The sequence below is a fragment of the Vicinamibacterales bacterium genome, from assembly GCA_036496585.1.
In the GTDB taxonomy this organism is placed as follows: Bacteria; Acidobacteriota; Vicinamibacteria; order Vicinamibacterales; family 2-12-FULL-66-21; genus JAICSD01.
This window is the reverse complement of the sequence record DASXLB010000043.1, coordinates 1-57,070: the sequence shown is the minus strand read 5'-3', so window position 1 is coordinate 57,070 and position 57,070 is coordinate 1. Positions and strand designations below refer to the sequence as shown.

The following is a 57,070-nucleotide window of genomic DNA, read 5'->3' as shown; positions in this document are numbered from 1 at the left end:
CTGGCTGCGCGCCGAGCATCGGCAGGAGATTCGACGAGACGCGCAGCGTGGCAATCCGCTCGGGCTCGCCGTCGCCGAAGATCGTCTCGTTGGCGCCATAGACGATCGCCACCTGTTCGAGGCTCGTCGCGGCGCCGCGGATGTCGAAGTACTGCGCGGTGGAGAACCAGTCCTGCGAAATGCCGAGCCCGGGAGACCGGTTCCACAGAATCACCAGCCGGTCCGACTGCGGATAGGGCAGCGGCTTGAGCAGGAGCGTGCTGGCCACGCTGAAGATCGCCGTGTTGGCGCCGATCCCGGCTGCCAGCGAGAGAATGGCCGCGGCCGCGAAACCAGGGTGCCTGGCGAAGCCGCGGAAGGCATCGCGCAGGTCGATCGGGAGCATCCAGCAGGCATCATATCGTTACCCTGCGCGGCTCGTGTATAGTCGGCGCGGCACCTCAGCCAAATATCGTGACAGGACGCTCCGACACTCGTCTCGTTCTCTCGCCGCAGGAACCCCTCGTCGCCGGCGGGGCCGCCGAGACTCTCGAAAAGGACGTCCAGCGACTCTTCCGGCGCGGGCAGCGCCAGATCATCATCGACATGAGCGGCGTGGCGGCGATCGACAGCGCGGGGATCCGGGCGCTCGTGCGCAGCCATACGACTGCCCAGCGGATCCGCGGCGCGCTATGCATCGCGGCGATCCGCCCGGCCGTCCAGAAGATGCTCGAGACCTCGCGGCTGTGGTCGATCTTCGACGTCTACGACTCGATCGAGGCGGCCCGCCTGGCGACGTTTCCATGGCGGACGTTCGGGATCATCGTCTCCGGCGCGGTGCTGTGCGGCGCGCTCGTCTGGATCGGCCTGCGGTTCCCGATGCAGCTGACCGGCATCGATCCCGGCACGGAAGCACTCCTCGAGAGCGGCAAGAAGGTCAGCGTTCCGTTGCATCCGCTGCAGCCCTTCGTCGAGCTGGCGAAGCTGGTAGCGTCGATGCTGATTGGTGCTCTAGTCACGGCCATCCACCAACCGGTCAGCCGCGATCGGCCTCGATCGCTGGAACAGGCACAGACGCTGCTCTGCGTCTCCGGAGCGATGATGATGATCATCATCGGCAACTCACTGGCGCGCGCGTTTGGCATCGCCGGTGCCGCCGGGATCGTCCGGTTCCGGACCCCCGTCGACGATCCGAAGGACGTCACGATCCTGTTCCTGCTGATGGGGCTCGGCATGGCGACCGGTCTGGGAGCGTTCGCCGTGGCGGGCCTCGGCACCGCGTTCCTGTGCGTGACGCTGCTGATCCTGGACCGCGTCGCGAGTCAGCGGACGCGCACCCTGGCGCTCGAGGTCTCGGCGCCGGGCCGGATCTTCCCGACCGCGCACGTCGAAGCCATTTTGCTGCGCAATGGCGTGGTGTTCGAGCCGCGCGAAATCTCGCAGGGGAAGAACGACGTCACGGTCAAGCTCCACACGTGGATCGACCCGCGCACCTCACTCGACGATCTGAGCGCGCAGTTCATGGCCGAGGGAACCGGGGTGTCGTCGGTGTCGTGGGACCAGGTGAAGCGGGAGAAGGGGTAGCTATTTCGCCGTGCCGGCCGGCGTCTTCTCGTCGTGCACGATGAACAGCACCTCGCCCTGGCGCATCAAACCCAGCTCTTCGCGCGCCACCGCCTCGATGCGGGCCGGATCGTCGCGCAATCGCCGGATCTCGTCGCGCAGGCGGACGTTCTCGGCGTGTTTCTGCGACAGCGCCACCGCCACCTCGCGGTACTGACGCCGCGCGCGCAGCGTGTCGAGGAACCCCTTTTCGCCGACCAGCGCGTCGACAATCAGCACGACGGCGACGAAGGCAAGCCCGTACTGCAGCAGCCGCGCGCGCCAGGGCGACGGCGATGCCGCGGGCGGGGTCCTGGAACGCCGCCGCAGCGGTTCTGGGGATGCGGGGGACATGGGCGGGAGACGGATCCTTTGTACAATGCTTTCGGCCGAACCCATCCCGACCATTAATCGCATGTCCGACTTCGTGATCGTGCTGACGACGCTACCCGCCGCCGCCGACGCGGCGCCGATCGCCCGGGCGCTGGTCGAGGCGCGGCTGGCCGCCTGTGTCAACGTGCTGCCGCCGATGCAGTCCATCTACCGCTGGCAGGAGGCGGTCGAGGACGAGGCCGAGCGCCAGATGGTGATCAAGACCTCGCGGGCGCGGGTCGCGGCGCTGTGGGAGCGGCTGCGCGCGCTGCATCCCTACGACGTGCCGGAGTTCGTCGTGATCCCAATCGTCGACGGCAACCAGGCCTACCTGAACTGGATCGGAGACGCCACCTCGTGATCGATTTCGTCCTGCATTTCGACGCCCACCTGCTCGATTTCGTCAACACCTACGGCGCCTGGGTCTACGGCCTGCTGTTCGCGATCGTGTTCGCCGAGACCGGGTTCGTGGTCACTCCGTTCCTGCCCGGCGATTCGCTGCTGTTCGCGGCCGGCGCGCTGGCCGCGGCGGGCGGCGGGATCAACGCGTGGGTCCTCGTCGCGCTGCTCGCCTTCGCTGCCTTCGCCGGCAACGCGGTCAACTACGCCGTCGGGCGCCAGGTCGGGCCGCGCGTCTTCGTGGCGACCGACTCGGCGTCGCGGCTGCACCGGCTGATGAACCGCGACTACCTCGATCGCGCCCATGCCTTCTTCGAGCAGTACGGCGGCAAGGCGGTGATCCTGGGTCGCTTCGTGCCCATCGTGCGCACCTTCGTGCCGTTCGTGGCCGGCGCGGCGCAGATGACGCCGGGGTCGTTCGTCGCCTACAACGCGATCGGCGCGGTCGCCTGGGTCGGCCTGTGCGTGCTCGCCGGCGTAGTGTTCGGCAACGTCCCGGTGATCAAGAATCACTTCTCGCTGGTGACGATCGGGATCGTCTGCGTGTCGCTGCTGCCGGTGCTGGTGGAGTTTCTCCGGCACCGGACAGGCGCCGCGCCGCGCTAGATCGCCGCGAGCGCCTGCGCGAGATCGCCGATCAGGTCCTCGGCGTCCTCGATGCCGGCGGAGATCCGCACCATGCTGTCGGTCAGGCCGATCTGACGGCGCCGCTCCGCCGGCACCGACGCGTGCGTCATCGAGGCGGGGTGCGAGATCAGCGTCTCGACGCCGCCGAGGCTCTCGGCAAGCGCCATCAGCCGCACCCGGTTGCACACCGTGCGGGCCGCCTCGTAGGTGCCGACGTCGAAGGACAACATGCCGCCGAAGCCGCGCATCTGGCGTGTCGCCAGCGCGTGCTGCGGGTGATCGGGCAGCCCGGGATAGTGCACGCGCTCCACCTTCGGGTGCGCCGCCAGGTACCCGGCGAGCGCCGCGCCGTTGATGTTGTGCTGGGCCATGCGCACGGTCAGCGTCTTGGTGCCGCGCAGCACCAGCCACGCATCGAACGGCCCGAGGATGGCGCCGGCCGCGTTCTGCACGAACTGCAGCCAGGCCACGTCGGGCTCGCGCACGGCGACGGCGATGCCGCCGACGCTGTCGCTGTGGCCGTTGAGATACTTCGTCGTACTGTGCACGACCAGATCGGCGCCGAGCGCGATCGGCTGCTGCAGCACCGGGCTGGCAAAGGTGTTGTCGACGACGAGACGGGCGCCGCCGCGGTGGGCGATCGCCGCCGTCGCGGCGATGTCGGTGAGGCGCATCACCGGGTTGGTCGGCGTCTCGACGAAGACCATCTTCGTGTTGGACTGCATCGCCTGCTCGACCAGGCCGGGCTGCGACGTATCGACGTAGCTGAACTCGAGGCGGTACTTGCGCAGCACCTGTTCGAACAGCCGGAAGGTGCCGCCGTAGGTGTTGTCGGTGACGACGACGTGGTCGCCCGCGTCGAGGAGGGTGGTGACGGCGTCGATCGCCGCCATCCCGGAGGCGAACGCGAACGCCGCGGCTCCGCCTTCGATGGCGGCGACGTTGTGCTCGAGCGCCAGGCGCGTCGGATTCTGCGTGCGCGCGTACTCGAACCCCTTGTGCTGGCCGAGCGCATCCTGCACGTAGGTCGAGGTCTGGAAGATCGGCGTGATGATCGCGCCGGTACCGGGATCGGGCGTCTGTCCCGCGTGGATGCAGATGGTCGCGAAGCGCGCGTCCGGCGGGAGTTTCATGCTCTAATAATCGCACATGGCGCGACGCCCCACGCCACGGCCCGCCGCCGCGCCGCAGTCGACGCCGCGCGAGCTGTTGTTCCAGAGCTGGCCAGGTCGTCTCTTCCTGATTGCGGCAGCGCTGAAGCTGGTGTTCGCGGTGTGGCGCCTCTCCGGCGATCTGCCGGAGGCCGCGCGCGTCGTCTCTTCCGCGGCGACGATCGCGCTGGCGGTCGCGGTCGTCGTGTTCGGCTGGCGCCTGTTCGTCCAGGTGAAGCGGCGCCTGCTCTGGCGCGTCCGCCGCAAGCTGATCCTGTCGTACATCTTCATCGGAGTCATTCCGGCGCTCCTCATCCTCGTCTTCTTCCTGTTCGCGGGCAGTCTGGTGTTCATGAACGTCAGCGCCTATCTCTTCCGCGACGCCTACGACAAGGTGATGGAAGACGCGCGCATCAGCGCGCAGGCGGCGGCGACGGAGATCGCCCGCCTCCCCGACAGCGCCGACGAAACCGTTCAGCGCGTGCACCGCATCCGCGCCTCGACGTATCCGGCGATGTCGATCGCCTATCTCGCGCCCGACGGGCGCTCGTCGTCGGCCGGCGGCTGGGCCGCGCTGGCGATGCCTTCCGCCGTTCCGCCCTGGCTCGCCGCACGCGAAGTGTTCCAGGGTTCGATCGCCCTGCCGATCAAAGCGACGCCCGGCGAAGAGGAGCTGGTCGTCCGCACGCTCGTCAAGGTCGGTACCGGCGGCGTCGCCGGCGCCGTGATCGTCGACATCCCGCTCGACGACCAGGTGCAGCACCAGCTCTATGCCACGACCGGCGTCCGCCTCGAGAACGTATTCGACGCGCGCAGCGACCTGAACCAGTCGACCGCGCGGTCGACCTCGAAGCAGGGCAGCCGCTCGGTTCTCTTCGAGAAGAGTCTTTCGCAGATCGACGTGATCGACTGGGCGACCGGCGACACCCACCGCGACACACTGGCGCTCGCCTACCGGCTGCGCGAGCTCTACAACCATCTGGCCAGCGCGCAGTCGATGCAGTTCGGCGAGATGCGCATGCGTCTCTCCGACGCGCTGCTCATCTTCCTGATCGTGATCGGCGTGCTGTTCCTGATCATCGAGGCGGCCGCGCTCACCATGGGGCTGGCGCTGGCGCGCTCGATCACCAGCTCGGTTCACGAGCTGTTCATGGGGACCGAGCGCGTACGGCACGGGGACTTCACCCACCGCATCAACATCGAGTCGAAGGACCAGCTCGGGGAGCTGGCCGAGTCCTTCAATCAGATGACCGGCAGCATCGAGAACCTGATGCAGACCGCCGCCGAGAAGAAGCGGCTCGAGGAAGAGCTGCGCATCGCGCGCCAGATCCAGATGTCGCTGCTGCCGCGCGGGCCGCTCGACTTCGCCGGCCTCGGCATCACCGCCCTCTGCGTCCCGGCGCGCGAGGTGGGCGGCGACTACTACGACTTCTTTCCGTTGGGGCCGCGGCGGCTCGGCGTCCTGATCGCGGACGTCTCCGGCAAGGGGACCTCAGCGGCGCTGTACATGGCCGAGCTGAAAGGGGTGGTGCTGTCGCTCAGTCAGATCTACCAGTCGCCGCGGCAGCTCCTCATCGAGGTCAACCGCATCATCTCCGACAACCTCGATACCCGCAGCTTCATCACCATGACCTACGCCGTGATCGATCTCGACGCGGGTGCGATGACCTTCGCGCGGGCCGGACACACGCCGCTGCTGCTCCTGCAGGCCAGCGCCCAGGGGGGCACGCAGAGCCTGGTGCCGAGCGGCCTGGTGGTCGGGCTGCGCATCGCCGGCGCGCAGGAGAAGTTCGTCGAGCTGCTCGAAGAGTGCCGCGTCGAGCTGCGCCGCGGCGACGTCATCGCGCTCTACACAGACGGCATCAGCGAAGCGATGAACGCCGGCAGCGACCTGTTCGGCGACGTCCGCCTGAGCCGCCTGATCGACGAGCACCGGCACCTCGACACGGCGGACCTGCGCGAACGCATCCTGCGCGAGGTCGAAGCCTTCGTCGGCGATGCCGACCAGCACGACGACATGACGATGATCCTGATCAAGGTCGAGCAGGCTGCCGCGGTGCCGGCGCGCGTCGCCGTATGAACGATCTGGTCGTCATCTTCCACACGCCGTCCGAGATCGAGGCGAGCGTCATTCGCGGGCTGCTCGAGACCCACGACATCCCGTCGGTGCTGCTCAGCAACAACTCACGCACCGTGTTTCCGCTGGCGCTCAACGACCAGTCGTGGGAGCGGCGGATCGCGGTCGCCCCCGAGCACGCCGCCGCCGCGACCCGCATCATCGACAGCCACCGCGACGAAGTCCAGGGCGGCCGGGTCGTCCCGTTCGGCACGGAGCTGGAGCCGCTCGAGCGCCGCATTGCCTACCGCTTCAAGGACCGCGGTCTGCTCGAGCACGCGCTGACGCACCGCTCACGCGTGCACGAGGACGCCAGCGGCGGCGTCTTCGACAACGAGTCGATGGAGTTTCTCGGCGACTCGGTGCTCGGCTTCGTCATCGCCGACATGCTGTTCCGCGAGTTCCCGCAGCACAACGAAGGGCAGAAGTCGAAGCTGAAGGCGTCGCTGGTGTCGTCGGCGGCGCTGGCGAAGCTTGGCGCGGCGCTCGACCTCGGGCAGTTCCTGATCCTCGGGCGCGGCGAGGAGAAGACCGGCGGCCGCGGCAAGCACGCGATCATCGCCGATTGTTACGAGGCGCTGATCGCCGCGGTCTATCTCGACGGCGGCGTCGAGCCGGCGCGGGCCTTCATCGAACAGGAGTTCCAGGACCTCATCGCCGAGGCGCGGCGCACCGGCGCCGCGGCGTCATTCACCGACGACTGGAAGTCGGCGCTGCAGGAATGGCTGCAGTCGAAGGGCCGGGGACTGCCGGTCTACCGGCTCGCGGCCGAAGTGGGACCCGATCACCGCAAATCGTTCGTCGTGGAGGTGGTGGTCGGCGGCGAAGGGTTGGCGCGCGCCGAAGGGCGCAGCAAGAAGGAAGCGGCACAGGCCGCAGCCAAGGCCGCGCTGGAAAAGCTCAGCGACTGAGATCTCGCGGCCGCTCCGGCTGCTTCGATGACAACCGTCCTCAGTCGATCTCGATAATCCCGCTGTACTTCGACGGCTCGAGCGGTGTGCCGGCCATCGCCAGCGACGGCTCGCCGTGCGGGAGGCGCGCCATGACGTAGGCGTGCAGCTCGCGCGTGACGTCTTCGTCGCCGGGCGGCACCGAGTGGCAGTGCAGGCGGACCCACAGGCGGAGCATCGGATCCACGAAGCTGTAGCGCTTCTGCCGGGAGGTGATGAGGTCGACGTCCTCGAGCCACGACAGATAGTCCTTGGTCGAGCCAGGCGTGCGCCGCAGCCGCTGCGCGATCTCGGTCAGCGTCAGCGGCTCCTGCTGCGCGAGCACTTCGAGGATGGCCTTCAGCGCGCCGTAGCCGCGGGCGCGGTGCAGCCGCAATTCGTAACAGAACCGGCAGGTCTGGGCGAGCTGTCCGCCGGGGGAGAGCAGCGCCGCGAGCGCGCTGACCGGGTCGGCGGTGCCGCGCTGACCGAGCGCCGTCGCGGTTTCGGCGATGGCGCGGGCGTAGGACGGGCGGCCGTCCGACAGCACGTGCACGAGGCGCGCGAGCTCGTCGCGGTGGCGCTCCACTTCCTCTTCCGCCTCGGCCGCGCCACGCACGTGGTCGTCGGCGTGCGCGCCCGGCAGGGTGGCCCGGATCTCGGCGGCGCTGAGCGGGGCGACGTGGACGATCTCGAACTGGGCCGGCGCGTCGCGCAGCAGCCGGTAGGCCCGCGCCGCGTAACGCGTCGTCAGCACGAAGCGGTTGCCGCTCGAGGCGAGCGCGCCGAGCAGGTCGCGGAGCACGCTGCGCAGCCCGGGGAAGCTCTCGAACGTCCGCAGCTCGAGGAATTCGTCGAGCAGGAACGTCGCCGGCGAGGTGCCGGGAGCCCGCGCGGTGTCGAGAAAAGCGAGCGTCGCGTCAAAGGCGTCCCGCGCGCCGGCTTCGCTGCCAGGCGCCGGCTGGCCGGGGACGGCGGGAAACGGGGAGGCGGTGCGCACCGCCTGCAGGAAACGCTCGGGCGTGGTCGCGATCCGTTCGACGTCGATGTACTGCGCCTGCGTGCGCCCGATCAAATCGCGCAGACGAAGCAGCAGGGATGTGCGGCCGCTGCCGCAGCCGCCCAGCACGACGGGGATCCGTGGGCCGTTGCCAGCCGATCCGTCGAGGGCGGCCAGCACACGGCGCTCCAGCGTGGGACGCTCGGGAACCATCATCGATTTGTACCAGGGTTTGTACCAGGTTTCATGCCCGGGTTCACGCGCAACATCGGCATGTCGATGCCATGTTCACTGGCAGTGGCGATCGCCTCGGGATAGCCGGCGTCGGCATGGCGGACGACCCCGCTGCCGGGATCGCCGGTCAGCACGCGCTGCAGCTTCTCGTCGGCTTCGCGGGTGCCGTCGGCGACGATGACCATGCCGGCGTGCAGGGAGTATCCGATGCCGACGCCGCCGCCGTGGTGCACCGACACCCAGGTCGCGCCCGACGAGGTATTCAGCAGCGCATTGAGGATCGGCCAGTCGGCGATGGCGTCGCTGCCGTCGCGCATGCCCTCTGTCTCGCGGTAGGGAGAGGCGACCGAGCCGGTGTCGAGATGATCGCGGCCGATGACGATCGGCGCGGAGATCACGCCGCGGCGCACGAGGTCGTTGATCGCCAGCCCGAAGCGCGCGCGCTCGCCATAGCCCAGCCAGAAGATGCGGGCCGGCAGCCCCTGGAACGCGACCCGCTCGGCGGCGAGGCGGATCCAGCGGCAGAGCGCCGTATCCGACGCGAACATCTCGAGCGCGAGCGCGTCGGTGGCCGCGATGTCCGCGGGATCGCCCGACAGCGCGGCCCAACGGAACGGCCCCTTGCCGCGGCAGAACAGCGGGCGGATGTACTCCGGCACGAACCCGGGAATGCGGAACGCGTCGGCGACGCCGGCCTTCTCGGCCTGCGCGCGGATGTTGTTGCCGTAGTCGAACGCGATCGCGCCGCGATCCTGCAGCGCGCGGATGCCGCGCACGTGCGTGGCCATCGCCGCCATCGCGCGCCGTTCGTACTCGGCAGGGTCGGCGCTCCGCAACGCGGTCGCCTCGGCGAGCGACAGGCCGTTGGGCACGTAGCCGGCGAGCGCGTCGTGCGCCGAGGTCTGATCGGTGACGACGTCGGGCACGAAGCCGCGCCGTCCGAGCTCGGGGATCACGTCGGCGGCATTGGCCTCGAGGGCGATGGCGCGCGCCTGGCCGGCGGCGCGCAGCGTCTCGACCCGCGCGAGCGCGGCGTCGAGCGTCTGAACGTGCTCGTCGACGTAGCCGGTCGCCAGGCGGCGGGCGATGCGGGCGCGATCGACTTCGACGACGAGCGCGATCCCGCCGTTCATGGTGATGGCGAGCGGCTGGGCGCCGCCCATGCCGCCGAGGCCGGCCGTCACGACGACCCGCGCGGCGAGCGAGCCGCCGAAGTGACGGCGTGCCAGTTCAGCGAGCGTCTCGTAGGTGCCTTGCAGGATGCCCTGGGTGCCGATGTAGATCCAGCTGCCGGCGGTCATCTGGCCGTACATCGTCAGGCCGCGATCCTCGAGATCGCGGAATGTCTTCCAGTCGGCCCACGCCGGCACGAGCATGGCGTTGACGATGAGGACGCGCGGCGCCCAGGGGTGGGTGCGGAAGACGGCCACCGGCTTGCCGGACTGGACGAGCAGCGTTTCGTCGTGTTCGAGCCGGCGCAGCGTGTCGACGATCGCGTCGAACGCCTCCCACGACCGGGCGGCGCGTCCGGAGCCGCCGTAGACGACGAGATCGTCAGGCCGCTCCGCCACGTCGGGGTCGAGGTTGTTCATCAGCATGCGAAGGGCGGCTTCCTGCGGCCATCCTTTGCACGAGATCACGGCGCCGCGCGGCGCGCTGACGTGGCGGCTCAGGGTCCTCATGTCTCGGAAACACTCCGCGCGCGGCGTCGCAGTCGTCACGCGCAGGAGAATAGCAATCTAGAAACGTACGCGCGCGTTGTCAAATTGATTCTGAAAAAAACTTTACTTGACTTCTGATGCGCACGAGCGCTCCAGCGATCCGGAGGAGATGAGTGCCGCGATCGATTCGATATCCGGTGAGGGTGGACGATCGCCGGCCAGCGTCGCGACGTCGGATCGCACGCGCGCGTGCACCGGTGCCAGCGCCGGCGAGGTCGTCAACGGCGCGAGCAGATCGATCGCCTGGCAGGCGAGCAGCACCTCGATCGCGATGACCCGCGTCGCGAGCGTGAGCGCGCGCTCCGCCTTGAGCGCGGCCGCCATGCTCATGCTGACATGGTCCTCGCGGTTGGCCGACGTCGGGATCGTGTCGGCGCTCGCCGGATGCGCGAGCGTCTTGAGTTCCGAGGTCAGCGCCGCCGCGGTCACCTGGGCCAGCATGTAGCCCGAATGCAGTCCCGAATCGCGGGTGAGAAACGGCGCCAGCCCGCTGAGCGCCGGATTGACGAGCCGATCCGACCGGCGTTCCGAGATGGTGGCGAGCTGGACCAGGCCGAGCACCAGCAGATCCGCCGCGATTGCGACCGGCGCGCCGTGGAAGTTGCCGCCCGAGACAATATCGCCGGCCCCCGGGCCGGCGGTGTCGACATCGGCGAACACCATCGGGTTGTCGGTCGCGGCGTTCATCTCGATCTCGATCGCGGCGCGGGCGTAGGCGCAGGCGTCGCGGGCGGCGCCGTGCACCTGCGGCGCGCAGCGCATCGAGTAGGCGTCCTGGACGCGGCCGCAATTCTCGTGAGATCGATTGATGGCGCTGTCCTGGAGGAGCGCCAGGAGATTGGCGGCCGACCGCTGCTGGCCGGGGTGCGGCCGTGGCGCGTGGAGGCGGGCTTCGAACGGATGGTAGGAGCCGCGCAGCCCGTCGATGGTCAGCGCCGCGGCGAGGTCGGCGGCGCGCGCCAGCCGTTCGGCGCCGAGCACCGCGAGCGCCGCGACGGCGGTCGACGCCTGGGTGCCGTTGATCAGCGCCAGCCCTTCCTTCGGTCCGAGCGTCACCGGCGCCAGACCGGCGCCCGCCAGCGCGGCCGCGCCGTCGACGGTCGAGGGATCGTCGCCGACCGTCGCGTGTCCTTCGCCGATCAGGACGAGCGAGAGGTGGGCGAGCGGGGCCAGATCGCCGCTTGCCCCGACCGAGCCGCGGCTGGGCACGATCGGGTGGACGCGTGCGTTGAGCGCCGCGATCAGCAGATCGAGGGTGTCGCGGCGGATGCCCGAGAACCCCTTGGCCAGCGCGTTGGCGCGCAGCGCCATCATCGCGCGCACCGCACGCGCCGGCAGCGGCACGTCGACGCCGGCGGCGTGGCTGCGCAGCAGGTTGCGCTGCAGCTCGTCGAGCGCGCTCCTGGCGATGCGCACTTCGGCCAGCGACCCGAAGCCGGTGTTGACGCCGTAGACCGGCGCATCGCCGTCGGCATGGCGATCGACCACCGCGCGGGCAGCGTCGACCGCGGCCGCCGCCGCCGGCGCCAGCGCCACCGGCGCGCCCAAGTCGGCGATCGCCTGCAGATCGGCGAGCGTCAGATTTTCGCCGTCGAGCCGGATCATGTGAACGCGATCATATTGAAAAGGTAGAATACCGCGGTCAGATGTCCAACAACATTGCGGTGCTGGGCGCGCAGTGGGGCGACGAGGGGAAGGGCAAGGTCGTCGACCTGCTGACGCCGAACTTCGAGATCGTGGCGCGCTATCAGGGCGGCCACAACGCGGGCCACACGGTCTACGCCAACGGGCGTAAGTTCGTGCTGCGGCTGCTGCCCTCGGGCATCCTCCATCCCGGCATCACCTGCGTGATCGGCAACGGGCTCGTCGTCGATCCGCAGGCGCTGTTTGCCGAAATCGACGAGCTCGCGGCCGCCGGCGTTGCGATCGACGGCCGGCTCGTCGTGAGCGACAAGGCGCACCTCATCCTGCCGTACCATCGCGAACTGGATCTGCTGAGCGAAGCGCGGCGCGGCGAGCGCAAGATCGGCACCACCTCGCGCGGCATCGGCCCAGCCTACGAGGACAAGATCGCACGCCGCGGGGTGCGGGTCGGCGATCTGGCCAACGAAGAGGCGCTGGCGAGCGCAATCCGCCACAACGTCGACGCCCGCAACCGGATCATCGGCGACACCCAGATGGACGCCGATCAGGTGATCGCCGACGCGCGGCGCGCCTGGACACGCATGCAGCCGTGGGTGCGCGACGTGTCGCTCTTCCTGGCGGAGGCGCGCCGCGCCGGGCGCCCGATCATGTTCGAGGGCGCGCAGGGAACGCTGCTCGACATCGATCACGGCACGTATCCCTACGTCACCTCCTCGAACGCGACGACCGGCGGTATCTGCACCGGCCTCGGCGTGCCGCCGCGCGCCATCGACGGCGTGCTCGGCGTGGCCAAGGCGTACACGACGCGTGTCGGTGAGGGGCCGCTGCCCACCGAGCTCTTCGGCGCGATCGGCACCCGCTTGCGCGAGACCGGCCAGGAATTCGGCGCCGTCACCGGACGGCCGCGCCGCTGCGGCTGGTTCGACGCGGTCGCGGTCCGCTACGCCGTCCGCGTCAACGGGCTCGACGCGCTGGCGTTGACCAAGCTCGACGTGCTGGACGGCATGCCCGAGCTGCAGATCTGCACCGCGTATCGCTGCGACGGCGCGACGCTGCACGAATTCCCTGGGGAGATCGCGCAACTGTCGCGGTGCGAGCCGATCTACGAAACGATGCCGGGCTGGTCGCAGCCCACCGCCGGCATCCGCCGTTACGCGGATCTGCCGGCCGACGCGCAGCGCTACATCGCGCGGCTCGAGGCGCTGACCGGCGTCCCCGCGGCGGTGCTTTCGACTGGCTCGGCGCGCGAGGACACGATCATCCGCGCGGACTCGATCGCCGCGACATGGTTCGGACGGTAGAAGGACGCCGCGCCGTCGGGTGGGCGCGGCTCGAAGCGATCCGGCTAGTTGCCGCGATTGCGCTCGATGACCCGGTCGAGCGCGGCGGCGTCGCCGTCGATGAACTCGACGCCGGCGCGGTACTGGGGAGCGGCGACGGGCGCCTTGGGCAGCTCGAACTTCGCCCAGGCGATCGCGCCGCGGAAACGCAGGACGAAGTCGTCGTGCGGCAGGCTGATACGGACTTTCTGGTTCGGCCGCAGGATCGTCGGCGAGATCACCTGCGCGCCGACCGTCGACAAATCGACGACCGCCGCCGGGTTGCCATCGAGCTGCAGCTCGATGCCGCCGAGGCGGAAGCGCGGCGCGCGGCGGGTGCCATGCCAGTCGAGCCGCGCCGGCTCGTCGGTCGCGATCGGCGCGGCCGACGGCTGCGCGGCGCCGACGGCGACCGGCTGGGCGGGCGCCGGCACCGCGGTCGGCTTCACCACCTGCCGCGAGTAGTCGCCGGTGTGCGACATCACGCGCACCTCGACGATCGCCAGCTGCGGATCGCTCTTGATCCGGTTGACGAGGGCCGCGCCGCGCGGCGTCGCGGCGAACAGCCGCTCGAGCACGACGAGCGGCGGCCGCTGATCCATGATGGCCTGGAGCGCCTGGATCGGCTCGGTGTCGGAAAACGTGATGATGTCCCCCTCGACCTTGACGCGCTCGCGAAGGCCGGGCATCAGGTTTTCGGCAGCGATGACCAGTACGGCCGCGGACATCCGGTGAGTCTAGCATGAGCTTACAGCACGACGCCGAGGTGATCGTCGCCGGTACGGGGCCGGCCGGATCGACGGCCGCGCTGCAGCTCGCGCGCGCCGGCGTGCGCGTCCTCGTGCTCGAGCGCGATCCGCTGCCGCGTCAGAAGCCATGCGGCGGCGGCATCAGCACGCGGGTCTTCGGCCGCTTTCCGTACCTGCGGGACGCGCTCGCGCAGATTCCCTCGCACGCGGTGTCAAGTCTCTATCTCGAGGGACCGTCGGGCGGCGTGTTCCGCATGCAATCGAACGGACCGGCGGTGGTGCTGATCCGCCGCATCGAGTACGACGCGATGCTGGCGTCGCTGGCGCGCGAGGCCGGCGCGGAGATCGTGGCGCCGGCGGCGATCGCGCAGGCGACCCAGGACGGCGACGCCGTGACGCTGCGCACCCGCGACGGCCGCACCTTCCGCGCGCCGTTCGTGATCGCGGCCGACGGCGTCAACAGCGTGGTCGCCCGCCGGCTCGGCCTCAATCGCGGCTGGCCGCGCGCCCGGCTCGCGCTCGACATGATGGAGGAGACGCCGATCGAGACGCTGCGCGCCGCCGAGCCCGAAACGCTGTCGGTCTTCTACGGCTACGGCGGCGCGCACGGCTACGCCTATGTGTTCCCGAAGCGCGCGCACGTCAACGTCGGCATCGGCTATGTGCTGCCGTTCTTCCAGAAGCAGGTCGACGTCGCCCCCTACGATCTGCAGCAGTCGTTCGTCGCCGACCTGCGCCGCCGCGGCATGCTCGACGGAGCGTCGCAGCGCGAGCACTTCACGCCGTTCCTGATTCCGATCGGCGGGCCGCTGCCGACGACCGCGCAGGGTCGCGTGCTGCTGACCGGCGACGCCGGCGGTTTCGTCAACGGCTTCTCGGCCGAGGGGATCTACTACGCGATGGTCACCGGCGATCTCGCCGCCGCTGCCGTGCTGGCGGCGCGCGAGGGGAGTGTCATCGAGCCGGCGCGGGCGCGGCGGACCTACGTGCGCGCCTGGCGCCGTGAGATCGGCGCGGAACTTCGCGACTCGGTGTTGATCCAGAAGCACCTCTTCCCGTCGCGCGAGCGCATGGACAACATCGTGCGCGGCGCCAGCACGCACCGTGCCTTCGCCGACACCCTCGTCGACTACGGCAGCGGACGCCTCTCGTACCGGGCGGCCCGCCGCCGCCTCCTCTGGCATTTCCCACGGCTGCTGCCGCGGCTCGCGCTGGTCGCCTGGCGCAGCCGGCGTGCCGCCGCCTATCAGCCGCCGGCGGCCGAACATGGGTGACGGAGATCCCGACGCGGTGGTCCACGCCGTCTTCTTCGATCTCGACGACACGCTCTTCGACCACCGCAGCTCGGCTCGCGCGGCGCTCGCGGACGTGCACCGCCGTCATGCTCCAGCGGTCGATTTCACGCGCTTCGAGGACTATCACTCGCAGCACCTCGAGGCGCTGCACGCGGAGGTGCTGGCCGGCCACCTCTCGATCGACGACGCGCGACGCGAGCGGTTCCGTCGCGTCTTCGCGGCGGTCGGGATCGCCGTGGACGCCGACGCCGTCGGGCGGATCGCCGCCGCCTACCGCGCCGGCTACGTCGCGGCGCGGCGGGTGGTCGAGGGGGCCGCGGCGCTCCTCGAAGCGGTGCGGCCGCACGCGCGCATTGCGATCGTCTCGAACAACCTGCTCGACGAACAGCGCGACAAGCTGCACTTCTGCGGCCTGGCGGCGCTCGTCGACGAGCTGGTCGTCTCGGAGGACGTCGGCGTCTCCAAACCCGATCCCGGCATCTTCGACGCGGCGCTCGGGCGGCTGGGCGTGTCGGCGCCGCACACCGTGATGTTCGGCGACTCCTGGGCCGCTGACATCGTCGGTGCCGCGCGCGCCGGCATCCGGGCCGTCTGGTTCAATCCCGAAGGGCGGCCACGCCCCGCGGAGCCGCCGGACATCACCGAAGTGCGGGCGCTGAGGCCGACCGACGACCTCGTCCGCGTGCTGCTCGGCGCGCCGCTGCCGACGCGCTGACATGCGAATCGGCGTCGATTTCGGCGGGACGAAGATCGAGGCGATCGCGATCGACGCGAACGGCGTCGAACGCGCCCGACGCCGTGTCGACACGCCCCGCGGCGACTATGCCGCCAGCCTCGAGGCCGTCGCGGCGCTGGTCGCCGCCGTCGAGGCAGACGCCGGCGCCCGCGGCAGTGTCGGGGTCGGCATCCCGGGCGCCGTCTCTCCCGCGACGGGCGTCATCAAGAACGCCAACTCGACCTGGCTGATCGGCCATCCGCTGCACCGCGATCTGTCGCGCGCCATCGGCCGCGAGGTGCGGGTCGCCAACGACGCCAATTGCTTCGCGCTCTCAGAGGCCGCGGACGGCGCGGCGGCGGGCGTCGGCGTCGTCTTCGGCGTCATTCTCGGCACCGGGGTCGGAGGGGGAGTCGTCGTCAACGGCGCCGTGCTGAGCGGTGCCAACGCGATCGCCGGCGAGTGGGGGCACAACGCGCTGCCCTGGCCCGACGCCGCGGAATGGCCCGGACCGCCGTGCTACTGCGGCCGCCGCGGCTGCATCGAAGTGTTTCTCTGCGGGCACGGGCTGCAGATGGCGTACGGGGGAACGGATCTGGCGAACGCGCGGGCGATCGCCGACGCCGCGGCCGGCGGACACGCGGGCGCCGTCGCGGCGCTGACGCTGTACGTGCGGCGCCTGGCCAAGGCGCTCGCCACCGTCGTCAACCTGCTCGATCCCGACGTGATCGTGCTCGGCGGCGGCCTCTCGAACATCGACGGCCTCTATGCGCGCGTGCCGGAGGAGTGGCGGCGCTGGATCTTCTCGGATCGGGTCGACACACGTCTGGTGCGCAACCGGCACGGTGACTCGAGCGGCGTGCGCGGGGCGGCGTGGCTGTGGCCGGTGTAAGGGCGTTGCGCGCGTGGGTTACTGCGAGAGGGCCTGGTCGAGCTGCGCGGCGGTGATCCGGAAATGCGACGCGTTCCAGACGGGCTTGCCGTCCCGGAGCAGGATGGCCTGCGGTGTTTCATGGCGGACGCCCAAGCGCTGCGCCGCCGCATCGGAAACCGGCCGATCGGTCTGGACCGTGATCATCCTGTAGGACGCCGCGGCGCTGGCCGATTCGATGTGCGTGTGAAGCTCGTCGAGGGCTTCGCAACTGACGCCGCAGTATCGGCTGTGCTTGAACAGGAGCACCGGCCGTTGACGCGACTCAGCGATGGCCGCCTCGAGCGCTTCGACGTCCCGAATCGGCGTGGGGGTCTTCATTCGCCTTCCATTGTAGCCAATCGTCCCCATGCTATCGAGCTCATCACCAGGCCCGGCCGCGATCCGCGGCGGCGGCGCCTCGACAGGAGGGGCTAGTGCGGCGCCTGATGCGACCGCGTGTGGAAACCCGCCGCTTCGAGGTGGCGCCGCACCTCCGAGACGATCGTCGCCGCTTCGGAAGGCAACGGCACCGGCGGGTGGTTCACCATCCGATCGACGTTGTAGATGCGAAAGCGGATCCCTTCGAGATGAAAGGCGGTGATCGCACGGGCGAGCGCCTCCGTCTCGTCGAGAAGATTCTTCAGCGGATCCTGCTGCGGCGAGGCCTTCAGCAATGCGACCAGATCGGTGACGCGGCGCTGTGCCGCCTGGCGTTCGTCGGTGGACATGACCTCATCATCATAAGATGACGCGGGTCAACCTCGACAATCCCTGTGCGCCGCCGGGCCATAAACCGCTGCCGGCGCCAGGCGGCGCTCGAGGTGGGAGCCGGGCCGTGCGATAGAGTGAGCAGCATGGACAAGGGACGGGCTCGCGTCGAGCCGCCGGATCTCAGTGAAAAGGGCGGACTCAGGGACGGCGTGCCGCAGCGTTCGGACGATCGTCTCTTCATGCAGGTGCTGGCCTTCGGCGGTTGTCGGGACGCGGTGGCCATCGGGCCTCATCTCCAGGCCGCGCGGGTCGAAGCCGTGGTCTACGAAGACCTCAACGATCCGCACGGCGTCGCTGTTCTGGCGCTGACGCGCGATCCGGCGACGCTGGTCGATGACCTGCGGCGGGTGCTCGGGAGCGGCCCGTGCGCCGGACTGACGCTCAAGCCCGATTACACGATGCTCGGGCGCACCTACGCGATTGGCTACGAGCCCGATCTGCGCGAGACGCTCATCGAGCGGCCGCGCCGTACGGTCCTCAATCCCGACTGGCGATGGGCGATTTGGTACCCGCTCCGGCGGAGCGGCCGTTTCGCGCAGCTCGACGAACAGGAGCAGCGGAAGATCCTGGCCGAACACGGGGCTATTGGCATGGCCTTCGGCGCCGGCGACCTCGCTCATGACGTCCGGCTAGCCTGTCACGGGCTCGACCGCGACGACAATGATTTCGTGATCGGCCTGGTCGGCAAGGATCTGTTCCCGCTCTCCGCCGTCGTGCAGTCGATGCGCAGGACGCAGCAGACCTCGTTGTATCTCGACCGCCTGGGCCCGTTCTTCGTTGGCCGGGCCCTCTGGCAGTCGCCGTTGTAGGCCAGGTGCGCCGGCGCTCTGGCGCGGCGCGCCGTTTGCTGGAGCCGTCTCCCATGCCAATTCCTCTTCGTCCGTTCGGCCGCCATGCCGACGTCCGCGTGTCGGCGCTCGGGCTCGGCGGCTATCATCTCGGACAGATCGCAAGTGTGCGCGAGAGCATCCGACTCGTACACGCCGCCATCGACGCCGGCGTCACCTTCATGGACAACGCCTGGGAGTACAACGATCACGAGAGCGAAGTGCGGATGGGCCGCGCGCTCGCCGATCGCCGCGACGCGGTGTTCCTGATGACCAAGGTCTGCACGCACGGCCGCGATGCCAAGGTCGCGATGCGCCAGCTCGAGGAGTCGCTGCGGCGGCTCAAGACCGACTACCTCGATCTCTGGCAGGTGCACGAGTGCGTGTACTTCAACGATCCCGATCGGCATTTCGCCCGTGGGGGCGTCGTCGAGGCGCTCGATCGCGCCAGGCGGCAGGGGAAGGTTCGCTTCGTGGGGTTCACCGGGCACAAGGACCCGGCGATCCATCTGCGGATGCTGTCGTTCGGATACCAGTTCGACGCGTGCCAGCTGCCGTTGAACGTGTTCGACGGCACGTTCAAGAGCTTCGAGACGCAGGTGCTGCCGGAGCTCGTCCGGCAGGGCATCGCTCCGATCGGGATGAAGAGCCTGTGCGGGTCCGGCGACCCGGTGAAGAAGCGGGCCGTGAAGGTCGAAGACGCGCTTCGCTACGCCATGAGCCTGCCGGTCGCGACCACGGTCAGCGGTATCGATTCCATGCGCGTGCTCCGGCAGAACGTCAGGATTGCGTCGGGATTCAGCCCCCTGAGCGCTGCGCAGATGGCGCGTCTGCGGCGCCATGCCGCCGAGCCGGCCTCCGACGGACGGTTCGAGCGGTTCAAGACGTCGATGGCGCACGATGCCGACGAAGGCCGGCGCCAGCACGGGTTTCCGCTGATGGCGGATCTCGCGGGCTGAGACGCCTCCGACTTGGCCCGCGGGTTGCTGAGATAGAGCCGGAGGCATCTTGCCAAGCGCGCATGGACGGCGTCCGCGACGCCTGTCGCCAGAAGAACGGAAGTCGCTGACACACGGTGACTTCTGGATTCCGGAAGAGGAGCGGGAAGTCTACCGGCGGGCCCTCCAGGCCCTCCAGGAGGCGGCCGTGCCGTACGTGGTGGCCGGTGCCTACGCCATCTACGAACATACCGGCATCTACCGCCAGACCAAGGATCTCGACCTGTTCGTGGAGCCGCAGGCCGTCCTCTCGGCGGCGCGCGCGCTTCACGACGCCGGCTTCGTGATGCGGCTCGAGGACCTGCACTGGCTCGCCAAGGGGTTCGTCGGCGACAAGTTCGTCGATCTGATTTATGGGATGGGAAACGCGGTCGCCTTCATCGACGGCGGCTGGGTCACCCACAGCCGCGCCGGCGTACTGGCGGCCCATCCGGTCCGCATCGCTCCCGCCGAGGAACTGATCTGGCACCGGCTGTTCATCAGCGAACGCCACCGGCACGACATGTCCGACATCCTGCACCTTGTGCTGTGCGTCGGCGAGGGCCTCGATTGGGAGCGGCTGATGTCGCGGGTCGGGGAGCACTGGCCGCTGCTGCTGGCGCAGCTGCAGATGTTCAGCTACGTCTATCCTGGCTATCGCCGGAACGTGCCCTCGTGGGTGCTCGAACAGCTGATCGAGCAGGCGCGCGCCGAGATCGGGCGCGACGAAGAGGACGCTGACGTCACCCGCGGCACCCTCATCTCGCGATTCAGCTTCACGATCGACGTGCGTGAATGGGGCTTTGCCGACCCGCGCGGCGACATGGTGCGCCAGGCGCGAAGCCAGCCCGTGATCCGGGAGATTGCGCAGTCCGATATCTGGGACGAGCGGTCGGAGGAGGGCGCATAGCGGGCCGCCGCCCCCATTTTCGCTAAACCAACCGCGCGTTCGCTCCGTCTATTCCCGCATGAACAGGATTCCCATGCTCGAGACGCTGGCTCGCGACACGCGCTACGCCTTGCGGATGCTGGGCAAGACACCGGGGTTCACCGCGGCGGCGGTGGTGACGCTGGCGCTGGGGATCGGCGCGAATGCGGCGGTATTCAGCGCCGTCAACGCGCTCCTGTTCGAGCCATTGCCGTTCCCGCAGCCGGACCGCCTGGCGATCGTCGGGCGGCACTATCGGTCGGTGAAGTCGGGCGACAGCCACGACACCGGGTCGAACGGCCGGATGTGGCTGGCGGTGCGCGATCACACGAGCACGGTCGACGCGGCCGTCTACGGCGGGACCACGGGCGTCAACCTTGTGGCGGCGGAGAACGTCGCCTACGTCTCGCAGCAGCGGGTCAGCGCCGGCTACTTCCGCGTGCTCGGCATCGCGCCGATGATCGGCCGCGAGTTCTCCCCGGACGAGGATCGTCCCGGCGGCCAGCCGGTGGTCATGCTGACCTACGATCTGTGGCGCCGCGTCTTTGGCGGCGACCGGGCCGTGGCCGGCAGACCCGTGACGCTGCGCGGCGAGACCTACGCGATCGTCGGCGTGATGCCGGCGGACTTTCCGATCACCGAGGGCGGCGCGCGCTTTGACGGCGGCAGCGGCGTCGATCTGTGGACGCCGCTCCAGCCCTCGACGACCGGAGAGGGGGGCGGCACGAACTACGAGACCATTGCCCGCCTGCGCGACGGCGTGAGCTGGGCGCAGGCGCAGAACGACCTGCGCGGCGCGTCGAGTCAGGCGTTCGTGAACGTGCCGGCCGGCGATGCCGCGGAGCTGGAGCTGGTCCCGATGCAGGCGGGCATGACCGCCGACATCCGGCAGCCGCTGCTCATGCTGTGGGGCGCGGTCGGCATCGTGTTGCTGATCGCGTGCGTCAACGTCGCCGGCCTGCTGCTGGCGCGCGGCGCGACCCGCACCCGCGAGATCGCCACCCGCATGGCGCTCGGCAGCGGCCGTGGCGCCGTCGTCCGGCAGCTCCTCGTCGAAAGCGTGATCATCGGGCTGCTCGGCGCGGCGGCGGGGCTGACCGTCGCCTGGGCGGCGCTCTCGGTCGTGGGCTCGCTCGGTGCGAAGGTGTTCGGCCTCTGGCAGCCGTTGACGCTGAATACGCGCGTGCTGCTCGCCACGGCAGCGTGCGGCGTCGGCACGAGCGTGCTGTTCGGGCTGTTTCCGGCGCTGCAGACGTCGCGTCTCGACGTGCAGGCGGCGCTGGCCGAGAGCGGGACCCGCGGCGTCGCCGGCGGGTCGAGCCGCTGGCCGCGCCGGGTGCTCGTGGTGGCCGAGATGATGCTCGGCGTCATCCTGCTGGTCAGCGCCGGACTGCTGATCCGGACCTTCGTGCACCTGCGCACGCTCGATCCCGGCTTCGACGAGGCGAATCTGCTGACCGCCAGCGTGTCGCTGCAGGACGCGCGCTACCGTGAGCCGCAGGCCGTGGCGCAGCTGTTCGAGGCGACGAATGCGCGCCTGCGCGGCCGCGCCGGGATCGGGAGCGTCGCCGTCGCGCTCGGCATGCCGTACAGCCGGCTGTTGAACGACGGGTTCCGGCGGCTCGACGGTCCGCAGGTCGATTCCCCGTCGGAGGGGCGCATCACCAACGAGATGTACGTGACCCCCGGCTTCTTCGAGACGCTGCACGTGCCGGTGCGCGGCGGCCGCACCTTCGACCCGCGCGACACCGCGCAGTCGGCGCCCGTGGCGGTCGTCAACGAGGCGTTCGTCGCCCGCTACTACAAGAACGACCCGCAGGTCATCGGCCGCCACATCGGTCCGGGCGCGCCGCGCGAGATCGTCGGTATCGTCGGCAACACGCAGCAGGGATCGGCCGGGTGGGGGAACTTCGGCCCGATCTCGCCGCTGCCGTGCGTCTACATTCCGGTCGCGCAGACCACGTCGAAGTTCCTGACGCTCGTGCACACGTGGTTTCAGCCCTCATGGGTCGTCCGCAGCCAGCTGCCGGCGTCGCAGGTAGTCTCGGAGCTGCGCACGGCGATCGCGGCGGTCGATCCGCAGCTGCCGATCGCCAGCATCCGGACGATCGACGCCCTCCGGGGCGAAAAGCTCGCGTCGCAGCGATTCATGGTCTGGCTCGTCGCGGGTCTCGGGCTGATCGCGCTTGTGCTCGCGGGTGTGGGCCTGCACGGGCTGATCGCCAGCAGCGTCAACGAACGCACGCGCGAGCTCGGGATCCGTCTCGCGCTCGGCGCGACGGGCAGCCAGGCGATTGCCGTGGTGGTCGTGCCTGGACTCCTGCTCGCCGCCGCTGGCGTGACGCTCGGCGCCGCTGCGGCGCTGGCGGTGACCCGGCTCCTCCAGTCGTTCGTCTGGGGCGTGGCGCCGTCGGATCCCGCGACGTTTGCCGGGGTGATCGCCGGCCTCATGCTCATCGCGGTCGCCGCGAGCCTGCTGCCGGCGCTCCGCGTCCTGCGGCTCGATCCAGCCAGCACGCTCCGCGCCGAATGAGGGGCCGCGCGCTTTCGCCTGCTACAGAGTCTTGGCGCCGCTGTCGACCGCCGGCACGGGCAGGATGCCGCGTTCGACGTAGATCGGATGGACGATCGCGCGCAGGCGCGGCAGGCGGGACGCCAGCCAGGCGCCGCTGAGGATGCAGGCGGCTCCGCCAAGGCCGATCGTCCAGCGCGAGCCGATCCGGTCGGCGACGACGCCAGCCAACAGACTGCCGATCGGCGCCGTGCCGAAGAACGCCATCGTGTAGAACGCCATCACGCGGCCGCGCATCCGGTCGTCGACGAGCGTCTGCAGCACGGTGTTGGTCGCCGCCATCTGCATCATGAAGGCCCCTCCGACCACCGGCAGGACGGCGAGCGCCATCCAGAACGACGTCGCGAACGCGAAGCCGATCAGCGACGCGCCGAATGCCAGCGTCGCCATCGCCACGATGCGGCCGAGGCCGACCACCGAGCGCCGCGACGCCAGATAGACGCCGCTGGCGAGCGCGCCCGCGCCCGACGCCGCCATCAGGGTCCCCAGCGTGTTGGGGCCCCGGCGCAGCACGTGGTCGACGAACGCCGGCATCAGCACCGTGTAGGGCATCGCCATCGTGCTGACGACCGCCAGTGACACGAGCGCGGTCCGGATCGGCAGCGACTGCCAGACGTAGCGCCAGCCGTCGCGGAGTTCCTCGCGCATCCGCGTGGCTGGCCGCGGCGCCGCCGGCGCAGTCCGCATCAGGATGAGCGACGCCACCACAAACAGGTACGACGCCGCGTCGATCATGAAGCACCAGCCCTCGCCGACCGTCGCGATCAGCACGCCGCCAATCGACGGGCCGATGATCCGGCTGCCGTTCACCATCGCCGAATTGAGGGCGATCGCGTTGGGCAGATCGGCGCGATCCTCGACCATTTCGACGACGAATGTCTGCCGCGCCGGCGTGTCGAACGCGTTGATGACGCCCTGCGCGATCTGCAGCGCCAGCACCCACTTCACGGTGATCAGGTGCTCGAGCGTCAGCACCGCGAGCGCCAGCGACTGCAGCAGCGACAGGATCTGGGTCACGACCAGCAGCCGGTGCCGGTTGCGGCGGTCGACCACGACGCCGGCAAACGGGGCCAGTATCAGGGTCGGGATCTGCCCGCAGAACCCGACGATGCCGAGCAGCAGTTCGGAGCCGGTCAGGCGATAGACCAGCCAGCTCGTCGCGACGCGGGTGATCCACGTGCCGACGAGCGACAGGCTCTGTCCCGAGAAAAACAGCCGATAGTTGCGATGGCGCAGGGCGCGCGTGACGCGGCTCATGGGAGGGAGGCGACGCAACATCGGGACCGGAGCGATCGCGTGGTGAACCCCGGCTGTCTCGCGGCGCGCCGCTTGCAATGCTGAGCCCGGTGACGAACGCGCGCACGGCGGAACGGCGGGTCATCGACATCAGCGTGCGATCCATCGTCCGCGTGGTGGCGGCGATCCTTGTCGTGTGGCTCTGGCTGCACCTCTGGCAACTGGTAATCCTGGTCGTGATGGCGGCGGTGCTCGCGGTTGGTCTCGAGCCGATCGTCGGGTGGCTGGAGGCGCGGCGGATTCCGCGCGGCCTGGCGGCGTCGGGCCTCGTGCTGACGCTGGCGCTCGTGGCTGTCGGCTTCCTCTGGACGAGCGGGGCCTCGCTCGTCTCGCAGGCACGGGACCTCTCGGGGCACGTCGACGAGGTCCGGCATGGCATCGCCGAGCGGCTCCCGGGCGTCGTCCGGCAGGCGGCCGGGCAGGCCCGCAGCCCGGTGAACCCCAGCGCGGCCGCCGGGTATGCCTTCGACGCCGGACGCCTGGTGGTCGATGGCGTCATCGTCGGCATCCTTGCCCTGATCCTGACGATCTACCTGCTCCTCGAAGGACGGCAGACCTATGCCTGGCTGCTCGCCTATGTGCCGCCAGCCTACCGCGCGCGCGTCGACTACACGGCCGCGGAGGCGCGCGAGAAGGTCCGCGGCTACCTGGCCGGCAACCTGGCGACGTCGGCGTGTGCCATGATCGTCGTGTTCTCGACGCTGTCGCTCCTCCACGTCCCCGGCGCGCTGCTGGTCGCGTTGCTGGCCGGGGTGTTCGACTTCGTCCCGGTCGTGGGCTTCATCTGTTCCGCTGCCCCGGCGCTGCTGCTCGCGGCGACCCGATCGGGCGGCGTGGCGATTGCGGTGGCGTGCGTCTACACGGGGTATCACCTGGCCGAAAACTACTACATCGGTCCCAAGGTGTATGGCGACCGCCTTCGCCTGTCGAACCTGGCGGTGATCCTGGCCTTCGCCGCAGGGGCCGAAATTGGCGGCATTGCGGGGGCGCTCCTGGCCCTGCCGCTCGCCGCGCTGTATCCGGTGATCGAGCGCGTTTGGCTGCGGGATTACCTGGCGCGCGACGCCGTCGAGACCCACCGCCGGCTCGAAGGCTCCCGTCATTCGCACGCCTGATCCGGGCCCGGCTACAATAGAGGGGAAATGACCGTGCGCCAGCAGATCGAGGAAATGCTCCGTCAGCCGCGGACGATGTCGTCCATCGCCCACGAGTTGAAGCTGACCCGCCAGGAAGTCGACGACCACCTGAAGCACGTGCTCAAGTCGGCGAAGGCGGCCGATAAGGACGTCCGGGTCGAGCCGGCACGCTGCCGCAGCTGCGGCTATGTCTTCTCGAAAGACAAGGTGATCGGCGCCACCAAGTGCCCCGAGTGCAAGGGGACGCGCCTCTATGAGCCGCTGATTCAAATCCGCTCTTAGCCAAGCCACCCATGAGCGACGATACCCCTTCCGCCGCCGAGGGGCGGTGGGAACAGCTCAATCGTTGTCCCCAGTGCGGGGCCGACATGCAGCGGACGGCGCAGCTCGGCGAACAGATTGGTTTGTTTTACCGCTGCGAGACGCATGGACGATTCCGCTACTCGTGGGACCGGGATGCGCTCGAGCCCATGCCCCAGCCACCGCCAGGAGAACGCGACGAATGACGACTCGACTGACCGCATGCATCGCGGCCCTCGGCGCCGTGCTGCTGCAGGCCCAGGCCGCCCCGGTGCCCCAGGCGCCCGACGATCCGATCAAGACGCTCGTCGCGCGGCTCGATCTCGAAAAATACAAGGCCACGATCAAGGGCCTGACCCAGTTCGGCGATCGCCGGCAGGGGACGGCGCGCAACCGCGCGGCGCTCGATTGGATCGAGGCGCAGCTCAAGAGCTACGGCTGCGCGCCCGAACGAGTCACCTACACCTATACCCCGCGCACCCCCGCGGCGCGCGGTCAGGCCGGGCGCGGCCAGCCGGGGGCGGCGGCCGGCCGCGGCCGCGGCACCGGCGATCCCACGCAGGGCCAGGGGGGCAGCCGCATCCGTGGCACCCGACGTCCGACTGGGGTCAACAACGATCCGGCGAAACAGCCGGACGATCGTATCCGCGAGCTCGACAGCGAGCCGACGCCGGAAGGGCCGGGCGAGCGCCAGGACGTGTTCTGCACGAAGGTGGGGGCGACGCATCCCGGCGAGATGTACATCGTCGGCGCGCACATGGACGGCATCGGCTGGGGCGAAGCGGCGAACGACGATGGCTCGGGCACGGCGCTGGTGATGGAACTGGCGCGGGTCTTCAGCAGCCCGGACGTTCGGACGGACCGCTCGATCCGTTTCGCGCTCTGGAACAACGAGGAGACCGGACTCGAAGGCGCTGGCGCCTACGTCGACCAGCGCAAGGATCTGCAGGGGCAGGAGAACCCGGCCGGATCAGGGAAGTATCCCGAGCCGAAATGGCTGGGGATGATCCAGCACGACATGATGATGTTCGATCACGGCATGCCGCTCGCCGACGGCACCCTGCCGAAGGAGCAGCGCGCCGAGGCCGACGTCAACGTCGAATTCCAGAAGACCTCGAAGTTCGCCGCCGACGCTCAGGCGCTCGCGTGGGTCCTGCACGCCGCGAACGAGAAGTATGCGACGGACTATCCGGCGGCGGTCGGTCCGCACATGACCAACACCGATTCAGGCCGTTTCCAGGACCTGGTCGCGGCGATCAGCGTGCGCGAAAACGAGCGCGGCGCGCAGATCGGCGGCGGCTGGGATCCACAGTGGCACCAGCCGACGGATCTGTTTTCCACCTATTCCGACAAGGATTTCCGTCTCGGTCTAAACGCCGCGCAGACGACGCTCGGCGCCGTCGCGCAGTTGACAGCCGCCACACTGGCCGCTGAGCGCGAGCCGCCGAGCGCGAGACACTGAGTCGATGCCCGCTCAGGCGCCTCAGTACTCGGCGAAGGCGTCGTCGGGATAGCAGTACACCCAGCGTTCGCCGGGTTCGGCCGACGCGATCACCGGGTGATGCGTGGCACGGGCGTGCTTGGTCGCGTGGCGATTGGGCGAGCTGTCGCAGCAGCGCGTCCCGCCGCACGTCTGGCAGGTGCGCAGGTGCACCCAGGACGATCCGATCTTCACGCACTCCTCGCATTCGTAGGCTCGCGCCGGCGCAACCTTCTCGAGGGCGTCGATGTGCGTGCAGGCGCCGGTCTTCATCGTGTCCACTCCTTTGCCGCCGGCCACTCAGGCGCGGGGCGTTCGAGCGCGCCGCGATCCCAGTGGGCGAGCGTAGCGCCGGCATCATAGGTGGTCCGCAGGAACGAGTAGAGCGCGGCTTCCGGCGACGCCGCGGATCTCACGGCCTCGTAGGGCAGGAGAAACTCGCCGAAGTCGGCGTTGTAGATCGCGGCGGACGGCGCGACGGCCGCCGTCCTGAACCCCTCGGGCTCCGGCGCGGCGTACGCGTAGAACGCGGGCTCGTCGATCGGGCCGCCGCCTGGCCACCAGCCGTGACTGATCACTTCGTGCGAGTACGCTTCACGCGTGATCGCGTCGGCGCCCGGACGCGCGGGGGCCCGGCGCCCTGAGAAGCGCGTGACGGCGAGATCGAAGCTGCCCCAGAAAAAGTGGACCGGGCTGCACTTGCCGATGAACTCGGCGCGCAGCGCATCGAACACCGGCTTCATCGCGAGCACCGTCCGCCAGAATCGGCCCACCGCCTCCGCGTCATAGTCGCGGTGGGTCGTGTCGGCCTCGAAGCGGATCGGTTCCACGACCTCCACCGGCTGCGTCCAGATGCGGATCTGGATGCCCAGTTCGACGAGCGCGCTCATCACGCTGCCATAGAAGTCGGCCACGGTCTGCGGCGCCAGCGGAACAGTGCGCCGGGCGCCGGCCGCGGTCAGTATCACGAGCTCGTGCGCCACGAAGTCGAATGCGATCATGAAGTGGGTGTCGCCGGAGGCCAGCATGGGCGTCTGGAGGCCGCGCGGCGTGATCTGCAGCGCGATATTCCAGAAGTGGTTCACCCGGGGCGTCAGCGCCAGGGAGATCTTGCCCACGATCTGCGTCCACATATGCAGGGTGTCGCGCGTGTCGCGCCAGGAGGTCAAGGGGAGGGCCGGCCAGTCGGAGCGTGACATATGTTTCACCAAGGGCATTTTACGGTGTCCTGCCGTTTCACTCCATGGGTTCTGCGGCTGACCGCTTCGGCGTCGTGGTCGCGACGGGTCCGTGCGGTAAGCTTGTGCGCATGTTCCGACGGAACTTCCTCTCGCTGTTTCCGATGCTGCCGGCGATGGCGGCCGGGCAGGCCGCGCCGACCGGCGGCGGCGCCGCAGGACCGCTGCTTTACGAATGGCGCCAGTTCTCGATGCGGACGGGACCGGCCGGGCGCCGTCTCGACGACTACCTGCAGGCCGCGCTGATCCCGGCGCTCAATCGGCTTGGCCACGCGCCGGTCGGCGTCTTCCAGGTCACGTTCGGGCTGCCGACGCCGACCACGTGCGTGCTGACGCCGTTTGCGTCGGCCGACGGGCTCGTCCGGCGCGATGCGGCGCTCGACGCCGACGCCGAGTACGTGAGGGCGGCCGCGGCGTACCTCGACGCCGCTGCGGGCGATCCCGCGTATGTGCGGCAGGAGGTCTCCATCCTCTCGGCGTTTCCACAGTTTCCGGCGATCGCGGTGCCGGCGGCGACCGCCTCGAAAGGGGCGCGGATCTTCGAGCTGCGCACCTATGAGAGCCCCGGCGAACGTGCGCATCGCGCCAAGGTGAAGATGTTCGCCGAGATGGGGGAGATCGACATCTTCAAGCGGGTCGGCTTCGCGCCGGTGTTCTTCGCGCACACGCTCGCGGGTCCGCGGATGCCCAGCCTCGTCTACATGCTGACCCACGAGAACCTCGCCGCGCGCGATCGGAACTGGGCCGCATTCGCCGGCGACGCCGACTGGGCCAAACTGCGGCAGACGCCGGGCTACTCGGATGCGGAAATCGTGTCGAACATCACCGACATCCTGCTGCGCCCCGCGGCCTACTCGCAGATCTGAGCGGCGAATTTCGTCAGGGCTCGTCGGCGGCAAGCTGCTATGATCCTGACACCAACTCGCCGTGGCTCCGCAACGCGAAGAAGAGATTGCTCATCTGTTTCGCCGTGCCGGCTTCGGCACCAGCGACGCGGAGCTCGCGCAGTTTGCGCGCCTCGGGATCGTCAGCTATCCAACCGCCGCGGCCTATCTCCTCGACTACGGCAAACAGCCTGACGATGTCGATCAGTACATCGGACAGCCCGGCTACGTGCTGACGACCTCGCCGGCAGCGTTCTCGCCGACGACCAGCGTCACCGACGCCCGTCAGAGGTGGCTGTTCCGCATGGTGCACACCAGGCGGCCGCTGCAGGAGAAGATGGCGCTCTTCTGGCACAATCACTTCGCCACCGCACAATCGAAGATCGCCGGCGATACGTCGACAGAGGACGCCACGCGGATGCTCGCGGCCAAGCCGTCCGAGGACGCCGGGGGCGTGACGGGGCAGATCGAGCTCTTCCGCCAGAACGCACTCGGCAACTTCCGCGATCTGCTGGTGGCCGTCGCACAGGACCCCGCAATGCTGTTCTGGCTCGACGGCCGCTCCAACGTCCGCGCCCACCCGCAGGAGAACTTCGCGCGCGAGCTGATGGAGCTGTTCACGATGGGCGTCGACACGTTCGCCGAGACGGACGTCTACGCGGGCGCGCGCGTGTTCAGCGGCTGGAATCTGGCGCACCCGGGCAGCGGCGCGGCGCAGCACTACGCGTTCAGCTACGTGGCCGGCAACCACGATACGAGCGCCAAGTCGTTCACGTTTCCGATCTATGCCGACGGCAGCGCGGTGATTCCGGCGCGGGCGGCCGGCGCCGGGATGCAGGACGGACTCGATCTCCTCAACGCCGTCGCCGCGCACCCGAAGACCGGCCCGCGCCTGGCGCGCAAGCTCTATGCATACTTCGTAAACGAGGTCGACGAGCCGGACCAGGCGCTGATCGATCAGATGGCGTCGCTGTACTACGCGCGCAACTTCGAGATCGAGCCGATGGTGCGCTACCTGCTGCTCTCGCCGCAGTTTCGCGATCCGGCCACCTACTACAAGCGCTACTCGTGGCCGGTGGAGTTCGTGGTCCGCGCGCTGAAAGAGGTCGGCTGGTCGGGCTTCTCGGTGAACGACGCATTGACGCCGCTGGCCGCCATGGGGCAGCAGCTGCTCGAGCCCCCGGATGTGAGCGGGTGGCGGCTCGGGCAGGGGTGGTTTTCGACCGGCGCGACGCTCGCGCGGATGAACTTCGCGGCGCAGCTGGCGACCAACCAGAAGTTCGCGCTGCGCGAGGGGTACCGCCCGTTCGCGGCCTCCGCCGACGCGGTGCTCTCGGAAGCGATGGACCGGCTGCTGCCGGCCGACTTCGACGCCGACAGCCAATCGACGCTGCTCGGATACCTGCAGGCCGGCGGCGCCTGGACCGGCTCCGATGCGCAACTGCTGACGAAAGTGCCCGGGCTCGTCCACCTGATCGTGGGATCCGGCGAGTACCAGCTGGTCTAGGAGGCGGGCGCAAATGTCGATGACCAGGCGTGATTTCGTGCGGGGCGGCGTGGCCGCCTTCACCGTCAGTTTCGCCGCGCCGCGTTTCCTCAACGAGCTGGCGCTGGCGCAGGGCAGCGCTCGGCGCAACCTGGTCGTGCTCTACTTGAGCGGCGGCAACGACGCGCTGAGCACGCTGATTCCGTACACCGACGCGCAGTACTACGCCCGTCGCCCGACCCTCGCTGTGCCGGCTGCGAGCGTGCTGCAGATCGGGGCCGACAGCGGCGGCCATCCGCTGGGGCTGCACCCGCGCCTCACCGGGCTGCGCACGATCTTCAATGCCGGGCGCCTCGCGGTCCTGCAGCGTACCGGCTACGCCAATTCCTCCCGCTCCCATTTCGAGGGCACCGACATCTGGTCCACTGCGGATCCCGGCTCGCCGGCAGGATTCGGCTGGCTCGGGCGTTACCTCGATCGGCTTCCGGCGCCGCTCGACCCGCTCACCGGCTGGTCGACGGCCGGCACGATACCGCAGACGCTGCAGGCGCGGACCACCGCGGTGCCTGCGATTCCCAACGCCCAGACGTACGCGTTCGCCAGCCCGAACGGCGGCGCCGACGCCGGCTTCGCGCGCGACGCCGCGACGCGCATCGCGTCGCATCTGCCGGTGGATCGGCCGCACCTGGCGTTCGTCAACGGGACCGCGCAGGCGGCGTTCGCCACGCTGGATCGCGTCGCGCAGGTCGGCGCGTATCGTCCGACGGTGACCTATCCGAACAACGGTCTCGGCCTGGCGCTGCGCACCGTTGCGGGCGCGATGGTGAAGCAGATCGGCACGCGCGTCTTCTGGGTCCAGACCGGCGGCTTCGATACCCACGCAGGCCAGGGCACCAACGCCAACGGCACCTACGCCAGCCTGATGGGGACGCTCGACGGCTCGCTGCTCGCCTTCTATACCGACCTCGTCAACCAGGGGCTGTTCGGCGACACGCTCGTGCTGCAGTTCTCTGAGTTCAGCCGGCGCATCGACGAGAACGCCAGCCAGGGCACCGACCACGGCGCCGCCGGCATCATGCTCGCGCTGGGCGGTGGGGTGCGCGGCGGCCTCTACGGCACGGCGCCCAACCTGCGCATCGCGTCCGACAACCCGACGCTCGAGAACAACGGCACCGACGTGCATTTCGACATCGACTTCCGCTCGGCCTACGCGACCGTGATCGACCGCTGGCTCGGCGGCGACGCCGTGTCGGTGCTCGGCGGCGCGTTCGGCGGGGGGCCGGCGTTCCTGTGAGGCGCACCCGGCGCGCTGCGGCCATCACGTTCGCGATCCTGCTGGCATCGGCGCCCGCGCTCCCCGCGCAGGATCGCGGCCTCGGCGTCAAGGGAGGCGTGAACGTCGCCACGCAACAGGTCAGCGGCGAGGCCGACGCACCCGTGCCCTCGGTGCGCATCGGCGCCGTCGTGGGGGCGTTCTACATACTGCCGGTCGCGTCGTGGCTCGGGTTACAGGTCGAAGGTCTGTACACGGCCAAGGGATCGAAGCTGGAGAGCTTCGGGATTTCGTCCACCGCGCAGATCGACTATGTCGAGGTGCCGCTCCTGGCGCGGGTGCAGTTGGGGACCGGCCACCGTCACTACTACGTCGAGGGTGGGGCCGCGCCGGCATTCCGCGTTCGGGCGCGGGCGGTCACGAGCTTCACGGGCGCGACCGAGTCGCTCGACATTACCGAGCAGGTGGAGACGATCGATCTGGGTGTCGTGGGCGGCGGCGGCATCGTGCTCGGCGCCTTCTCGATCGACGGCCGCTACACGTTCGGCGTGCGCGACGTCGACGCCGACAAGACCGACAGCAGCCGGACGAAGAACCGCGTGCTCGCGGTCACCGCCGGCTACCGGTTCTGAGGTGCGGCGGACGGCTCGTCTCGCCTCGGTCGCGGCGGCGCTGGCGCTTGGCACCTGCGGCGGCGGCAGCAGCACGCCCTCGACGCCGACGACACCGGAGAATCCGAATCAGATTGTCATCTCTGCGGCGGGTGTCGTCACCCCGTCGCAGCTGACGATTACCGCCGGCTCGCGCGTCCTCTTCATCAACAGCCACAACCGGTCGCACCAGATCGCTTCGGACCCGCATCCCGAGCACACCGATTGTCCCGAGATCAACACCGTCGGGCTGCTCGCGTCGGGGGAGCGCCGCGAAACCGCGAATCTGATCACCGTCCGCACCTGCGGCTTTCACGACCACGACGACCCCGATAACCCGTCACTCAAAGGACGGATCGTCATCCACTGACCCCCGTGGGGGGCGGCTCAGCAGGCCGTCGACACCCGCGCTCCTTTCCGTCGGGCCCGCATCTCGACTATTCTCGAAGGCGTGGCACGTTGGGTACGTTCCGTCGATTGCCTGCCTGGGGACGCCGAATCCGCGACGCTGGTGGGGCGTGCCTGGCTGCCCGACGCCGGCGGACCGTCTCCCGTTGTCGTGCGCGGCGGCGATCTCTTCGACCTCTCGGGGCTCGCGCCGACCTGCGCGCAGCTGCTGGAGCTGGAGGATCCGGTGCTGGCGGTCCGCAGCGCGGGATCCCTGACGCGCATCGCCTCCGTCGCCGACGCCCTCGCGAATTCCGCGGCGGAGTCGCATGAGCCGAGCCGGCCCCGGCTGCTGGCCCCTTGCGATCTGCAGGCGATCAAGGCGAGCGGCGTGACGTTCGTGGCCAGCCTGCTCGAGCGCGTCATCGAGGAGCAGGCGCGCGGCGACGCCCGCAAGGCCGAGGCCATCCGAGCGTCAATCGTCTCGATCATCGGCGAGAACCTCCGTGACATCCGTCCGGGCTCGCCGCAGGCGGCAGCGGTGAAGGACGCGCTCATCCGGCAGGGGGTCTGGTCGCAATATCTCGAGGTGGGGATCGGGCCCGACGCCGAGATTTTCACGAAGGCGCAGCCGCTGTCCGCCGTCGGCACCGGCGCCGACATCGGCATCCATCCCAAGTCGGAATGGAACAACCCCGAGCCGGAGATCGTGCTGGCGGTCGACAGCCGCGGACGCATCGCCGGCGCGACGCTTGGCAACGACGTCAATCTCCGGGATTTCGAAGGGCGATCGGCGCTGCTGCTCGGCAAGGCCAAGGACAACAACGCCGCCGCGGCGATCGGCCCGTTCCTGCGGCTCTTCGACGCGGGATTCACCCTCGACACCGTGCGGCGCTGTGAGCTCACGGTGAAGGTGACGGGGCCCGACGGGTTCGGCTTCACCGCGCACAGCTCGATGGCCCAGATCAGCCGCGACCCGACCGAGCTGGTCGAGCACGCGATGGGACGGCATCACCAGTATCCGGATGGCATGATGCTGTTTCTCGGGACGATGTTCGCGCCCACCATCGATCGCTTCGGACCGGGAAAGGGATTCACCCACGCGGTCGGGGACATTGTCGAAGTGGCGACACCGTCGCTCGGCACGCTCGTCAACCGCGTGAACCACACGGACGATATTGCGCCGTGGACGTTCGGGACGGCGGCGCTGATGACCAATCTGGCACGACGAGGATTACTGCAGACATGACCGAGCAGTTCAGCAACTACATCGACGGCGAGTGGGTCGCGGGGAAGACCTGGGCCGAGAACCGCAATCCTTCGGATCTCTCCGACGTCATCGGCGAATATGCGCAGGCCGATGCCGCCCAGGCGCGCGCGGCGATCGCCGCGGCGGTGAAGGCGTTTCCGGCCTGGTCGACCGGGTCGATCCAGGAGCGCGCCAACGTGCTCGACCGGGTCGGATCCGACATTCTCGCGCGCAAGGACGACATCGGGCGCCTGCTGTCGCGCGAAGAGGGAAAGACCCTGCCGGAAGGGATCGGCGAAACCGTGCGCGCCGGTCAGATCTTCAAGTTCTTCGCCGGAGAAGTGCTGCGGCTTGCCGGCGAGACGCTGCCGTCGGTGCGCCCGGGTGTCGAGGTCGAGATCACCCGCGAGCCGCTCGGCGTCGTCGGCCTGATCACCCCGTGGAATTTTCCGATCGCGATCCCGGCCTGGAAGATCGCGCCGGCGCTGGCATTCGGTAACACCGTCGTGTTCAAGCCCGCCTCCTGGACTCCGGGATGCGCGTGGGCCCTGGCCGATCTGCTCGCCCGGGCGGGTCTGCCGCCCGGCGTCTTCAATCTGGTGATCGGCTCGGGCGGCACCGTCGGCGACACGATCGTCACCCATCCAGACGTGACGGCGATCAGCTTCACCGGCTCGATGGACATGGGGAAGTCGATCGCGCAGAAGGCCGTCGCCCGGATGGCGAAGTTCCAGCTCGAGATGGGCAGCAAGAACCCGCTCGTCGTGCTCGACGACGCGGATCTGGCGACGGCGGTCGGCGTGGCGCTCAACGGCGCGTATTTTTCGACCGGCCAGCGCTGCACCGCATCTTCACGGCTGATCGTCACGGCCGGCATCCACGATCGCTTCGTCGAATCGCTGACGAAGCGGCTGGAGGCGCTGAAAGTCGACCATGCGCTTGGCGCCGGGACAGAAGTCGGGCCGGTCGTCCACCAGCCGCAGCTCGAGGCCGATCTCGAATATGTCGCGGTCGGCCAGAAGGAAGGCGCGCGGCTGGCGACCGGCGGCGCACGCGTGGCCCGCGCGACCGAGGGCTATTACATGTCGCCGGCGCTGTTCGTCGAGGCGACCAACAGCATGCGCATCGCCCGCGAAGAGATCTTCGGTCCGGTGGCGTGCGTGATCCGCGCCGCGGACTACGACGAGGCGCTGGCCATCGCCAACGACACCGACACCGGGCTGTCGGCCGGGATCGTCACGACGTCGCTCAAGCACGCGTCGCATTTCAAGCGCCACGCTCAGTTCGGGATGGTGATGGTGAACCTGCCGACGGCGGGCGTCGACTATCACGTGCCATTTGGCGGACGCAAGGCGTCGAGCTATGGTCCGCGCGAGCAGGGACGCTATGCGGCGGAGTTCTACACCACCGTGAAGACCACCTACATCGCGCCGTGACCGCCGTGGTGCGCGCCAGAGCCGTGAGCGCCTGCGTCACACGCGCACACGTCCAGGACGGTGTGCCAAATCACAGTCCTGTGCCCACGGAACGCCTGCCGCCGATGCAGACGCCCGGTTTTCCGGCGGGATTCGCGGCGCCTTTGCGGCCGGTGGTTTGCTCTGACGGATCTTCCGCATCCGCCCGGCAGCCATGGCGCCGCCATCACTCGCAGCCGGCGCATCCAGCGCTGGGATGGCGGCGGCGCTGCCGGGCGGATACGACGGTCGATCGCCCCGCCCACGGCCTACTGACCACGGCCCACTGACCACGGCCCACTGTCCCTATTCAGGAGTCTCCCCGTGAAGAAGATCCAGGTCCAGGGTCTGCACCACATCACGCTCGTCGGATCGACCAAGCAGAGCGCCATCGATTTCTGGCATGGGACGCTCGGCATGCCGTTCGTGTTCGAGCAGCCCAATCTCGGCAAGCCCGACGAGAATCATCTCTACTTCGATCCCGGCGACGGCCGGCTGCTGACGGTGTTCACCAACGAATCGCGCGAAGACGCCGGCCGCCACGCGCCCAGGGAGATCGGCTGCGTCGAGCACGTCGCGTTCAATGTGTCGCGCGCCACCTTCCAGCAAGCGCCGGCGCGGCTTCAGGCACGCGGCGTCGAGTTCATCCAGCGCGATCGCGGCTTCATGGACTCGATCTACCTGCACGACCCGAACGGTCTGAAAGTGGAGCTGGCCTGCTACAAGTTCGAGACGCCCGCCGGATTGCGCGACGTCGACGTGCTGATGAAGGCGCACGAACTCCGCGTCGCGCGCGGCGATCACCATATCGCCGACGAGCACCTGGCCGACGCGATCGAGCTGCTGCTCGCGGCGCGGTCGCCGGCGGCGCCGTAAGCCGCGCCGCGCGCTACGCGCGGAGGATCGCCAGGACGGCCGCGATCTCGTCGGCGTTGACGAGATGCACCATGCCCGGATAGATGCGCTCGTCGACCGCGGCGCCCAGACGTCCGAGCACGGCGGTCGATTCCTGAACGCGCTCGAGCGGTATGTGCGGGTCGGTGTCGCTGCAGCCGAGCAGCACCGGCGTGCCTTCGAGCGATCCGGCGTAGTCGCGCGGCGTGCCCGGCGGACCGATCAGGCCGCCGCTCAATCCGAATACGCCGCGGTAGCGTCGCGCGTGCCGTGCGGCGTACTCGAGCGTGAGGCACGCCCCCTGCGAGAATCCGAGCAGGCCGATTCGATCCGCGGCGATGCCGTCGCGCTCCAGCGCCGCGACGATCGCCGCGATCGCCGCGAGGCCCGAGCTGATGCCGGGCTCGTTCTGCCCGATGGGCGCGAGAAACGAGTGCGGATACCAGGTGTGGCCGGCGGCTTGCGGCGCCACATAGGCGACGTCTTCCAGCTCGAACTCGTCGGCGAGCGTCAGGATGCTCTGCGCCGTCGCGCCGCGGCCGTGAACCATGATCAGCGCGAGACGCGCCTCCGACGGTCGTGGGCCGCGCACGAGAGCCGGCTGGCCGGCGTGTGGGTTGTCGTTCGTGGGCATGATGTCGACCCGCGGCAGCGGGATCACCTCACGGCCGCGACCATGCGCGGCCGCAGCACTGCCGTGCGCGATTCGCCTTCGCCGAGCGCGACAGCCACCGCGCCTGACACGAGCCGCGCCAGGAACGCCGGGTCCTGCCACTCGCCTGGCTCGACATCTTCCGCGAGCGCGATGAGATAGTCGCCTGGCGGAAGGCCGTCGAAGGCGAACGCGCCTGCGGCGTCGGCGCGCACCGCCTGGATCCGGCGCGATCGCGGCACGCGCAGCGCCGGGTCGGTGGGGAACAGCACGACGGTGGTGGCGGATGGCGCGGTGCCATCGCTGTCCGGCAGGCGGCCCGAAAGGTGCGCGGCGCGATCGGTCAGCGTGACGAATGCATCGCCGGCCGACTGGGCGATAGCCGCCGGCACGTCGAGCGTGTCGGCGCCGTTGATGACGCCGGCCCGCTGAATCCAACCGCCTTTCTTCGCCGCCGCCGGAAGCGCGGCAAGGAGTCGGTAGCGTCCGGGCACGACGCCGCGGACGACGAAGCGCCCGTCGGCGTCGACCAGCACGGCGTCCGGTGCAAGGCCGATGTCCCCAAGCGCCTGAACCGGTTCGCACACGATCCGGATCGATCCGAGGCCGAACGGCGGCCGGGAGCCTTCGGACCCCTCGAGCCTCACCGTTCCGGCGATCGACAATGCGGGCTGGAGCGCGAGCGCCAGGCCCGATACCGGATCCCCCTGCACCACGATCTGCGTCGACGCCCAGAGCACCGGCGTTGCCGCCAGCCGCGCGAGCAGCGTGTACTCGCCGGGCACGACGCCGCTGAACGAGAAGACACCCTGGCTGTCGGGCCGCGTCGTCTTCAGCCCGGCGAACGCCAGACCCTCGATGGCCGCTGCGCCGCCCGGCACGAGCGACAGTTGCGCCGCCGGCGGCGGCGCCGTGCCGTCGGGCATCATCAGCGTTCCGTCGACCTGCGCCGACGGCACGATCTCCAGCGCGAAATCGACGTCCGTACGTTCCTCGCTGGCGGCGAGGTGGATCGGCGCGGCCTCTAGAGGAACGGCCGTGCCGGGGTAATAGGTGGAGGCCAGGGCAACGTGGCGTTCGCGACCGTCACTCTGCGCCGTCAGCGCGTCCTGGAGCGAAAGCGCCGACCCGGACGGACCCGCGCTGACGAAGTAGTCGCCGGGCGCCAGCCCATAGATCCGGTAGACGCCGCGATCGTCGGTGAGTCCCGCAGATCCGGTCGCGATCATCCGGCGCTGACCCTCGATCGTCGTCGCCCGCAGCGCCACGACGCTCGCGCCGGCCGCCGGCTGACCTCGTTCGTCGAGCACCGTCCCGGTAATCACAGCGCCGCGGACCATGCGAAGGACGACGTCGGCGCGTTGCCCGTCGGCGAGGGGAACCGCCGATCCGGGTCGAAGCGGGCGGGCGGCGCCGTACGCGGCGCCCACCCAGCCGTCGCGCGTGACGCTGATGACGTAGCGTCCCGCCGGCAGCCGCGCGCAGGTGAAGCGGCCCTGCTCGTCGGTGATCGCGGTCACCGAGGCGGGCCGGTCCGAGGCGGCGCACACGACGCGCGCGTGGCGGATCGGATGTGGCGTGAACTCATCGCTGACGATGGTGCCGGTGAGCACGGCCGCTCCCGTCGCAGGACGCCGCGCATCGCGCGATGGCTGCGCCGCCACGCTGGTCGTGAAAGGCAGACTGGCGGCGAGCGCCAGCAGCGCCGCGCGTCTCACTTCGCCGCCACCGTCCTCAGCGTGACCGCCGAACGGCCCCCGTCGAGGACGCGAACCTGTCGCGCGGCCGGTGCCAGTGCGCGCAGCAGCGCCGGATCCTGCCAGCTTGGCGGATCTTCGGTGACGGCCACCACGTAGTAGTCGCCGGCCGGCACGTTCGCGATCGTGAACGTGCCATCGGCCGCGGCGTGCGCCACCTTGATCCGGCGGGCAGCCGGCCCGGCATCGCTCCAAGCGGCTTCGTCAACGGGATACGCGGCGATGACCGCCTCGGGATCTGGCCGCATACCGCTGCGCACGGTGCCGTCGATCGAGGCTGGGCGATCCGTGAACGAGAGCACGACGCCGGTGACGTCCCTGGTCAAGTCGATCGGCGTGTCGGCGAGATCGCGGCCCTCGAACTGGGCGCCTTTGAACGTCCAACCGGGGAGCGGCAGGCCGTTGACCTGGACGATGTAGCGGCCGGACGGAACGCCCACCGTGGTGAAGCCGCCGAAGCCGTCGGGATGGCCGCTCTCCTGTGCGAGTCCCGCCCCGGCCGGCGAGCCGTCAGAAGGAACGAGCTGTATCCGCAGGTTTGCCACCAGCGTGGGATCGGGCGGATCCGCCACGCCGTCGAATTCCAGCCGCCCACTCATGCGCGGCGCCTCCTGCAGCGGCACGTTCGCGTCGGTGACGTCTCCCTCGCCGACAGCGATGGGCAATCGGGCCGACAGGGTGGCGTCGGCAGGAACGGGCGGCGGCGGGGCGAGTGCGCTTGCGGGCGGCGGGCGTGGGGCGATTGCCGCGGCGCCGGCCTGAATCGTCATCGTCGAGTCGTTGGGCGGATCGGGCGGCGGGCGGGGCAGCCGCACGGCCGAAAGCACGTACTGTCCCGGCGTGACGCCCGCGAACGTGAACGCCCCTGTCGCATCGGTCATGGTGACCGCGACGTCGAGCGGACCGATCGTGTCGTCGCCGGCCGCCGTCAGGCGCACCGGCACGTGCGCCGCAAGACCATCGGGCGCGACGAGCATGCCGCTGACGCGCACGGTCCGCTCGAGGCGGAGCTGCAGGTCGATGTTGGCACGCTCCAGCCCGGAGCGGACGACAACGGGAGCGGCCTCGGCCGGCGTGCGCGCCGACGGATGGAACATCGTCGGATACACGAAGAACCCGTCGCCGCGCGACGTTGGCGTGGCGGTGCCGGGGTCGAGGGGCATCGTCACCGCGTCAACCGATGTGGCGTAGCGCGAGCCCGCCGGCACCACGGCGGCATCGATCGACTTCATCTCGCGGCCGAGCGCGTCGCGTTCGGCGCGGGTGGAGGCGCCGCCGAAGAAGACGTCCATGACGTCGGCGGGGATCGATGTCTGTTTCACGACGAACCCGACGAGATAATTGCCGGGCACGAGCTGCGCGATTCGGTACACGCCTCGATCGTCGGTCGTCGCGCTGCCGGACTCGCTGTACGTCGAGCGGCCGCCGGCCTTGACACCCTTATATGCGCGGACGGTAGCGCCGATCACCGGGTCGCCGCCCTCGTCCACCACCGTTCCGGTGATCACGCCGTGGCGCCACATGCGCACGTCGATATCGGCGTATCGCCCGTCGGCGGCGACGCGCAGCGGCAGCGATACGCCGGCCGGCCGCGTCTGGCCGCGTGCAGCGTCGATGTAGCCGCCCTTGCGCGCGATGACCACGAGCGAGCCGGCCCGCAGGCCGCGAATGGCGAACTGGCCGGTGCCGTTGGTGAGGATGACGGTTCCGGGCGCAACGACCGCGCTCCCGTACGGCGTGACCAGCGCGCCGGCGACCGGATGTCCGCTGTCGGCATCGATCACGCGTCCGCTGACGATTGGTGCGTGGAGATCGGGAGTCGGCGCAGCGCCGATTACGAGCTGCGCCAGCACGAAGAGCGCAGAGACCACGCCGCGATCTTACTGCGATCGTGGCGACTTCGAATGGCAGGGAAGCTGACGAAAAGCGAAACCCGGAACGCTCAGGCGAAAATGGTGGGAGGCTGGACCGCGGACGTGGCTGACGGCGCGTTGATTCGAGCCAGCTCCGCTTCGCGATTGGCGATAATTCGCCAGGCCATCTGCAGCATCATTTCGGCCTGTTGAATCATCTGCTGCGCGTGTTCGACGTCGCGCTCGAGACCGGTCAAGTGGTTTTCCATGACGGCGCCCATGTGCATTGGTTCTCTAGTGCGTTTTTTCTAGCAAAGGTCGATCCATTTTGAAGAGCTGTAAGTCGTTGATTCGTATGAGTGCCACGAATTAGGACACGAAAGATTCTTCTACACGGCTGGTAGAAAGTTCTCTCATTCGACTTACACCCGCCACGCATCGGAACCTGGCCGCTTGCCGACCTCCGTCCACCCCTGTGCGCGCCAGGCCTGCAACAGTTCGTGTTCGCGCTGCAGCATGCCGGCGACGGTCTCGAACTGTTCGACGTGACTCGAGCCGTGCTGTGTGACCACGAGCTCGTACCCTGGCCCGTCAGGATTCAGGCGGGTCTCGCAGGAGAGGGATTCCTGACCGCGTCGGAAGAAATACAGCATGGCGTTACCTGGATAGCGACCCTATCGGCCGGTGCCGGCCATCGGTTGCCGCGCCCCACTGAGTTCCCGCCAGCCATGAGAGCGCCAGGCCTGCAGCCATTCGTGCTCGCGCGCCAGCATTGAAGGGACAGTGTCGAACTCCTCGATGTGGCGCGTGCCGTTCTGCGTCACAACCAGGTGAAAGCCGACACCCTCCGGGTTCAGGCAGGTCTCGCAGGTCACCCACTCGGTTCCCCGCAGGAACATGTAGGCCATCGGTACCCTTATCGAGTGAACCGCTCGCCGACGCTAGAGGGCCGCGCTCTCTGTAGTTTTTGCTCAGCCGTAACCCGCGAACTCAGCAGTGGTACGGCCGAATCGCCGAATTTACAGGCATTTCAGGCGATCGGCCCGACGGATCACCACTTGCTCAGCTCGCTTCTGCCGGGCTGTCTGCCTGGACTGCTGTCCGAGGGGGACCGATGATCTACTTCTACCAGCGGGAAGGTCATACCCGAACGTGTGAGATGCGGCTGGCGGCCGACGGTCCGTTGTACGAGCTCGTCATCAGTGACGGGGCGGACGTCGAGGTCGAGCGGTTCGACGAGATCTCGGCGCTTCTCGATCGCGAACGGGAGATCGGCGAGACGTGGCGGACGCAGGGCTGGAACCAGGCCGAGCGCCGCCGCCTCCGCGGCGTCCCCAACCGCCGCTCGCTCGACTCCTGAACGGCGGCGCTGACGGCTGACGGCCGGACTCAGGGCGAAACGACGGGCCCAGCTCCTTTCCACGCGTCCCACGCCGTCACGGAGCCTGCGTTTCGCACCCAGACTTGGAAGCTGTACGTGCCCGAATGCGTCGGCGTCCAGTTCAAGACGTTGGAGGCGCTCCAGTCCTGCCCGACCGACCAGGTCGTCCCGTCGTAGACGAGGAACTTGTAGGTATAGGGCCCGACGCCGCCCGCCGCGGTGGCGGTGACGGCAGCGGTGCTGTTGACTGCAACCGATCCAGTATTCGATCCGACGGTCAGACCGAGCACCGACAATGGGCCTGTCGCCGCCACCGCGAACTGCGGCGACCCGAGCCATGCGTCGTAGACGGCGCTTGAGCCGGCATTGCGTACCCACACCTGGATCGCATACGCGCCGGTGGCCGCAGGCGTCCACGACCAGGTGCTCGAGGCGTTCCAGTCGCGTCCGATCGTCCACGTCGTACCGTCGTAGACGAGGAACTTGTAAGTGTATGGCGAAGTCCCCCCCGTGGCGGCCGCGCTCCAGACGACTGGCTGGCCAGCCACGCCGGACGATTGGGAGGGAGAAAGGCTCACGACTCCCAGCGGCATCGGGCCGGTGACGCTGAACGTTCCCGAGGGGCGCCAGGCGTCGTAGGTCGCGCTCGACCCGGCGTTGCGCGCCCACACCTGCACCGAGAAGGCGCCGGCGGTGCCGGGCGTCCAGGCCCACGTCGTGGCGGCGTTCCAGTCCCGGCCGACCGACCATGCGCTGCCGTTCCACAGCAGGAACTTGTAGGTGTAGGGTCCGGTGCCGCCGGTCGCCGACGCGCTCCACACAACCGATGTATTGACGGGTGCGCTCGACGCTGGCGTCGAGACCAGCGAGGTCACCGTGAGCGGCGGAATGATGACGGTGTAGGTGCCCGAATCGAGCCACGCGTCGTAGAGCGCGGCGGAGCCGGCGTTGCGCACCCAGACCTCGAGCGAATACGCGTGCGCTGCAGCAGGGGTCCAGTTCCAGCTGTTGGACGTACTCCAGTCGCGGCCGACCGTCCAGCTCGTGCCGTCGTAGAGGAGGAACTTGTAGGTGTAGGGGCCGGTCCCGCCGGCCGCCATCGCGGTCCACGCGACGGTGGTTCCGAGCGGCGCCATCGACGGCGAGGATGCGCTCAGAGTCGTGACCTGCAAGGGGGGCGGGCCGTTCACGGTGAAGCTGGCTTGTCCCCACGCGTCGTAGGTGGCGCTCGATCCGGCGTTGCGCACCCACACCTGAACCGAATAGGCGGCGGGAAGCGCCGGCGTCCAGCTCCAGACGTTCGACGCGCTCCAGTCCTGTGCCACCGTCCAGTTCGCGCCGTCGTAGACGAGGAACTTGTACGTGTAAGGGGCGGTCCCACCGGTGGCGGCCGCCGTCCACAAGACCGTCGTGTTCACCGTCGAGGGTGACGCCACGCTGGGCGTCAGGGATGTGACGGCGACCGCACTCGGCACCGCCTGCCGGAAGTTCGCGACGGTGGACGCCGTTTCGTTCAGGAGACGCGCATCGTCGGCATCGCACGGCGGATTTGCTGTGTTCCCGACCGTACACGCCGTGCTCGTGCCGGCCGCCACACCCATCGGGACACCGTTGTACGTGTGGGTGGGTGAGGCCCAGGCCAGCAGACGCGCGCAGCTGCTGCACAGATTTGGATACGCCATGATCGTGCGGAACCCGCCGGCGACCGAGACGTAGCCGTGTGCGTAAGTACGCGGCACCGTCTCCGCATCGACGTACCAGTCGTGCTGCGCCCCCATGTTGTGCCCCATCTCGTGCGCGAACGAGGAGTTTGAGACACAGACATCTGAGACGACGCTGTAGCCGTCGGGCGCGAACGACGTGCCGATGCTGTCCATCACCCACGCGATCCCGCAGTACTGCGGCACCGCGTCATGCGTCCACAGGCTCACGAGATCGGCGCCGTAGGTATTGCGCAAGCCTCCGACGCCGGTGAGCGCACCGCTCGAGTCCGTGACGTTGTCGAGATCCTGCTCCATGACGCCCGACTCGGTGTAGGTGACCTGGCCCGTGTAGACGAGACGGACTCGCTGGGTGATGCCGCTGTTTGCGTACGACGTGTTCGTGTCGCTGATGCCCTGATTGACGAGCGCCCGTACCGCGGCGTCGCTGCCGCGATACGTCGTTACCGCCGGCGTGTAGATCACCATCACGTCGATCGTCGAACCGTCGTCGGCCTGCGCATCGGATGCGGCCGTCGTCGCGGCGGCGGCCGCGTTCGCCGGGTTCTGTGGCCGGCGCGCGGGTATGAGCGGCGGCTGCTCGGGGGGATACCACGCCGGGTCGATCTGCTCAACCGCATGATTGCCGCCGGTATAACGGATCGTGAACTCAGCGCCGGGCATGATGACGCTGCCCGCCACGACGTCGTCCACCACCGACAGCGTGACGCTGCTGCCCGGCACGCCCTGCACGTGTCCGACCCAGACGTATCCGGATTGCGGCGTATCGACGCGATCGAGGACGGCGTCGAAGGTAGCGTCAGGGAAGAGATTCAGCTGGAGGTGTGGCCTGACGTCGGCCACTGACCTGACTCTCGGCACGCGGGCGATTTGCGCGAGATCGACTGCCACGGATCGGGTGCGGATCGCGTGGCCGTCAGAAGCGGCCGTTCGGGCAGCCGCCGATCCGACCTCGCGGAACACGCCGCTTTGGGCCAGACCCTGCCCTTCGAGCCGTGGAGCCGCCACGGCGCTCGCAATCAACAGAAATGCCGCGGCCGCAACCGGCCGCAGGCGCCTGTGCCTGGACATATTTGCTCTATTTTGGGGAGATCTCGAAGGTAATGCCACACCGGGTACCTGTCAAGCGGAATGCCGGAACCGTTCGATGAGCCCTTCCGGCACGTTTTGACGCGTAGAGAGAAGACGGCGGGTCTGCGTGGCCCGAATGTCTACGGAGGTGCCCATGACGCGCGCGCTGACGATGGCCGGAATCTGGCTCATGTCACTCATGCTTCCCGCGGCGGCGTTGTCGCAGACTCCCAAGCCGGCGCCGAAGAAGCCGCCCGTCAAGACGGCGGCGAAGCCCGCCGCAAAGCCGGCGGCACCCAAGCCCGAACCGCCGCCGCCCGACCTGTCGGTGACGTCCCGGTACCTCGCCGGGGACAAGACCACCGCCGGAACCGTGATGATGCACGGCCCGCGGCAGCGCGTCTCGTACGACTCCGGCATGTCGTCGATTCAGCAGTGCGACGCTCATCAGAACATCCAGCTGAATGCCGACACGCGTGTGTATCTCGCGATCCCGGATCCGGTCGCTCCGGACCCGACCGCCGCGGCCGCGCCAACCGGGAAGCAGAAGGGTGGCCACATCACCTACGCCACGACCGTCGTCGACACGGGCGAGCACAAGGAGATGTTCGGCTTTCCGGTTCGCAGACTGAAGACGACGGTTACCAAGGAGGCTTCCGCCGACGCGTGGGACAAGAAGCCCGAGCGCGTCGAGATCGACGGCTGGTATGCCGACCTTCCCGAGTCGATCTCCTGCACGGGCGCGCCGGCCCCCGAACGCGAACTGCGCGTGGACCCGAAGGACGCCGCCACTCGTGACGTGGTGTCGTACCTCCGGCCGCCGCCGTCGCGCGCGTACCCATTCGCCTACACGATGGTGACCTCATCGGGCAACGAGGCGCCGGTGACGACGACAATGGAGGCGACCGAGGTGCAGCGGACGAAGCTCGACCCGCAGCTGTTCGAGGTGCCGGCCGATTACGTCGCCGTCAGGTCCGCCATCCAGCTCGCGGCCGATCATCGTCCCGACGAGGACGGCCCGAAGAAGCCCGGCACCATCCGCATCGGGATCGCGCCGCTCCAGAACAGCAGCGGCCAGTCGATGTCGACGACCGATCTGACTCAGGGGTTGGCTGACTCGTTTGCGCAAAACGCCACCGACGCGGTCCTCCTCAAGGGCACGAACCCGGCGGAGCTCGCCGAGGAAGCCAAACAGCGATCGTGCGACTTCATCCTGACGAACAACGTCAGCGAGATGAAGCATCCGGGAAAGGGCATGCTCGGCAAGATTGGCGGCGCGCCCGCCGACGGCCTTGCGGCCAAGGTGGACTATGCGCTCGCCAGTCCGGGAGCGGGGAAGGCGACCCTGAACTCGTCGGAGCACAGCGGCGCCTCGTCGACGCAGTCGGCGCTGAACGTCGCCAAGCGCGTGTCGGTGTACGTGACGCCGATGATGATGATGCGCAGCGGGTACATGCAGATGTTCTCGTCGATGGGTAACACGGCTCCCGGCATGATGGCGCAGACGCAGGATCCAGTCTTTTCCTCCGTCTTTCGGCTCGTCGACATGGCCACGAAGCCCAAGATCCAAGTGGCGCTGACGTCGGAAGACGCGGCGGCCGGCGCCGCGCTGCAGAAGGAAGTCGATTCGGTGCTGAGCGAGCTGAAGAAACGGAAGATGTAGTGCGCGTCCGTCAGCGTCCCGCCGGGATGACGAACGTCCCGGTCGTGGCCCACGCGTCGTAGACGGCCGTCGAGCCCGCGTTGCGCACCCAGACCTGGATGACGTGCGCGCCGGCGTCGGCGTCGCCGGGGCTCCAGAGATAGGTGTCGGCGCCGCTGAAATCCTGCACGACGTGCCAGCCGTCGGCGTCGAGGCGGACGAACCGGTATTGATACGGCGCGCCGTCGCCGATCGCGTCGGCCTTCCAGGCAACGGTGCCTCCGATTCCCGCCGAGGGCACGGGACCGAGGGTATCGATCTCCACGCTTGGCGGCGCCGGCGCCTCGACGGTGAATGTCGAGCTGGCGCTCAGGACCGTCGTTTCCGGCACCGTGAAGCCGTCCACGAGCAAGGTGTGGTCGCCGACGTCCGCGCTGCCGGGTGTCCACGAATACTGCGGATAGGCTTCGTCGTCTCGCACGAGGTGGAACCCGCTTCCGTCCTGGCGGAGGAATCGATAGAGCAGGCCGAGGCTCGGGTTGCTCGGTATCGCCGTCCACGTTGTCGTCAGGCCGACGTGCGGCACGCCGCTGGCGACGAGCGTCAGCGGCGCCGGCGGCAGGACGCGGAAGCTGGTCGCCGAGGTCCATCCCTCGAACGGCTCCAGCGATCCGACGCGCCGCGCCCAGACCTGCAGCTCGTGCGGCCCGGCGTCGGCCGCGATGGGCGTCCACCTGTACGAACCCGACCCCGCATCGGTGTCGTACGGCCTGACGATGTGCCAGCCGTCGGCGTCGAGCCTGACGAACTGATATTCGATGGGTGTGCTGGTGGCGGTCGATGTGATGGCGCTCCACGACGCGGACGCACCGGCGACCAGCGGTGACACCGGCTCCGACTGGATCGCCAGCGTCAACGTCGGTGGCGAAGCAATCGTGAATTCCCCGGTGCCCGCCCAGGCGTCGTAGGGTGCCGTCGACCCGTTGTTCCGCACCCAGACTTGAATCGCATAGGTGCCGCTGACGTTCAGCCCCGGACGCCAGCTATAGTTGTTGCTGGCGCTGTAGTCCTGCACGAGCGACCACGAACCCACGGGGCTCATCCGCCAGAACTCGTACTGCAGCGGCCCGTCGCCGCCCGTGGTGACGGCGCGCCATGTGATCGCGCGCGTATCGGCCGCTGGCACCGGACCGAGCGCCGCGATCTGCACCGTGAGCGGTGCGGCGCCCTCGACGGTGAAGGTCGTGGTCTGCCAGGCCTCGTATGTCGCCTGGGAATCCCGGTTGCGCACCCACACCTGCAGCGCGTGCGCGCCGAGGTCGGCCGGATTCGGAATCCACGTGTATGAGTTGTCGCTGCTGTACGGCTGCGCGAGGTGCCAGCCGTCGGCGTCCAAGCGGAGAAAGGCGAACTGCGGGGCACCGTAGCCGCCGGCGGCGTCTGCCGTCCACGTGATTGGTCCGCCCGCATGGAACGACTGGACTGACGGCGTGAGGCCGGTGATCGCTGGCAGCGGCCCGTCGGTCACCGTGAGTTCGGCACTGCGCCAGTCTTCGTACACGGCGCTCGAGCCCGGCGTTCGCAACCACACCTGCAGATCGTGTATGCCAAGGTCGCCATAAGTGGGAAACCAGCTGTAGGCCGGCACGGTGGACCAGTCGCGTACGACCCGCCAGATGCCGTCGGGATCCCGACGGATGAACTTGTATTCGGCGTCGGCCCTGATCGCCTGTGCAGTCCAGGTGACGCCGGTATCGAACCGCACGGAGACCGGTCCGGAAAAATCGCTGATGACGGCGTCGCCGTAGAGGGCGACGCGGACGTCGCCGCCGCTATCGCCCACCGCGGCGAGCTGCCCGGCCGGTCCGTACGCATACGCCCAGGAGGAGGTGCCGCCGTCGACGATGGCCGAGGCGATCAGCGCCCCCGTCGGATCGATCGTCGCCGCGCGGCACGAGGTGCCGCAGAGCACGGTGTGCAGGCGCCCGGATCCGTCCTGGCGGAGCGGTGCGTCGACCAACGCCCCGGGCGTCCACCAGTCCGCCGGCACCTGCATCGGCGACGAGCCGTCGATCTCGCCGTCCGCGCTCAGGTGCAACAGATTTGCGCCGAGCACGTAGCCGCCGCCGGCCTGGGCCGAGGTCAGCGCCGCAACGGCCGCAGTCCCGTCCCGCACCGCAATCCAGTCGGTCGTGCCGCTCGACTCGATGCTCGCCACGTGGAGTTGCCAGGGCGTCCCTTCGTGAAACGCTGTGACGACGCCGTTCGCCGGACCCTCGGCGAACGCGTCCAGGCCGCTCGGCGACCCGCAGTCTCCTCCGAAATCCAGCAGGTCGTGAACCTCAGTTCCGTCGGGCGGGATCCGCGAGAGGATCTGCCGGTCACAGAACTCCGTCAGCGTCCATCGGAAGTACACCGTACCGTTGTCACTCGCCACCACGCGGCCGAGCGCGGCCCTGGCGAAAGGGCCGGCGAAACCGACCGGTACCGGCAGGGCGTAGCCGATCGATCGGCCGTCGGCCGACAGCTTCGTGATGTAGCCGCATGGCAAGGCGGACCCACACGGAGAGGACGTCCCGGGATAGTCGTTCGACGTCGAGGTGACTCCGAGGTAGACGTTGCCGGCGCCGTCGACGCCCATGCCCGAGACGGACTCGTCGCCGCTGCCACCGAGATAGGTCGCGAACACCACGGTTCCGCCGTCGGGCGTCAGCTTGACCACGAACGCGTCGGTCGCCCCCTGCCGCACGGTTTGCGCCGCGCCGTTCGTGACCGGGAAATCCGTCGAGTCCGTCGTGCCCGCGACGTAGATGTATCCTGCCCCATCTACGGCGGCTGCGCCGGCAGCCTCGGTGCCGCTGCCGCCGATCGTGACGGCCCACGCGCGGGCGGGCTGCGTCGGTGCCTGCGCCCCGAGCGCGGGCTGTCCGAGGGCGAGGAGGACGGGGGCGACGAGGTTCAGCATTGGGCGCGACGAGGGATCCAGAGGGCCGCGACGCCGGTTGGCGACGCGATCACGACGGCCGGCGGCTGGACGCAACCTTTCACAGAGACCGCGCGGCGCCGACGACAGCGAATCGAAGGGTCACTGCTTCAGGCGGTTCGGCAGGGTGGGCATCGAGAGGCAGCCAGTCGGGGATTGTACTCCTTCCGGTGCTGTTCAGGTCGGGACGACCTCGCGCGCGCACTGTGTTGCCATCGCGTTCGAATCCGCCCTTTGGCCTTCCGAGGCCTGCGCTCTAGAATCCGGTCGTGACCGGCGCACCAGATATGGCTTCTCTGTTCCGGCGGCGCTTCGAGGTCGCTCGCTTCGCGGACTGGAAACGAACGCACCCGTCGACGACGTCGACCGCCGCAGCCGTCCGTCGATGCCAGCGCTATCGCGCGGATGCAGGTGGCGCGTGACGCCGCGCCGCGCCGGAATTGGTGACGAAGCGATCCTGCGGGAGCTCCGTCTGCGGGCCCTGACCGACGCGCCGGACGCGTTCGGATCCACGTACGAGCGCGAGCTTGCGCGTACGGTCGAGGACTGGCGTCGGTGGCTGTCGCCGGGCGCGACGTTCGTCCTGGACGATGGGCAGGTTGCGCGCGGGCTGGTCGCCTGCGCCCGCGACGCGACAGCCCCGGCCGTCGTCAACCTGATGGCGATGTGGGTGCATCCGATGATGCGCGGATCTGGTGCGGCGGACGCGCTGGTTGCCGAGGTCATCGCGTGGGCACACGCAGAGGGTGCACGCATGGTACGCCTGCAGGTGGTGCAGGGAAATCTGCGCGCTCAGCGCGTTTACGAACGCCACGCCTTTCGGGCCACGGGGCGAACATGCGTGCGCGAACGCGACGGCGTCATCGAAGTCGAGATGGAGCGCGTGGTCGAGACGTCCACGGGCGGCGTCACCGCGTGACTGCGCGGCGAGGCCTGTCTCGCTTCACGCCGGAATAGCCTCGGGCGTTCGGCGCTGCACGTAGAATCCGCGCTCTGACAAATCCGAGGAGCCGCGTGCGATTCATTTCCGCCATGTTCGTGACGTGAGTCTCTGAAGCGCCGCCACGGCGGCTGCCCTCGGTCTCGGTGACGCCGCGCCGGCAGGCGATCGCTGCCGGCGCGGGCGAGACGGCTCGCTCTACTTGAACCACTCCGCGACGCCGCCGTGATGCGAGCAGGCGCCGGAGTGCGTCTTCGAGCTGGTGAACGTGCCATCCTTGCACTTGCCGGTGGCGTCGGCGGGCGCGTCGCCCGGCTTCGCGACCGCTGGCGTCTGGGTCGCGGCGGCAGCAGCCTTGCCCGCCACCGCGGCCTTGTCGCCCGACGCCGGGGCAACCGGGACAGACTTTGGCGTCACCGGCGGGGCCTTCGGCGTGACCGCCGGCGCGGGCGCCACGCCAGCGGCTGGCGCGGCCGCGGCACCGGCGGCTGCCGTTGCCGCCGCGAACCACGTCTTGACGCCGCCGTGCTGCGAACAGGCGCCCGTCTGCGTCTTCGCCTTGGTATAGCTGCCGTCGGTGCACTGGCCGGTGGAACCCTTGGGGCCCGCACCCGTCGCGGCGCCGGTGCTCGTCGCGGCCGCGGCCTTCGACGTCTCGATCGTCTTGGCCGCCGTCTTGTCGGCGTTCTTCGTCTCGGTGGCCCCCTTCTTCGTGTCCTTGACCGCAGCCGCCGCTGGGCCGAACCACGTCTTTACCCCGCCGTGCTTCGAGCACGCGTTCTGCTCGGTTTTGGCTGTCGAGAAGGTGCCATCCGTGCATTGTGCCGTGGCGGTCGCCGGCGCGTTGGCGGGTTTCTGTGCGAGCAGCGGGACCCCGAATGCCATCAGTCCAGCGAGAATGAATCCGTAACCAGTCCGTCTCATGAAGCCTCCAGGACGCATTATGCGCCCGACCGCCCGGATTGGCAGGAACCGGCGCCCGCAATGCCCAGAATGTGCACTGGCGCCGTGACGTAACGGCGACCGGCGCGAATGGGAAACGCACTATCCTGTGCCGATACCGTAAAGGGGGAGTTTCACGGATAACCTTCTTTCCAAAGCGCTCGACCACGCCGGATTCGCGCGAATCACCGACACGGAAGCCGAAGCCCGCAAGGTCGCCGTGCTGCGCGTCGTCGTCGGGCTTCTCCTGGCCTGGCGCAGCGGCAGCGTCGCATGGGACGCCGCGTACTACTTCGACCCGACGGTCGTCATGGGGCACCCCGGATCGCTCGAAGCGATCGGTGGCTGGATGCAGTTCGCTCTCTCCTGGGGACTTGTGTTTGGCGTCTTCCCCAGAACCTCTGCGGCGCTCTTGATGCTGACCCACGCCGCGTACTCCATCTGGACCGGCACCTACAATCTTGGACCGATGCTCCTCGTCCCGATTCTCGGGGGCATCGCCGTGTTGGACAGCGGAAGACTGTCGGTGCATCCCCGGCTGCGCCAGCCGCCGTCGCCGGCCGAGTTTCGAGCGGTCTATCTGATTCTGTTTCTTGCGTACGCGGGCTGGAGCTTCCAGGCGGTGCTCTATCACGTGCGCGATCCGTACTGGGTCCAGGGCCGTACGACGGAGGTCATGTTCATCAACAGCTACCTGAGCGAGTTCTACAGTGCGTTTCGCGCGTGGGAACGCGCCAGTCCTGGCACGCTGCGAGCGCTCTCGATGTTCGTCGGCTCGGCACAGACACTGTTTCAGATAGCGATGATTCCCCTGGTCTTCACGCGATGGGGCGCAGTCTTCGTCCGCGTCTGGGGCTGGATATTCATCCTGGGCTCAGTCTTTGATTTGCAGCTGACGCTGCTGCCGTTCGTCGAATTCGCGCTGTGGGGTGTGATCTTCGTCCCGGCCCGATGGTTCGCGTCCGCCGACGCCAGGGTGGTTTCGGAGCGCCGATCGCAGCAGCCGGACGACCTTGGCTTCTCGGCCATTGTCTACACCGCGGGCTATGGTGTGCTCTCGCTGTTGTTCTTCACCAATGCGATCCTCGGAGCGACGATTGGCCGCTCTCTGCCGGCGTGGATCGGCGACCCCGTGCTGTACTACGCCGGGTTGGTTGCGCCAAACGTGTTCAACACCACGGATTTGACCATGGGCGACCGGTGGTCCGTCCTGACGCGGATCGACCGAGGGCTCGAGACGTTGGTTCCGTTCGAGGGGTTCGAAGGCGAACGTCTCGGATATCTGCGAAGCGACCTGTTGTACTTCGGCAACAGCCTCCGCTGGCGGCGGGAGATGATCTTCGCAGGTGATCTGACCGCATATCATCAGCCCGGGGCGCCGGGCTATGCGCATGCCTATCGAGTCGCTTTCTACGATCACCGCCGCCGCGGCACCCTCGCTCCCGAGATATATCGAGTCAGGGTATTCCGCAACTATGCCGCGGAACGAGCCGGCTCGGCGATGGCGGCGCGCTACGCGCCGATACAGCTATTCGAATTCATGCTGACCATCGGGCCGGATTCGACCGCGTCGTCCAGCGATGCCGGCGGACCCTTGGCCAGAGCTCCGCATCCGTAGTCTCATCGCCCGCGCCGCGCAATTTTAGTCGAACGTCGTTCCGAGCTTGTCTTGATAGAAGCCGCCGACGAGCGGCATCGGCGTCATCTGCCCTTTGATGGCGGCCAGCAATCCCATCAGCCAGCACACGAACAGCGTGCCCCACATGGCGAAAATCGCCAGCCAGCCAAGGATCGGAATGAAGACCAGGACGATCTGGCCGACCCCGCACGCCATGGCGGTCAGCCACAACCCGAGCGTCTGACGCAAGTGGTAGGCGCCGAGCGGTGTCTTCTTGCTGTTGTTCAACACCAGAGCGACAACGAACCCGAGTAAGGTCAGGTAACTGATGATCGCGGCGGCCTTATCTTCTTGGGCGCCGACGACGGTCGCTTCGATAGGCATTGGTGACTCCGCTTATGATGGGCTGAGGCGAGGGCGCGGGGATTGTAGTCCAAGTCAGGTCAACTCGCGCACACGAGTTCCAGAGCGGCTGACCATAGGCGCGGTGGAAGGGGATGATCGTCAACAGGGTGCCGCGATGACGCGCTTGCCGTGGCTGGTGTGGGTCGTCGCCGTGTCGGCGTTCGCGGCCCCGCTGCCGACGAAAACCGACCGCGCGCGAGACGAATTGGTCGGACCGGTGCGGACGGTCGCGACACGCTGGCAGGCCAATCACAGGAACGCTGACGGCGCGATCGAGGAGCGGGAACTCGGCGTGGTCGAATACGACGCCGCCGGCAACCTCGTCGTCAGCCGCGAATACACGGGCGCCTTCGTCCGCGAACGCAGGCCGGAGCGTCGCGGCCATGACGAGACGCTGTTCCGATCAGAGATGGGATCGGCGCTCGAGCGGTTCGTCTACGACGCGCACGACAACCTCGTCGGGCGCCGGGCATGGTACAAGGACACGGCTGGCGGCCCGCCCGACATCTTCGAGCGCATGAAGTACGACGCCGCCGATCGCCAGATCGAATCCGACTCGCTCGGGAGCGATGGCGCGCTGTTGGACGCGACGATTTATACCCGGGACACCCGCGGTCTGGTCGTCGTCGAGGAAGACCGGCGCCACGACGCGAAGCCGCCCTACCCGAGAATGCACTACACCTACACGCTCGACGCACATCAGAATTGGACCTCGCGATTCGTCAGGCGGGAAAACGCGCCGGAAGACGCCTACGACTACCAGTACGCCGGCAATCTGTTCCGGACCATCACATACTTCCCCGCATCTTCCCATTGACAGAGGGGTATCGGAGCACCTGGTGTTCGCCGAGGTTGTTCGGCTCTTGGTCGCCGGGAGGATATCGAATCGTCTGACCATGTGCGGAGGACCAGCTCGTCGATTCACTTCGTCGTCTGGGCCGTGGTTGCCAACGCATGTAGGACTGCGTTGCCGTTTCCATAGTCTGGTTCGTCGAGGCAACTGCGGATGGAGACACCGCAGCGGCGGAGACGAAACCGACCGTCGGCACGCATGCGCAACCGAGTGGACGCATGAGCCTACCTCCCGGCGGTCGCTCAACTCGGCTTCGACAGCGGATTGCGACAGAGGTTGAGGCGCTGGACCGTGGCGGTTGAATTGCAGGCATGACCCCACGACCGTGGGAGGGTCAGCGGTATGGGCAGAGTGTGGTTGGCGCGGCTCCATTTGTTCCGTTCGCGCGGGGTCCTCGTCTCCCTCGCCGCCGCTGCGGTGATGTTTACCGGGACCGCTGCTTTCGCCGATCCCATCGTCATTACGGGTGGCGGCGTTTGGTTGCCAGCCGTGTGGACCGGCTTGGATCCGCCATTCGGGTGGGACCTCACCGGCGCCCGGACCTCGCTTGGCGGCATTACGTTCAGCCAGACGGGTGGCAGCTTCGTCCAGCCGGGCGACCCGATCAATCTGAGCAACACGCTCACTGTGTCCGCCAATCCGTTTCGCACCGGGCCGTTCGAGCAGACAGTGAACGGCGTCACCTACAGCGGCGTGTTCCTGTCCGGCACGCTCAATTTCTCCGCAACTCCGGGCACCGTGACGAGTGCGGATTCGGTCGGCTTCGACACGCCGTTCACGATGGACGGATCGCTGTCGTTGTTCCAGGGAGATGCGTCGAATCCGTTTTCACCGGGAAGCCTGCTGTTTACCATTCCCGTCGAGGGCCGCGGTACCGCCTCGCTTGGCCTCGTGCCGCGCGCGGGCATGATGGCCGGTACGTCAGTGAGCTACGCCTTCGCCGACCCAGCCGCGAGTCCCACGCCGGAGCCGGCCACGCTGACGCTGCTCGGCAGCGGCGTGCTCGTGATGGTGGACCGGGCGCGCAGAAAGCGGCGGTGACCTGGAGCAGCGCTGCCATCGACGGCGGGTGGTTCGCTGCGAGCCGTTCTAGGTGAAGCCGGATTTCTTGTCTGACATCGGGCACCTCTCCGATGTGCGGAAGCGGAAGGCGCAACGGTAGCGAACGCTCCGGGCGACGCCGGTCCTTGTGACCGGGAGGAACCCGAGAGCCGCTTTCGCGGGGCCGGCAGCCGCTCGTGTGGAAGCTCGCTTCGGATGATTTGGGCGGCCATTTCGGGCTGATCATCACGACCGGCGCTCCAGCGAGGCCGGCGACAGTGCGGGACGGGACCCGAGCCGTGGATTCGAGGCGGGCGGCCCGCGCCGGTTTCTGCCGTCATCGCCGGTTCATGATCGGCTGATATGGTCCAGCCATGCCGGATAGGGATCGGCCCGTCGTCGAGCGCGATTGCCTCGACTGCGGGGCCTCCGGCGGCATGAAGCTTCAGAACGTCGGCGGGACCACGCCGACGAACATTCCGTTGTTCTACGTGTGCATCAAGTGCGGGACAACGCTGACGATCCCGCCCCCGCGCAGTGTGGTACTCGGCAGCTAACGCCGTTGTGCAGAACGAACAGCGACAGGAGCCGATCCGCGATCGGCGGCCACGACGTGCGCGCGATCATCCTCGCGTCGGCGGAGAGCGGGATCGATCGCGTGCATGACCGGGAGACCGAACACTCACCTCGCCAGGCGCGGGAATGATTGTGTCGTTTGCACAGCCACGCTAGTTCGCCCAGAATGCCCTCGATGCGCAGGGTGTTCCGGTTTCTCTTGATCGTTGCAACGTGCCTCGCGCTCGTAATAGCGGCGCGGTGGCTTAGCCGCCTCTAGAGCAGTGGGAAGTGTCGGATGCGGTCAGGGTGCGCCGGGCCCGCGATCGCGGTGTGCGACATGCGTAGGTCGACCCATTCCTGGGCGATGTAGTGCATCAGCGGCGGGTCTGTGAGTCAGAAAGGAGAGCTTGCCGACAGTTGCCCCTGAGAAAGCAGCGCGAGGAAGGCTCTCGTGAAGAGGGGATTGTCTTCAAGCCACGCCCGGCCGGCGGGCGCTCCAGAAGCGTCGGCGTGAGCCGTTCTGGTTTCCCCAATCCACGCACGGCCCGTGGGATCCATCGACTTATCCCCGTGCGGCAATTTCCTGCCGACGAAGACGACGAAACCACTGGGGGCGGCTGATTCGGTGCCAAACGGCGAGAGCGGAACCTCGACGGTCAGGCTTGCGCCCGGCTGCAACTGCTCGCCCTCCGAATAGCCACCTGGCCCCCACCCCGCCGCACTCACCGGCATGAAGGGGGCGCCGACTGTGACGCCTCGAAGAGACTGCGCAGAAACCATCGTCCTCTCGTAAATCAGCACGTCCCTCAACGGAATCGGCGCCTCGGTGCCGTTCGTCATCGTGAAGACAACTCTGGGTTGAGACGGGGTGTTCAGATTCAGCGTTGCGGCACCAAGGACGAACGGCTCGCCATAGGCGTCCTGTACAACGCGCGCACCCTCCAGTGTGACGACGTCTCCAACGAGCGACACGGTAGCCACCGGAACGGCGTGCTCAAGGGGCCGCGGGTGGGGATATGGATATGCGGGAAGAGTGAGGACCTGCGCCACTGCATTGGTCGGCGCCGCGCTGGCTAACAGCAGGCT

Annotated in this window: 55 protein-coding genes (1 of these 55 cut by a window edge); 32 read left to right on the top strand and 23 right to left on the bottom strand. The window is 68.7% G+C overall.

The genetic code is table 11. The features are described 5' to 3' along the window. Positions 1–385: the start of an ABC transporter permease gene (locus VGI12_15000; protein ID HEY2433980.1), read on the bottom strand. The gene continues 2,075 nt to the left of window position 1, outside the view; 385 of the gene's 2,460 nt are visible here — the first part of the coding sequence; it begins with the start codon at positions 383–385; the stop codon falls past the left edge of the window. A 68-nt stretch (positions 386–453) separates the two neighbouring features. Between VGI12_15000 and VGI12_14995 the strand changes: the two genes are divergently transcribed. Next, positions 454–1,563: an STAS domain-containing protein gene (locus VGI12_14995; GenBank protein ID HEY2433979.1), complete on the top strand. Its 1,110-nt coding sequence runs from the start codon at positions 454–456 to the stop codon at positions 1,561–1,563. Here VGI12_14995 and VGI12_14990 read toward each other — a convergent pair whose 3' ends face one another. Further along, entirely contained in the window at positions 1,564–1,935 is a 372-nt protein-coding gene (locus VGI12_14990; protein HEY2433978.1) for a septum formation initiator family protein, read from the bottom strand. Between the two features lie 61 nt (positions 1,936–1,996). Between VGI12_14990 and cutA the strand changes: the two genes are divergently transcribed. Further along, positions 1,997–2,314 carry a divalent-cation tolerance protein CutA gene (gene cutA, locus VGI12_14985; protein ID HEY2433977.1) on the top strand — a complete coding sequence of 106 codons (318 nt, stop codon included), beginning with the start codon at positions 1,997–1,999 and terminating at the stop codon, positions 2,312–2,314. After that, positions 2,311–2,958, top strand: a complete 648-nt coding sequence (locus VGI12_14980) for a DedA family protein (protein ID HEY2433976.1) — start codon at positions 2,311–2,313, stop codon at positions 2,956–2,958. The genes cutA and VGI12_14980 overlap by 4 nt, the downstream gene beginning before the upstream one ends. Here VGI12_14980 and VGI12_14975 read toward each other — a convergent pair. Continuing rightward, positions 2,955–4,112 carry a PLP-dependent aspartate aminotransferase family protein gene (locus VGI12_14975; protein HEY2433975.1) on the bottom strand — a complete coding sequence of 386 codons (1,158 nt, stop codon included), beginning with the start codon at positions 4,110–4,112 and terminating at the stop codon, positions 2,955–2,957. The two genes, VGI12_14980 and VGI12_14975, sit on opposite strands and share 4 nt — an antisense overlap. A gap of 16 nt (positions 4,113–4,128) precedes the next feature. On the opposite strand from VGI12_14975, the gene VGI12_14970 reads away from it, so the two are divergent. Both VGI12_14970 and rnc read left to right on the top strand, forming a co-directional pair. Next, positions 4,129–6,210, top strand: coding sequence for a SpoIIE family protein phosphatase (locus VGI12_14970; GenBank protein HEY2433974.1), 2,082 nt, complete (start codon positions 4,129–4,131; stop codon positions 6,208–6,210). Continuing rightward, entirely contained in the window at positions 6,207–7,157 is a 951-nt protein-coding gene (rnc, locus tag VGI12_14965; GenBank protein HEY2433973.1) for a ribonuclease III, read from the top strand. Before VGI12_14970 ends, rnc begins: the two co-directional genes overlap by 4 nt. A gap of 40 nt (positions 7,158–7,197) precedes the next feature. Here rnc and VGI12_14960 read toward each other — a convergent pair whose 3' ends face one another. The 3 genes from VGI12_14960 to hutH form a co-directional block, all read right to left on the bottom strand. Next, the gene (locus VGI12_14960) at positions 7,198–8,388 is read right to left on the bottom strand and encodes a hypothetical protein (protein HEY2433972.1); all 1,191 of its coding nucleotides are present in this window, start codon (positions 8,386–8,388) and stop codon (positions 7,198–7,200) included. Further along, complete coding sequence (hutU, locus tag VGI12_14955) at positions 8,388–10,091, bottom strand: urocanate hydratase (protein ID HEY2433971.1); 1,704 nt, start codon at positions 10,089–10,091, stop codon at positions 8,388–8,390. The genes VGI12_14960 and hutU overlap by 1 nt, the downstream gene beginning before the upstream one ends. A gap of 102 nt (positions 10,092–10,193) precedes the next feature. Continuing rightward, entirely contained in the window at positions 10,194–11,735 is a 1,542-nt protein-coding gene (gene hutH / locus VGI12_14950) for a histidine ammonia-lyase (GenBank protein ID HEY2433970.1), read from the bottom strand. Between the two features lie 41 nt (positions 11,736–11,776). On the opposite strand from hutH, the gene VGI12_14945 reads away from it, so the two are divergent. Continuing rightward, the gene (locus VGI12_14945) at positions 11,777–13,075 is read left to right on the top strand and encodes an adenylosuccinate synthase (protein ID HEY2433969.1); all 1,299 of its coding nucleotides are present in this window, start codon (positions 11,777–11,779) and stop codon (positions 13,073–13,075) included. A 44-nt stretch (positions 13,076–13,119) separates the two neighbouring features. On the opposite strand, the gene VGI12_14940 is transcribed toward VGI12_14945, so the two are convergent. Next, on the bottom strand, positions 13,120–13,821 hold the full coding sequence (locus VGI12_14940; protein HEY2433968.1) for a PilZ domain-containing protein: 702 nt from the start codon (positions 13,819–13,821) through the stop codon (positions 13,120–13,122). Positions 13,822–13,835: 14 nt separating this feature from the next. Between VGI12_14940 and VGI12_14935 the strand changes: the two genes are divergently transcribed. Genes VGI12_14935 through VGI12_14925 form a run of 3 tightly spaced genes read left to right on the top strand, consistent with a single transcriptional unit; the run spans position 13,836 to position 16,744 of the window. Next, entirely contained in the window at positions 13,836–15,116 is a 1,281-nt protein-coding gene (locus VGI12_14935; protein HEY2433967.1) for a geranylgeranyl reductase family protein, read from the top strand. Beyond that, entirely contained in the window at positions 15,109–15,852 is a 744-nt protein-coding gene (locus VGI12_14930; protein ID HEY2433966.1) for an HAD-IA family hydrolase, read from the top strand. Before VGI12_14935 ends, VGI12_14930 begins: the two co-directional genes overlap by 8 nt. A gap of 1 nt (position 15,853) precedes the next feature. Beyond that, a complete protein-coding gene (locus tag VGI12_14925) occupies positions 15,854–16,744 on the top strand; it encodes an ROK family protein (protein ID HEY2433965.1) in 891 nt (296 codons plus the stop codon). 18 nt (positions 16,745–16,762) lie between these two features. On the opposite strand, the gene ytxJ is transcribed toward VGI12_14925, so the two are convergent. Then, positions 16,763–17,104, bottom strand: coding sequence for a bacillithiol system redox-active protein YtxJ (ytxJ, locus tag VGI12_14920; GenBank protein ID HEY2433964.1), 342 nt, complete (start codon positions 17,102–17,104; stop codon positions 16,763–16,765). 92 nt (positions 17,105–17,196) lie between these two features. Next, positions 17,197–17,493 (bottom strand): hypothetical protein, encoded by a 297-nt coding sequence (locus tag VGI12_14915; protein ID HEY2433963.1) that lies wholly within the window; start codon positions 17,491–17,493, stop codon positions 17,197–17,199. Positions 17,494–17,619: 126 nt separating this feature from the next. Here VGI12_14915 and VGI12_14910 point away from each other — a divergent pair, with 126 nt between their 5' ends. The 4 genes from VGI12_14910 (at position 17,620) to VGI12_14895 (ending at position 22,801) form a co-directional block, all read left to right on the top strand. Further along, positions 17,620–18,345, top strand: coding sequence for a chlorite dismutase family protein (locus VGI12_14910; GenBank protein HEY2433962.1), 726 nt, complete (start codon positions 17,620–17,622; stop codon positions 18,343–18,345). 53 nt (positions 18,346–18,398) lie between these two features. Further along, positions 18,399–19,322 carry an aldo/keto reductase gene (locus VGI12_14905; GenBank protein HEY2433961.1) on the top strand — a complete coding sequence of 308 codons (924 nt, stop codon included), beginning with the start codon at positions 18,399–18,401 and terminating at the stop codon, positions 19,320–19,322. 187 nt (positions 19,323–19,509) lie between these two features. Then, the gene (locus VGI12_14900) at positions 19,510–20,250 is read left to right on the top strand and encodes a hypothetical protein (protein ID HEY2433960.1); all 741 of its coding nucleotides are present in this window, start codon (positions 19,510–19,512) and stop codon (positions 20,248–20,250) included. Positions 20,251–20,308: 58 nt separating this feature from the next. Further along, a complete protein-coding gene (locus VGI12_14895; GenBank protein ID HEY2433959.1) occupies positions 20,309–22,801 on the top strand; it encodes an ABC transporter permease in 2,493 nt (830 codons plus the stop codon). Between the two features lie 21 nt (positions 22,802–22,822). Here the strand turns inward: VGI12_14895 and VGI12_14890 are convergent, their stop codons facing one another. After that, a complete protein-coding gene (locus tag VGI12_14890; protein ID HEY2433958.1) occupies positions 22,823–24,097 on the bottom strand; it encodes an MFS transporter in 1,275 nt (424 codons plus the stop codon). 89 nt (positions 24,098–24,186) lie between these two features. Between VGI12_14890 and VGI12_14885 the strand changes: the two genes are divergently transcribed. The 4 genes from VGI12_14885 to VGI12_14870 are packed head-to-tail and all read left to right on the top strand — an operon-like array spanning position 24,187 to position 27,034. Continuing rightward, complete coding sequence (locus VGI12_14885) at positions 24,187–25,251, top strand: AI-2E family transporter (protein ID HEY2433957.1); 1,065 nt, start codon at positions 24,187–24,189, stop codon at positions 25,249–25,251. Between the two features lie 27 nt (positions 25,252–25,278). Then, positions 25,279–25,554, top strand: a complete 276-nt coding sequence (locus VGI12_14880) for a hypothetical protein (GenBank protein HEY2433956.1) — start codon at positions 25,279–25,281, stop codon at positions 25,552–25,554. A gap of 11 nt (positions 25,555–25,565) precedes the next feature. Continuing rightward, positions 25,566–25,778 carry a hypothetical protein gene (locus VGI12_14875; GenBank protein ID HEY2433955.1) on the top strand — a complete coding sequence of 71 codons (213 nt, stop codon included), beginning with the start codon at positions 25,566–25,568 and terminating at the stop codon, positions 25,776–25,778. Further along, positions 25,775–27,034, top strand: coding sequence for a M20/M25/M40 family metallo-hydrolase (locus VGI12_14870; protein HEY2433954.1), 1,260 nt, complete (start codon positions 25,775–25,777; stop codon positions 27,032–27,034). The genes VGI12_14875 and VGI12_14870 overlap by 4 nt, the downstream gene beginning before the upstream one ends. Before the next feature lie 21 nt (positions 27,035–27,055). On the opposite strand, the gene VGI12_14865 is transcribed toward VGI12_14870, so the two are convergent. Further along, complete coding sequence (locus VGI12_14865) at positions 27,056–27,325, bottom strand: UBP-type zinc finger domain-containing protein (GenBank protein ID HEY2433953.1); 270 nt, start codon at positions 27,323–27,325, stop codon at positions 27,056–27,058. Beyond that, entirely contained in the window at positions 27,322–28,251 is a 930-nt protein-coding gene (locus VGI12_14860) for a DUF5996 family protein (protein HEY2433952.1), read from the bottom strand. Before VGI12_14860 ends, VGI12_14865 begins: the two co-directional genes overlap by 4 nt. 110 nt (positions 28,252–28,361) lie before the next feature. Here VGI12_14860 and VGI12_14855 point away from each other — a divergent pair, with 110 nt between their 5' ends. The 8 genes from VGI12_14855 to VGI12_14820 all read left to right on the top strand — a co-directional run bounded on the left by VGI12_14855 (position 28,362) and on the right by VGI12_14820 (position 36,549). Beyond that, positions 28,362–29,156 carry an NIPSNAP family protein gene (locus VGI12_14855; GenBank protein HEY2433951.1) on the top strand — a complete coding sequence of 265 codons (795 nt, stop codon included), beginning with the start codon at positions 28,362–28,364 and terminating at the stop codon, positions 29,154–29,156. Between the two features lie 61 nt (positions 29,157–29,217). Beyond that, positions 29,218–30,681: a DUF1800 domain-containing protein gene (locus tag VGI12_14850; protein HEY2433950.1), complete on the top strand. Its 1,464-nt coding sequence runs from the start codon at positions 29,218–29,220 to the stop codon at positions 30,679–30,681. A 13-nt stretch (positions 30,682–30,694) separates the two neighbouring features. After that, positions 30,695–31,954, top strand: a complete 1,260-nt coding sequence (locus tag VGI12_14845; GenBank protein HEY2433949.1) for a DUF1501 domain-containing protein — start codon at positions 30,695–30,697, stop codon at positions 31,952–31,954. After that, on the top strand, positions 31,951–32,565 hold the full coding sequence (locus tag VGI12_14840) for an outer membrane beta-barrel protein (protein HEY2433948.1): 615 nt from the start codon (positions 31,951–31,953) through the stop codon (positions 32,563–32,565). Before VGI12_14845 ends, VGI12_14840 begins: the two co-directional genes overlap by 4 nt. Before the next feature lies 1 nt (position 32,566). Further along, the gene (locus VGI12_14835) at positions 32,567–32,953 is read left to right on the top strand and encodes a hypothetical protein (GenBank protein ID HEY2433947.1); all 387 of its coding nucleotides are present in this window, start codon (positions 32,567–32,569) and stop codon (positions 32,951–32,953) included. Positions 32,954–33,034: 81 nt separating this feature from the next. Continuing rightward, positions 33,035–34,219: a fumarylacetoacetate hydrolase family protein gene (locus VGI12_14830; protein HEY2433946.1), complete on the top strand. Its 1,185-nt coding sequence runs from the start codon at positions 33,035–33,037 to the stop codon at positions 34,217–34,219. After that, the gene (locus tag VGI12_14825) at positions 34,216–35,655 is read left to right on the top strand and encodes an aldehyde dehydrogenase family protein (protein HEY2433945.1); all 1,440 of its coding nucleotides are present in this window, start codon (positions 34,216–34,218) and stop codon (positions 35,653–35,655) included. The genes VGI12_14830 and VGI12_14825 overlap by 4 nt, the downstream gene beginning before the upstream one ends. Before the next feature lie 342 nt (positions 35,656–35,997). Beyond that, positions 35,998–36,549, top strand: coding sequence for a VOC family protein (locus VGI12_14820; protein HEY2433944.1), 552 nt, complete (start codon positions 35,998–36,000; stop codon positions 36,547–36,549). A 13-nt stretch (positions 36,550–36,562) separates the two neighbouring features. Here VGI12_14820 and VGI12_14815 read toward each other — a convergent pair whose 3' ends face one another. The 6 genes from VGI12_14815 to VGI12_14790 form a co-directional block, all read right to left on the bottom strand. Then, positions 36,563–37,228 carry a dienelactone hydrolase family protein gene (locus VGI12_14815; protein HEY2433943.1) on the bottom strand — a complete coding sequence of 222 codons (666 nt, stop codon included), beginning with the start codon at positions 37,226–37,228 and terminating at the stop codon, positions 36,563–36,565. Continuing rightward, on the bottom strand, positions 37,225–38,937 hold the full coding sequence (locus VGI12_14810; GenBank protein ID HEY2433942.1) for a carboxypeptidase-like regulatory domain-containing protein: 1,713 nt from the start codon (positions 38,935–38,937) through the stop codon (positions 37,225–37,227). The genes VGI12_14815 and VGI12_14810 overlap by 4 nt, the downstream gene beginning before the upstream one ends. Then, positions 38,934–40,847: a carboxypeptidase-like regulatory domain-containing protein gene (locus VGI12_14805; GenBank protein HEY2433941.1), complete on the bottom strand. Its 1,914-nt coding sequence runs from the start codon at positions 40,845–40,847 to the stop codon at positions 38,934–38,936. Before VGI12_14805 ends, VGI12_14810 begins: the two co-directional genes overlap by 4 nt. A gap of 71 nt (positions 40,848–40,918) precedes the next feature. Beyond that, complete coding sequence (locus VGI12_14800) at positions 40,919–41,110, bottom strand: hypothetical protein (protein HEY2433940.1); 192 nt, start codon at positions 41,108–41,110, stop codon at positions 40,919–40,921. 141 nt (positions 41,111–41,251) lie between these two features. Continuing rightward, complete coding sequence (locus VGI12_14795) at positions 41,252–41,482, bottom strand: hypothetical protein (GenBank protein HEY2433939.1); 231 nt, start codon at positions 41,480–41,482, stop codon at positions 41,252–41,254. A gap of 21 nt (positions 41,483–41,503) precedes the next feature. Beyond that, on the bottom strand, positions 41,504–41,737 hold the full coding sequence (locus VGI12_14790; GenBank protein HEY2433938.1) for a hypothetical protein: 234 nt from the start codon (positions 41,735–41,737) through the stop codon (positions 41,504–41,506). A gap of 206 nt (positions 41,738–41,943) precedes the next feature. Between VGI12_14790 and VGI12_14785 the strand changes: the two genes are divergently transcribed. Next, positions 41,944–42,189, top strand: coding sequence for a hypothetical protein (locus VGI12_14785; GenBank protein HEY2433937.1), 246 nt, complete (start codon positions 41,944–41,946; stop codon positions 42,187–42,189). Between the two features lie 29 nt (positions 42,190–42,218). Here VGI12_14785 and VGI12_14780 read toward each other — a convergent pair whose 3' ends face one another. After that, complete coding sequence (locus tag VGI12_14780; GenBank protein ID HEY2433936.1) at positions 42,219–45,002, bottom strand: M12 family metallo-peptidase; 2,784 nt, start codon at positions 45,000–45,002, stop codon at positions 42,219–42,221. A gap of 154 nt (positions 45,003–45,156) precedes the next feature. Between VGI12_14780 and VGI12_14775 the strand changes: the two genes are divergently transcribed. Next, positions 45,157–46,665 carry a hypothetical protein gene (locus tag VGI12_14775; GenBank protein HEY2433935.1) on the top strand — a complete coding sequence of 503 codons (1,509 nt, stop codon included), beginning with the start codon at positions 45,157–45,159 and terminating at the stop codon, positions 46,663–46,665. Positions 46,666–46,675: 10 nt separating this feature from the next. Here VGI12_14775 and VGI12_14770 read toward each other — a convergent pair whose 3' ends face one another. After that, on the bottom strand, positions 46,676–49,609 hold the full coding sequence (locus VGI12_14770) for an SBBP repeat-containing protein (protein HEY2433934.1): 2,934 nt from the start codon (positions 49,607–49,609) through the stop codon (positions 46,676–46,678). 436 nt (positions 49,610–50,045) lie between these two features. Here VGI12_14770 and VGI12_14765 point away from each other — a divergent pair, with 436 nt between their 5' ends. Next, the gene (locus VGI12_14765) at positions 50,046–50,546 is read left to right on the top strand and encodes a GNAT family N-acetyltransferase (GenBank protein HEY2433933.1); all 501 of its coding nucleotides are present in this window, start codon (positions 50,046–50,048) and stop codon (positions 50,544–50,546) included. A 219-nt stretch (positions 50,547–50,765) separates the two neighbouring features. Here VGI12_14765 and VGI12_14760 read toward each other — a convergent pair whose 3' ends face one another. Further along, entirely contained in the window at positions 50,766–51,452 is a 687-nt protein-coding gene (locus VGI12_14760; protein HEY2433932.1) for a DUF3761 domain-containing protein, read from the bottom strand. A gap of 277 nt (positions 51,453–51,729) precedes the next feature. On the opposite strand from VGI12_14760, the gene VGI12_14755 reads away from it, so the two are divergent. Then, on the top strand, positions 51,730–53,127 hold the full coding sequence (locus VGI12_14755) for a hypothetical protein (protein HEY2433931.1): 1,398 nt from the start codon (positions 51,730–51,732) through the stop codon (positions 53,125–53,127). 24 nt (positions 53,128–53,151) lie between these two features. Here the strand turns inward: VGI12_14755 and VGI12_14750 are convergent, their stop codons facing one another. Further along, positions 53,152–53,511 (bottom strand): hypothetical protein, encoded by a 360-nt coding sequence (locus tag VGI12_14750; protein ID HEY2433930.1) that lies wholly within the window; start codon positions 53,509–53,511, stop codon positions 53,152–53,154. Between the two features lie 136 nt (positions 53,512–53,647). On the opposite strand from VGI12_14750, the gene VGI12_14745 reads away from it, so the two are divergent. The 3 genes from VGI12_14745 (at position 53,648) to VGI12_14735 (ending at position 55,983) form a co-directional block, all read left to right on the top strand. Next, positions 53,648–54,349, top strand: coding sequence for a hypothetical protein (locus VGI12_14745; GenBank protein ID HEY2433929.1), 702 nt, complete (start codon positions 53,648–53,650; stop codon positions 54,347–54,349). Positions 54,350–54,874: 525 nt separating this feature from the next. After that, positions 54,875–55,426, top strand: coding sequence for a PEP-CTERM sorting domain-containing protein (locus tag VGI12_14740; GenBank protein ID HEY2433928.1), 552 nt, complete (start codon positions 54,875–54,877; stop codon positions 55,424–55,426). 374 nt (positions 55,427–55,800) lie between these two features. Then, on the top strand, positions 55,801–55,983 hold the full coding sequence (locus VGI12_14735) for a hypothetical protein (protein HEY2433927.1): 183 nt from the start codon (positions 55,801–55,803) through the stop codon (positions 55,981–55,983). A gap of 394 nt (positions 55,984–56,377) precedes the next feature. Here the strand turns inward: VGI12_14735 and VGI12_14730 are convergent. Continuing rightward, on the bottom strand, positions 56,378–57,070 hold a 693-nt coding region (locus VGI12_14730), incomplete at its 5' end, for a hypothetical protein (protein HEY2433926.1).

Excerpts from the sequence above, each read along its gene's own strand:
- VGI12_14875 (HEY2433955.1), top strand. The coding sequence starts at position 25,566 with ATGAGCGACGATACCCCTTCCGCCGCCGAGGGGCGGTGGGAACAGCTC.
- VGI12_14855 (HEY2433951.1), top strand. The coding sequence starts at position 28,362 with ATGTTCCGACGGAACTTCCTCTCGCTGTTTCCGATGCTGCCGGCGATG.
- hutH (HEY2433970.1), bottom strand. The coding sequence starts at position 11,735 with ATGATCCGGCTCGACGGCGAAAATCTGACGCTCGCCGATCTGCAGGCG.
- VGI12_14780 (HEY2433936.1), bottom strand. The coding sequence starts at position 45,002 with ATGTCCAGGCACAGGCGCCTGCGGCCGGTTGCGGCCGCGGCATTTCTG.
- rnc (HEY2433973.1), top strand. The coding sequence starts at position 6,207 with ATGAACGATCTGGTCGTCATCTTCCACACGCCGTCCGAGATCGAGGCG.
- VGI12_14775 (HEY2433935.1), top strand. The coding sequence starts at position 45,157 with ATGACGCGCGCGCTGACGATGGCCGGAATCTGGCTCATGTCACTCATG.
- VGI12_14750 (HEY2433930.1), bottom strand. The coding sequence starts at position 53,511 with ATGCCTATCGAAGCGACCGTCGTCGGCGCCCAAGAAGATAAGGCCGCC.
- VGI12_14940 (HEY2433968.1), bottom strand. The coding sequence starts at position 13,821 with ATGTCCGCGGCCGTACTGGTCATCGCTGCCGAAAACCTGATGCCCGGC.
- VGI12_14895 (HEY2433959.1), top strand. The coding sequence starts at position 20,309 with ATGAACAGGATTCCCATGCTCGAGACGCTGGCTCGCGACACGCGCTAC.
- VGI12_14925 (HEY2433965.1), top strand. The coding sequence starts at position 15,854 with ATGCGAATCGGCGTCGATTTCGGCGGGACGAAGATCGAGGCGATCGCG.
- VGI12_14960 (HEY2433972.1), bottom strand. The coding sequence starts at position 8,388 with ATGGTTCCCGAGCGTCCCACGCTGGAGCGCCGTGTGCTGGCCGCCCTC.
- cutA (HEY2433977.1), top strand. The coding sequence starts at position 1,997 with ATGTCCGACTTCGTGATCGTGCTGACGACGCTACCCGCCGCCGCCGAC.
- VGI12_14790 (HEY2433938.1), bottom strand. The coding sequence starts at position 41,737 with ATGGCCTACATGTTCCTGCGGGGAACCGAGTGGGTGACCTGCGAGACC.
- VGI12_14745 (HEY2433929.1), top strand. The coding sequence starts at position 53,648 with ATGACGCGCTTGCCGTGGCTGGTGTGGGTCGTCGCCGTGTCGGCGTTC.
- VGI12_14770 (HEY2433934.1), bottom strand. The coding sequence starts at position 49,609 with ATGCTGAACCTCGTCGCCCCCGTCCTCCTCGCCCTCGGACAGCCCGCG.
- VGI12_14890 (HEY2433958.1), bottom strand. The coding sequence starts at position 24,097 with ATGAGCCGCGTCACGCGCGCCCTGCGCCATCGCAACTATCGGCTGTTT.
- VGI12_14795 (HEY2433939.1), bottom strand. The coding sequence starts at position 41,482 with ATGCTGTATTTCTTCCGACGCGGTCAGGAATCCCTCTCCTGCGAGACC.
- VGI12_14915 (HEY2433963.1), bottom strand. The coding sequence starts at position 17,493 with ATGTCCACCGACGAACGCCAGGCGGCACAGCGCCGCGTCACCGATCTG.
- VGI12_14735 (HEY2433927.1), top strand. The coding sequence starts at position 55,801 with ATGCCGGATAGGGATCGGCCCGTCGTCGAGCGCGATTGCCTCGACTGC.
- VGI12_14785 (HEY2433937.1), top strand. The coding sequence starts at position 41,944 with ATGATCTACTTCTACCAGCGGGAAGGTCATACCCGAACGTGTGAGATG.
- VGI12_14905 (HEY2433961.1), top strand. The coding sequence starts at position 18,399 with ATGCCAATTCCTCTTCGTCCGTTCGGCCGCCATGCCGACGTCCGCGTG.
- VGI12_14945 (HEY2433969.1), top strand. The coding sequence starts at position 11,777 with ATGTCCAACAACATTGCGGTGCTGGGCGCGCAGTGGGGCGACGAGGGG.
- VGI12_14990 (HEY2433978.1), bottom strand. The coding sequence starts at position 1,935 with ATGTCCCCCGCATCCCCAGAACCGCTGCGGCGGCGTTCCAGGACCCCG.
- VGI12_14860 (HEY2433952.1), bottom strand. The coding sequence starts at position 28,251 with ATGTCACGCTCCGACTGGCCGGCCCTCCCCTTGACCTCCTGGCGCGAC.
- VGI12_14825 (HEY2433945.1), top strand. The coding sequence starts at position 34,216 with ATGACCGAGCAGTTCAGCAACTACATCGACGGCGAGTGGGTCGCGGGG.
- VGI12_14970 (HEY2433974.1), top strand. The coding sequence starts at position 4,129 with ATGGCGCGACGCCCCACGCCACGGCCCGCCGCCGCGCCGCAGTCGACG.
- ytxJ (HEY2433964.1), bottom strand. The coding sequence starts at position 17,104 with ATGAAGACCCCCACGCCGATTCGGGACGTCGAAGCGCTCGAGGCGGCC.
- VGI12_14845 (HEY2433949.1), top strand. The coding sequence starts at position 30,695 with ATGTCGATGACCAGGCGTGATTTCGTGCGGGGCGGCGTGGCCGCCTTC.
- hutU (HEY2433971.1), bottom strand. The coding sequence starts at position 10,091 with ATGAGGACCCTGAGCCGCCACGTCAGCGCGCCGCGCGGCGCCGTGATC.
- VGI12_14880 (HEY2433956.1), top strand. The coding sequence starts at position 25,279 with ATGACCGTGCGCCAGCAGATCGAGGAAATGCTCCGTCAGCCGCGGACG.
- VGI12_14935 (HEY2433967.1), top strand. The coding sequence starts at position 13,836 with ATGAGCTTACAGCACGACGCCGAGGTGATCGTCGCCGGTACGGGGCCG.
- VGI12_14865 (HEY2433953.1), bottom strand. The coding sequence starts at position 27,325 with ATGAAGACCGGCGCCTGCACGCACATCGACGCCCTCGAGAAGGTTGCG.
- VGI12_14870 (HEY2433954.1), top strand. The coding sequence starts at position 25,775 with ATGACGACTCGACTGACCGCATGCATCGCGGCCCTCGGCGCCGTGCTG.
- VGI12_14975 (HEY2433975.1), bottom strand. The coding sequence starts at position 4,112 with ATGAAACTCCCGCCGGACGCGCGCTTCGCGACCATCTGCATCCACGCG.
- VGI12_14800 (HEY2433940.1), bottom strand. The coding sequence starts at position 41,110 with ATGGGCGCCGTCATGGAAAACCACTTGACCGGTCTCGAGCGCGACGTC.
- VGI12_14910 (HEY2433962.1), top strand. The coding sequence starts at position 17,620 with ATGGACAAGGGACGGGCTCGCGTCGAGCCGCCGGATCTCAGTGAAAAG.
- VGI12_14930 (HEY2433966.1), top strand. The coding sequence starts at position 15,109 with ATGGGTGACGGAGATCCCGACGCGGTGGTCCACGCCGTCTTCTTCGAT.
- VGI12_14760 (HEY2433932.1), bottom strand. The coding sequence starts at position 51,452 with ATGGCATTCGGGGTCCCGCTGCTCGCACAGAAACCCGCCAACGCGCCG.